At 47.6% G+C, this 57671-nt stretch carries 48 protein-coding genes (2 of these 48 running past the window's edge); 16 read left to right on the forward strand and 32 right to left on the reverse strand.

Annotation, left to right across the window (positions count from 1 at the left end; all coding sequences use genetic code 11):
* Positions 1-2724 carry the final stretch of an alpha-2-macroglobulin gene (locus tag EXU85_RS34935; protein ID WP_142776507.1) on the forward strand. It extends 3372 nt beyond the left edge of the window, so only the last 2724 of its 6096 coding nucleotides appear in the window; the start codon falls outside the window, past its left edge; it ends in the stop codon at positions 2722-2724.
* Between the two features lie 90 nt (positions 2725-2814).
* Here EXU85_RS34935 and EXU85_RS34940 read toward each other — a convergent pair whose 3' ends face one another.
* The 18 genes from EXU85_RS34940 to EXU85_RS35025 all read right to left on the reverse strand — a co-directional run bounded on the left by EXU85_RS34940 (position 2815) and on the right by EXU85_RS35025 (position 20646).
* Positions 2815-4068: an OmpA family protein gene (locus tag EXU85_RS34940; RefSeq protein WP_142776508.1), complete on the reverse strand. Its 1254-nt coding sequence runs from the start codon at positions 4066-4068 to the stop codon at positions 2815-2817.
* 119 nt (positions 4069-4187) lie between these two features.
* The gene (locus EXU85_RS34945; RefSeq protein WP_142776509.1) at positions 4188-6527 is read right to left on the reverse strand and encodes an ATP-binding protein; all 2340 of its coding nucleotides are present in this window, start codon (positions 6525-6527) and stop codon (positions 4188-4190) included.
* Positions 6528-6612: 85 nt separating this feature from the next.
* A complete protein-coding gene (locus EXU85_RS34950; RefSeq protein ID WP_142776510.1) occupies positions 6613-6987 on the reverse strand; it encodes a RidA family protein in 375 nt (124 codons plus the stop codon).
* A gap of 38 nt (positions 6988-7025) precedes the next feature.
* Positions 7026-8387 carry a flavin monoamine oxidase family protein gene (locus tag EXU85_RS34955; protein WP_142776511.1) on the reverse strand — a complete coding sequence of 454 codons (1362 nt, stop codon included), beginning with the start codon at positions 8385-8387 and terminating at the stop codon, positions 7026-7028.
* Positions 8388-8505: 118 nt separating this feature from the next.
* Positions 8506-8841: a phage holin family protein gene (locus tag EXU85_RS34960; protein WP_142776512.1), complete on the reverse strand. Its 336-nt coding sequence runs from the start codon at positions 8839-8841 to the stop codon at positions 8506-8508.
* A gap of 86 nt (positions 8842-8927) precedes the next feature.
* Positions 8928-9554: a bifunctional phosphoribosyl-AMP cyclohydrolase/phosphoribosyl-ATP diphosphatase HisIE gene (hisIE, locus tag EXU85_RS34965; RefSeq protein WP_142776513.1), complete on the reverse strand. Its 627-nt coding sequence runs from the start codon at positions 9552-9554 to the stop codon at positions 8928-8930.
* A 17-nt stretch (positions 9555-9571) separates the two neighbouring features.
* Positions 9572-10378, reverse strand: a complete 807-nt coding sequence (trpA, locus tag EXU85_RS34970; RefSeq protein ID WP_142776514.1) for a tryptophan synthase subunit alpha — start codon at positions 10376-10378, stop codon at positions 9572-9574.
* A 92-nt stretch (positions 10379-10470) separates the two neighbouring features.
* A complete protein-coding gene (gene trpB / locus EXU85_RS34975; RefSeq protein WP_142776515.1) occupies positions 10471-11670 on the reverse strand; it encodes a tryptophan synthase subunit beta in 1200 nt (399 codons plus the stop codon).
* A gap of 5 nt (positions 11671-11675) precedes the next feature.
* Positions 11676-12068: a PIN domain-containing protein gene (locus EXU85_RS34980; RefSeq protein WP_142776516.1), complete on the reverse strand. Its 393-nt coding sequence runs from the start codon at positions 12066-12068 to the stop codon at positions 11676-11678.
* Entirely contained in the window at positions 12065-12283 is a 219-nt protein-coding gene (locus tag EXU85_RS34985) for a hypothetical protein (protein WP_142776517.1), read from the reverse strand. The genes EXU85_RS34980 and EXU85_RS34985 overlap by 4 nt, the downstream gene beginning before the upstream one ends.
* 56 nt (positions 12284-12339) lie before the next feature.
* Positions 12340-12984: a phosphoribosylanthranilate isomerase gene (locus tag EXU85_RS34990; RefSeq protein ID WP_142776518.1), complete on the reverse strand. Its 645-nt coding sequence runs from the start codon at positions 12982-12984 to the stop codon at positions 12340-12342.
* On the reverse strand, positions 12981-13805 hold the full coding sequence (trpC, locus tag EXU85_RS34995) for an indole-3-glycerol phosphate synthase TrpC (protein ID WP_142776519.1): 825 nt from the start codon (positions 13803-13805) through the stop codon (positions 12981-12983). Before trpC ends, EXU85_RS34990 begins: the two co-directional genes overlap by 4 nt.
* A gap of 107 nt (positions 13806-13912) precedes the next feature.
* The gene (gene trpD / locus EXU85_RS35000) at positions 13913-14899 is read right to left on the reverse strand and encodes an anthranilate phosphoribosyltransferase (protein WP_142776520.1); all 987 of its coding nucleotides are present in this window, start codon (positions 14897-14899) and stop codon (positions 13913-13915) included.
* An 11-nt stretch (positions 14900-14910) separates the two neighbouring features.
* Complete coding sequence (locus EXU85_RS35005; RefSeq protein WP_142776521.1) at positions 14911-15642, reverse strand: SAM-dependent methyltransferase; 732 nt, start codon at positions 15640-15642, stop codon at positions 14911-14913.
* Positions 15639-16205 carry an aminodeoxychorismate/anthranilate synthase component II gene (locus EXU85_RS35010; RefSeq protein WP_142776522.1) on the reverse strand — a complete coding sequence of 189 codons (567 nt, stop codon included), beginning with the start codon at positions 16203-16205 and terminating at the stop codon, positions 15639-15641. Before EXU85_RS35010 ends, EXU85_RS35005 begins: the two co-directional genes overlap by 4 nt.
* Before the next feature lie 95 nt (positions 16206-16300).
* Positions 16301-17740, reverse strand: coding sequence for an anthranilate synthase component I family protein (locus EXU85_RS35015; protein ID WP_142776523.1), 1440 nt, complete (start codon positions 17738-17740; stop codon positions 16301-16303).
* 408 nt (positions 17741-18148) lie between these two features.
* The gene (locus tag EXU85_RS35020) at positions 18149-18631 is read right to left on the reverse strand and encodes a DUF2141 domain-containing protein (protein WP_142776524.1); all 483 of its coding nucleotides are present in this window, start codon (positions 18629-18631) and stop codon (positions 18149-18151) included.
* A gap of 155 nt (positions 18632-18786) precedes the next feature.
* Positions 18787-20646 carry an ATP-dependent DNA helicase RecQ gene (locus tag EXU85_RS35025; RefSeq protein ID WP_246859665.1) on the reverse strand — a complete coding sequence of 620 codons (1860 nt, stop codon included), beginning with the start codon at positions 20644-20646 and terminating at the stop codon, positions 18787-18789.
* A 257-nt stretch (positions 20647-20903) separates the two neighbouring features.
* Between EXU85_RS35025 and msrB the strand changes: the two genes are divergently transcribed.
* The 4 genes from msrB to EXU85_RS35045 all read left to right on the forward strand — a co-directional run bounded on the left by msrB (position 20904) and on the right by EXU85_RS35045 (position 26375).
* On the forward strand, positions 20904-21311 hold the full coding sequence (gene msrB / locus EXU85_RS35030; protein WP_142776526.1) for a peptide-methionine (R)-S-oxide reductase MsrB: 408 nt from the start codon (positions 20904-20906) through the stop codon (positions 21309-21311).
* Between the two features lie 166 nt (positions 21312-21477).
* The gene (locus tag EXU85_RS35035; RefSeq protein WP_142776527.1) at positions 21478-24123 is read left to right on the forward strand and encodes a T9SS type A sorting domain-containing protein; all 2646 of its coding nucleotides are present in this window, start codon (positions 21478-21480) and stop codon (positions 24121-24123) included.
* A gap of 17 nt (positions 24124-24140) precedes the next feature.
* Positions 24141-25421: a D-alanyl-D-alanine carboxypeptidase/D-alanyl-D-alanine-endopeptidase gene (locus EXU85_RS35040; RefSeq protein ID WP_142776528.1), complete on the forward strand. Its 1281-nt coding sequence runs from the start codon at positions 24141-24143 to the stop codon at positions 25419-25421.
* Between the two features lie 153 nt (positions 25422-25574).
* A complete protein-coding gene (locus EXU85_RS35045) occupies positions 25575-26375 on the forward strand; it encodes a hypothetical protein (RefSeq protein WP_142776529.1) in 801 nt (266 codons plus the stop codon).
* Positions 26376-26408: 33 nt separating this feature from the next.
* Here EXU85_RS35045 and EXU85_RS35050 read toward each other — a convergent pair whose 3' ends face one another.
* Both EXU85_RS35050 and EXU85_RS35055 read right to left on the reverse strand, forming a co-directional pair.
* Positions 26409-28286 (reverse strand): heparinase II/III family protein, encoded by a 1878-nt coding sequence (locus tag EXU85_RS35050; RefSeq protein ID WP_142776530.1) that lies wholly within the window; start codon positions 28284-28286, stop codon positions 26409-26411.
* Positions 28287-28365: 79 nt separating this feature from the next.
* Positions 28366-29670: an APC family permease gene (locus tag EXU85_RS35055; protein ID WP_142776944.1), complete on the reverse strand. Its 1305-nt coding sequence runs from the start codon at positions 29668-29670 to the stop codon at positions 28366-28368.
* Positions 29671-29858: 188 nt separating this feature from the next.
* Here EXU85_RS35055 and crcB point away from each other — a divergent pair, with 188 nt between their 5' ends.
* Both crcB and EXU85_RS35065 read left to right on the forward strand, forming a co-directional pair.
* Positions 29859-30248, forward strand: coding sequence for a fluoride efflux transporter CrcB (gene crcB / locus EXU85_RS35060; protein ID WP_142776531.1), 390 nt, complete (start codon positions 29859-29861; stop codon positions 30246-30248).
* Positions 30249-30264: 16 nt separating this feature from the next.
* Complete coding sequence (locus EXU85_RS35065; protein ID WP_246859373.1) at positions 30265-31710, forward strand: M14 family zinc carboxypeptidase; 1446 nt, start codon at positions 30265-30267, stop codon at positions 31708-31710.
* Positions 31711-32021: 311 nt separating this feature from the next.
* Here EXU85_RS35065 and EXU85_RS35070 read toward each other — a convergent pair whose 3' ends face one another.
* The gene (locus EXU85_RS35070; protein WP_142776532.1) at positions 32022-35288 is read right to left on the reverse strand and encodes a TonB-dependent receptor; all 3267 of its coding nucleotides are present in this window, start codon (positions 35286-35288) and stop codon (positions 32022-32024) included.
* 463 nt (positions 35289-35751) lie between these two features.
* On the opposite strand from EXU85_RS35070, the gene EXU85_RS35075 reads away from it, so the two are divergent.
* A complete protein-coding gene (locus EXU85_RS35075) occupies positions 35752-36246 on the forward strand; it encodes an Rrf2 family transcriptional regulator (protein WP_142776533.1) in 495 nt (164 codons plus the stop codon).
* Between the two features lie 109 nt (positions 36247-36355).
* Here the strand turns inward: EXU85_RS35075 and EXU85_RS35080 are convergent, their stop codons facing one another.
* Positions 36356-37867 carry a DUF4301 family protein gene (locus EXU85_RS35080; protein ID WP_142776534.1) on the reverse strand — a complete coding sequence of 504 codons (1512 nt, stop codon included), beginning with the start codon at positions 37865-37867 and terminating at the stop codon, positions 36356-36358.
* Positions 37868-38034: 167 nt separating this feature from the next.
* On the opposite strand from EXU85_RS35080, the gene EXU85_RS35085 reads away from it, so the two are divergent.
* Entirely contained in the window at positions 38035-38715 is a 681-nt protein-coding gene (locus EXU85_RS35085) for an HAD family hydrolase (protein ID WP_142776535.1), read from the forward strand.
* On the opposite strand, the gene EXU85_RS35090 is transcribed toward EXU85_RS35085, so the two are convergent.
* From EXU85_RS35090 to EXU85_RS35120, 7 genes are all read right to left on the reverse strand, one after another.
* Positions 38712-39494, reverse strand: a complete 783-nt coding sequence (locus EXU85_RS35090) for an amidohydrolase (RefSeq protein ID WP_142776536.1) — start codon at positions 39492-39494, stop codon at positions 38712-38714. The genes EXU85_RS35085 and EXU85_RS35090 overlap by 4 nt on opposite strands.
* A 93-nt stretch (positions 39495-39587) precedes the next feature.
* Positions 39588-40160 carry a peptide deformylase gene (gene def / locus EXU85_RS35095; protein WP_142776537.1) on the reverse strand — a complete coding sequence of 191 codons (573 nt, stop codon included), beginning with the start codon at positions 40158-40160 and terminating at the stop codon, positions 39588-39590.
* 78 nt (positions 40161-40238) lie between these two features.
* On the reverse strand, positions 40239-40652 hold the full coding sequence (gene ruvX / locus EXU85_RS35100; protein ID WP_142776538.1) for a Holliday junction resolvase RuvX: 414 nt from the start codon (positions 40650-40652) through the stop codon (positions 40239-40241).
* 88 nt (positions 40653-40740) lie between these two features.
* Positions 40741-41373, reverse strand: coding sequence for an NTP transferase domain-containing protein (locus tag EXU85_RS35105; RefSeq protein WP_142776539.1), 633 nt, complete (start codon positions 41371-41373; stop codon positions 40741-40743).
* 2 nt (positions 41374-41375) lie between these two features.
* The gene (locus tag EXU85_RS35110; protein ID WP_142776540.1) at positions 41376-42554 is read right to left on the reverse strand and encodes an XdhC family protein; all 1179 of its coding nucleotides are present in this window, start codon (positions 42552-42554) and stop codon (positions 41376-41378) included.
* Between the two features lie 91 nt (positions 42555-42645).
* On the reverse strand, positions 42646-44847 hold the full coding sequence (locus tag EXU85_RS35115) for a molybdopterin cofactor-binding domain-containing protein (RefSeq protein WP_142776541.1): 2202 nt from the start codon (positions 44845-44847) through the stop codon (positions 42646-42648).
* Entirely contained in the window at positions 44844-45350 is a 507-nt protein-coding gene (locus EXU85_RS35120) for a (2Fe-2S)-binding protein (RefSeq protein WP_142776542.1), read from the reverse strand. The genes EXU85_RS35115 and EXU85_RS35120 overlap by 4 nt, the downstream gene beginning before the upstream one ends.
* 180 nt (positions 45351-45530) lie before the next feature.
* On the opposite strand from EXU85_RS35120, the gene EXU85_RS35125 reads away from it, so the two are divergent.
* The 5 genes from EXU85_RS35125 to nagB all read left to right on the forward strand — a co-directional run bounded on the left by EXU85_RS35125 (position 45531) and on the right by nagB (position 50901).
* Positions 45531-46295 (forward strand): NUDIX domain-containing protein, encoded by a 765-nt coding sequence (locus tag EXU85_RS35125; protein ID WP_142776543.1) that lies wholly within the window; start codon positions 45531-45533, stop codon positions 46293-46295.
* Positions 46296-46407: 112 nt separating this feature from the next.
* Positions 46408-46809 (forward strand): nuclear transport factor 2 family protein, encoded by a 402-nt coding sequence (locus tag EXU85_RS35130; RefSeq protein WP_142776544.1) that lies wholly within the window; start codon positions 46408-46410, stop codon positions 46807-46809.
* Between the two features lie 115 nt (positions 46810-46924).
* Positions 46925-47569, forward strand: a complete 645-nt coding sequence (locus EXU85_RS35135) for a GNAT family N-acetyltransferase (RefSeq protein ID WP_142776545.1) — start codon at positions 46925-46927, stop codon at positions 47567-47569.
* An 87-nt stretch (positions 47570-47656) separates the two neighbouring features.
* Positions 47657-48799 (forward strand): Gfo/Idh/MocA family protein, encoded by a 1143-nt coding sequence (locus tag EXU85_RS35140; protein WP_142776546.1) that lies wholly within the window; start codon positions 47657-47659, stop codon positions 48797-48799.
* Positions 48800-48927: 128 nt separating this feature from the next.
* Positions 48928-50901: a glucosamine-6-phosphate deaminase gene (nagB, locus tag EXU85_RS35145; protein ID WP_142776547.1), complete on the forward strand. Its 1974-nt coding sequence runs from the start codon at positions 48928-48930 to the stop codon at positions 50899-50901.
* 77 nt (positions 50902-50978) lie between these two features.
* Here the strand turns inward: nagB and EXU85_RS35150 are convergent, their stop codons facing one another.
* The gene (locus EXU85_RS35150) at positions 50979-51566 is read right to left on the reverse strand and encodes a hypothetical protein (protein WP_142776548.1); all 588 of its coding nucleotides are present in this window, start codon (positions 51564-51566) and stop codon (positions 50979-50981) included.
* Between the two features lie 285 nt (positions 51567-51851).
* Between EXU85_RS35150 and EXU85_RS35155 the strand changes: the two genes are divergently transcribed.
* Both EXU85_RS35155 and EXU85_RS35160 read left to right on the forward strand, forming a co-directional pair.
* The gene (locus tag EXU85_RS35155; protein WP_142776549.1) at positions 51852-52625 is read left to right on the forward strand and encodes a hypothetical protein; all 774 of its coding nucleotides are present in this window, start codon (positions 51852-51854) and stop codon (positions 52623-52625) included.
* Positions 52626-52673: 48 nt separating this feature from the next.
* Positions 52674-53846, forward strand: a complete 1173-nt coding sequence (locus tag EXU85_RS35160) for an acyltransferase family protein (protein ID WP_142776550.1) — start codon at positions 52674-52676, stop codon at positions 53844-53846.
* Positions 53847-53857: 11 nt separating this feature from the next.
* Here EXU85_RS35160 and EXU85_RS35165 read toward each other — a convergent pair whose 3' ends face one another.
* Together EXU85_RS35165 and EXU85_RS35170 are read right to left on the reverse strand one after the other, a co-directional pair.
* Complete coding sequence (locus EXU85_RS35165; protein WP_142776551.1) at positions 53858-56971, reverse strand: fibronectin type III domain-containing protein; 3114 nt, start codon at positions 56969-56971, stop codon at positions 53858-53860.
* 395 nt (positions 56972-57366) lie between these two features.
* A protein-coding gene (locus EXU85_RS35170; RefSeq protein WP_142776552.1) for a response regulator transcription factor crosses the window boundary here: on the reverse strand, positions 57367-57671 show its final stretch. The gene runs 367 nt beyond the window's last position; 305 of the gene's 672 nt are visible here — the last part of the coding sequence; its start codon lies beyond the right edge, outside the window — the gene reads right to left on this strand; it ends in the stop codon at positions 57367-57369.

Here is a 57671-nt window from a genome sequence, read left to right on the forward strand (position 1 = left end):
GTTGCTACACTATACGATGCTTCCCTGGATGTGTTCGACCGGCTCGACTGGCCAACATCGTTTTACCAGGTTTATTCGCCTGGTTTTTATGACTGGCAGTCGGGCAGTTTTGGTATTCAGTCGGCCAATACACTTTTCTATCGCAATCGATCAGAATTGTCGGTACCCGACCTTAAATATGATCGATTAACAGGAGGCTTTCGGAGGCAAGATGGAACCTATAACTATTTAGGGCGAGCGTCTGCTCCCGGTGTTGCCATCAGGGGCGGAGCTATGGCTAAAATGAGCGCGGCCACAGCGGCTCCAATGCAGGATGCAGCGGCTAATTTAAGAGCTAAGTCAGAAGAAACGAGTGTTATGGAATCGGTCCCCAAACCAACTCAAGCCCCGATTATTAACCCACGTAAGAATTTCAACGAAACGGCCTTTTTCTTGCCCCAACTCAAAACCGATGAGCAGGGGAGGGTTGTCCTTAAATTCACGATGCCAGAAGCACTCACACGCTGGCGGTTGCTAGCCTTCGCGCATACGAAAGATTTAAAAACGGGTACGCTGGAGCGCGAAATTATTACGCAGAAAGAGGTAATGATTACGGCCAATGCCCCCCGATTCCTGCGCGAAGGGGATACGATTCGAATTTCGGCCCGTGTCAATAACCTAAGCGAAAAAGCGTTGCCCGTAACCGCAAGCCTTACACTGCTGGATGCACTCACGGGCGAACCTATCAACCAAAAACTCAAACTCACTAACCTTCAAACAACGGTTAACATAGCTGCCGGACAAGGACAGGCGGTAGGCTGGACGCTAATTGTTCCGGCGGGCCTCGATGCTGTAATCTGCCGATTAACAGCGCAATCTGGTACGTTCACCGATGGGGAGGAGTTTACCGTTCCTGTGCTACCCAATCGAATACTGGTGACTGATACGCAACCTTTTTGGGTGAACGGCCGGGAGACGAAAGAGTTTAAACTGAAGCCACTTACTAGTTTAAATCCAGAATTGCCTGTTCAACACGAGCGATTGGCGGTAGAAGTGACGAGTAATCCGAGTTGGTACGCGCTGCAATCACTGCCTTATCTGATGGAATACCGATACGAATGCGCCGAGCAGTTGTTCAGCCGGTTGTATGCTAATAGCCTGGGAACTCATATTGTGGGTAGCAAACCTGCATTTAAGCAAGTGATTGCCGAATGGCAGAAGTCGCCCCCCAAAAGCCCGCTTGAATCTAATCAGGAATTGAAAGCCGTGACCCTGGAAAATTCGCCCTGGTTAGCCGATGCCCGCTCTGAAACGGAACGTCAGGCAAAACTGGGTCAACTGCTGGATGCCAATCGAATGGAAAGTGAACAGGGGCAGGCGTTTGAGAAGTTGCAGCAATTACAGGCAGAGGGTGGGGGCTTCCGATGGTTTGGGGGTATGGAGCCCAATCTATCAATGACGCTGCACATTTTGAGTGGATTCGGACATCTGCAAAAACTGGGTGTTCGTTTCCCGGATGGTTTACAGGCGAAAGTGAGCGAAATGCAAACGAAAGCCATCCGATACGTCGATACCGAGATGAAGCGTTGGGTTGATGAACAGAAAAAGAATGATGCGGATCAAAAAAATAAGCGAGTGGCTCCGTGGTATTTCTCGGCTACACAGTATCTCTATACCCGTAGTTTTTATTTGGATCAGCCCGTTGATAAAGCCGTGCTGGCCTATCTGAAACAGCGTCTAGTGAATGAGTGGCAGAAACAAAGTTTGCAAGGGCAGGCTTTGTCGGCAATGGCGCTCAATCGCTTTGGCGATACGAAAACCGCAGACGGTATTTTAGCGTCGTTGCGAGAACGGACCCGGAAAAGCGAAGAATTAGGCATGTACTGGCCTGATAATGTAAGTGGCCTGTATTGGTATCAAACACCGATTGAAACGCAGGCCTATTTGATCGAAGCCTTTGGGGAAATTAAGCCAGTTCAGTCCGAAATTGATGACATGAAACGCTGGTTGCTTCGTCAGAAACAAACCCAGTCGTGGTCGTCGACTAAAGCAACTACAGAAGCTATTTATGCATTGTTGCTTCGGGGGAGCGACTGGCTCGGTACGGGTGTAACTACACAGGTTAGCTTGGGTGGCCAACCGATTGAAGGGCGTGTTACTAAAGCCGATGCCATTACGGGCTATGAGAAAGTAACGTATGCGGCTTCGGAAATTAAACCCGAAATGGGAACGATCCAGATCACGAAGAAAGGCGATGGGCCAGCCTGGGGCGCCCTTTACTGGCAGCATTTTGAGCCACTGGATAAAGTGATACCTGGCAGCGCAGGGTTATCCGTTCAGAAAACGCTTTATGTACAACACGATTCACCGGGTGGACCCACGATTTCGCCGATAACCGCTCAAACGAGCTTAAAACCTGGGGATCTGATCAAAGTTCGGCTGGTATTGAAAACGGATCGGGTAATGGAGTATGTCCACGTAAAAGACAGTCGGGCGTCGGGTTTTGAGCCAATAGCGGCTTTATCAGGCTATAAATACCAGAATGGACTGGGCTACTACGAATCGCCCCGTGACGCCAGTACCGATTTTTTTATGAGTTACCTGCCGGTTGGTACGCATGTATTTGAGTATGACCTGCGCGTTACCCAAACCGGCGATTTCTCGGCGGGCGTGGCTACGGTGCAGTGCTTTTATTCGCCTGAGTTTTCGGCCCACTCCGCTGGCGAGCGCGTGAAGGTGAAATAGTACGGTCGGTCTGGTGTAACGCGGGTGGAAACCCGCGATTGGTAGAAATTTATAGCTATCAATCGCGGGTTTTCTAATCCTTATTGCTACTTACAGTTTTACAAACTCAACCCGCCGATTTTGGGCTTTGCCTTCAAACGTAGTATTGTCGGCAATGGGTTTGGTTTCGCCATAGCCTTTTGCGGTCAGTCGGCCTGAATCAACACCCATACTGACAAGTTGAGCTTTGACCGCTCCGGCTCGTTTCTGGGAGAGAGTAACATTGCTGGCATCCGAGCCATCAGCATCAGTATAACCACCCACTTCGAACTTAGAGCTGCTGTTCTCGCTCAGAAACTTGTAGATGGCATTGATTTCGCCCATACTTTCAGGCTTGATACTGGCTTTGCCGTAATCGAAGTTGATGCCGTGTGAGATGTACTTCCCTTCCCCGAATTTTTGGCCAATCAGGTTCGCACCACCGCCTTCGGCAAGCCGGACGTTCTTGAAAATAAGTGGTTCTTCCTGCGTAGCAATACCACCAAACATGACTCGGGTAGGTACCGCTGTATTTTGTGGTACGGTTAATACCCGGAACTGGTCGATATAGAGTTTTATGCTACGGCCTTTCAGGATAAAAGCAACATGGTGCCAGCGGTTATTAAAGTTTTCGAACTTTAGCTCCTCGGGCATAGTACCAGCCAATGTTCTGGACTCGTCATTAACCATATACGTGGCCGATGCGCCATCGCGGTCAGCCTGGCACTTTATTACTTCACTGCCTTCTGCGTTTTCAAACCAAAAAAGTAAGCCGTAAGCGCCGGGTGTTTGATAATAGTCGTACTCCAGGGTGAATTCTTTGGGTAGGTAGTTTTTATCTTTCATCAAGGGCGCAACCTTGCCGTAGTTACCGTCGGTAATTTTCATCGCTAAACCATCGCCCAATTTATTAAGAACCGCCTGCCCGCCTAATAAATCCCAGTGTTCGGCAAACTCCCCATCCTGGTCGGTGTGAAAATCGTCTTCAAAAATGATTTTGTTACCGGGTACAAAGTCGTAGTTAGCGTACGACCGCATACTCGCAGGTTTGGCTGGGTCTGGAACACTGCCCTTCTGACTGCCAGAAGCATTAGTTGTCTGGTCGTCTGGATTGGTGGTTGGAGCCTGAGTGCTTCCGCTTGTTTTTTTACCTCCATTCTTTACGCCCTCTTCAACTTTGTCCAGACCTTTATTTATTCCCTGATCAATTTTTTGGTTAGCCCGATTGGTTGCGGCATTGGCGGCCCGGTCAATAATATTGCCAAATTGAGCGAAAGCCGGACTGATGGCTAAGGTGGCGATTAGTAGCGTTACTAACGTTTTCATTGCTGTTGAAAGGATAACTGAGTTGATAACCACAAACCTACTGGAAGAACCAGGGTGGCGCTAAACGCCCCTGTAACATTGTTTTGCTGGTATGTAACAGGGGCGAAAATCGCTTTATTTCAGGCGTTTGGTGTGTCTAATTGATCAACCGGTTTGTAATCACTGGGCAATACCCCAAATTGCTCTTTGAAGCTTTTTGAGAAATAAGACAAACTTTCGAAACCAACCCTAAAGGCTACTTCGGAAACCGTAGCTGAGCGGGATGCCAACAAATTAGCCGCTCGCTGCAAACGAACATGCCGGACAAACTCCGTTGCCGATTGATTAGTCAACGATTTCAGTTTCCGATGAAGCTGCATTCGGCTGAGGTTTAACTCATCGGCGAGTTGTTCCGTCGAAAACGAGCTTTCAGGTAAATGATTCTCAATAATTCGAATTGTATTTTGCAGAAAGACTTCCTCTGCCGATGAGACCTGAACATGAGTTGGCTTCAGGTATAATTCCCGGCTGAATCGTTCGCGAAGTTTTCTTCGTTGGGCCAGCAGGTTTTCAACACGAACAGACAGTTCGAGTGGGTTGAAAGGTTTAGCTACATACTCATCGGCCCCACCATTAAACCCTTCAATCCGGTTTTCAGTAGCTGCTTTAGCTGTGAGCATAATAACTGGAATATGATCGGTTGTTGATTGTGCTTTTAGAGTTTGGCAGAACACCATTCCATTCATTACGGGCATCATCCAGTCGCAGATGATAATGTCTGGAATAGCTTCGGTAGCCTTCGTTAAGCCATCCTGCCCCTCTCTCGCTTCGATTATCCGGTAGCTGGGAGCCATCAGTTGACGGATATAGTACCGTACATCGTCATTATCGTCGATAATCAATAGTAATGGTAATTCTGTCTGATTATCATTGGATGTTTCTGCTATGTCGTCTGGCAGTTGATCCGGCACTATTGATTCCGCATTTTTGTGATTGCTAGTGCCAGACGTTTCCTGAAAAACAGCTGTAGTGCTACTTATTGTATTGATTGAAGCCCCCCATGCTTCGGCACCAACGGGAAGGATAACGGTAAACGTAGTCCCCTGTCCCTCCTGGCTGTCAACCGAAACTGAACCGTTTAGTACACTTACCAGCTCACGTACCAACGCCAGTCCAATTCCAGTTCCTTCTGCATTGGTTGATGAACTACCCACCATCGCATCGGCGGACCGCTGATAAAACCGTTCAAAAATTCGGGCCTGCTGATCTGCCGGAATTCCTATTCCTGTGTCCTGAACCTGAATCATGGCTTGTTTATCGGCCGACCCAGTTAATCGAACAAGCACTATCCCACCATTGGGCGTAAATTTCAGGGCATTCGCTACCAGGTTCGTAACTATTTTCTCGACCTTGTCGCGATCGAAATAAGCATACGAGAATAGGTCAGTTTCGGGTAAAAAGGATAGTTGAATAGATCGGCTATCGGCCAGGGATGAAAAAGAGCCCGTTAGTAATCGAAGCCATTCGGTGAGGTTGCCGGGTTTTATATCGGGCTGGAGTTGCCCCGCATCTAACTTGCTCAGGTCAAGCAACTGATTAACTAACGATAATAATCGCGATGCATTCCGATGCATAAGCTGATAGGTTTGCTGGGCGGGATTTTTTTGTAATAAATCCGTTAAAGGTCCCAGAATCAGCGTGAGTGGTGTACGAAATTCATGCGAGATATTTGTGAAGAAATGGGTTTTTAGCTGGGCTAACTCACTCTGTTCGCGCTCGCGGATGACTTCCTGTTCAATGGTAATTTTTTGGATTTCTGTTTGCTTGTTCTTATAGCTAAGCCCCAGCGAAAAGCAGAATAATTCAAGTAGAATACCAACGTTAAGGAAGAATATTGGACTAACTAATCTATTGTTATCGGCAAGTGAGGTAAAGGAGAGTGCCATCGACACCAGCCCGAAAATGAGTAACAGAGCGGACCCCGTTACAAAGTAATAAACTAGCTGACTCCGCTGGCTCCAGGCGGTTACTATACCGTATACCGATACCACAGCCACGCCAAGCCGCATGATAGAATGTACCCACTCATGAGTTGATGAATTTGTCCAGCTAGTGAAAAACAGGCAGGTAATTAGCTCTACAAACACATAAGCAAGTAGAACATACTCCATCCAGCGAAATAGCCAGAAGATGCGAGGGAGTAATCGGCGCAGATCTAAAAAGGCATCGGCGAAACGGTAATAAAAGACGTAGGCCAGCATCGGGAAGCCAATCCTGCCGAAGGGATGGATAACGGATTCGATCCGAGCATCCGTAAACGTCCACAGTACCCAGATAAAAAAGTAACTGATCCAGCAGAAAGTATAGGCAGCATAATAACGATAAGCGCGATCGCCGGTCATAATGGCCTGCGCCCCGATGTATAGCGTCATCATGCCTACACCGCCCATAAAAAGTAATAGGAACTCCTCGTAAGTCATACCGATTGGTGTACCATTAAACCTACGAAGAATCAGCTAGTTGCGATTAGGTTAATGGAATTTTAATCTGTTAGACAACAAGGAGTTAGATCGTTGCTATTGCCTCTAATTCAATAGATAACCCATAGTGCAACGGCCCAACCGGTACTACAGAGCGGGCTGGACGGTGATCACCAAAAAATTGAGTATACAGTTGATTGACCGTTCCCCAGGCGCTAATGTCCGATACGTAAACCGTTACTTTCAGAACGTTTGTTCGTTGACTACCCGATGCTTTTAAAATGGCATCGAGATTGGCTAGTATTTGCTCGGTTTGCTCGGCCACACTGGCATCGGCTAGTTTCTGCCCAGATGCTGTAATAGGTAAAATACCTGATAGATAAACTAACCCATTATGGACTACAGCCTGTGAATAATGACCGCCCGGCGCAGGCGCATCTGGTGTTTGAATAAAGGTCATAGGTTGTATTGGTAGTTTCACGCGACGGATCGCCTATATTATGCATCATACATCATACATTCCTTCACCGCCCGCTCTCCTGAGCGCACAGCCCCATCAATATAGCCATTCCAAATGTCTGATGTCTCGGTTCCTGCCCAGTGAATCTGACCAACAGGTTGACGTAAGGTAGTACCAAGGGTTGTCCAAACGCCCGGTCCCATTAGCCCTGCATAACAGCCACGCGACCATTCCTCATCCATAAAACTGTGATCGAGGTAACGGACAGGTTTGAGTGCTTCCTGACCAAAGAATGTGGCGAAAGAGTGAAGTGCCGATAGTTTACGATCTTCATCAGAAAGTCCCGAAAACTCTTTTGCCTGATTGCCAAGCACAAACCCCATCATCACGCCCTGGCTACCATCTTTAGGGGAATTATCGAAGGTAACGGTAATGTGACCATCGGGCGTAGCGGCAAGACCGTTCAGACCCTGTTCGCGCCAGAATGGTTTTTCGTAAATGGCATAGCATTTCCAGACGGAACCCATCGGCATCCGCTGAATGAGTTGTGCTCGTTGGGTGGGGAGGAGTGGCTGAAAGTTGATTCGATTTTGAAGCGTGGGTGGAACGGTTACTATAACCCGTTTGGCCTGATAGGTTTTTGTTCCGGCTATGACAGTAACCAGCTCGCCTTCCTGTACAATGGCTTTTACTGGTGCGTTAAAAACAATTCGATCCCAAAACGTAGCCGCCATACGATCGGCAGTGGTTTGCGCACCACCAACGAAACGCTCTTCCTGCGCCCCATTTTTTATGTTCATCAGGGTATCTAAATCCCGGCCCGATTTTGTGTAGAACAAGGCATGCAACATCGAAATTTCAGCTGGATCAGCTGCCCAGATGGCTTCTGCTGCAATCTTGAAAAACTGGCGTGCTACATCGAACCGCATCTGCTGATTCATCCAGGTTGCCAGGGTCATTGAATCGAACAGGGCCGCATTGGGAGTTTTCCAGGGCTCGGCGAGGTTAACTGTTTTCGATAGCTTGTTCATTTTCTTGATGGCGGCATCAAGGCTTAGCAGCGCGCCGATAGGCAGGGGAGGGATCAAGCCTTTATAGCGCTTTACCTGTCCGCGAAAAAACTGCGTACTTTTCCCCTCATCAAAGGTCCTGAATGTCTCAACGCTAAATTCCCGAGCCAGTGCATACAGGCGATCCTGCGTTGGCCCGACCCAGGTACCACCCAGATCAACGTAAGAACCATCGTCAAACCGTTTCGTCCAGACGCGCCCACCCACACGCTCACGGGCTTCCAGAAGTAGGACATTCTTTTCAGCTTTCCGGAGTTCGTGGGTTGCTGTCAGGCCCGCATAGCCCGCACCAATAACAATGACATCGTAGGGGGGAGTCGCTTCGGACATACAAGTACAGGTCGAACGGTTTAGGCCGAAACCTACGGAAAAATGATGACCCTTAAAAATGCCAAATGCCGCAACTTCAGATTGCGGCATTTGGCATTTTTAAGAACAAAACTATTGGTTACACAATCGCGTCGATCAGCGCCGTCACTATGGAGACTAAGAAGCTGAATAGCAAAGCGGCAATGAAACCCGAAACGTGAAAGTGCGGTACTAAATAAGCCGTGAGATAAACCATCAGTACGTTTAGCACCAGCAGAAAAATGCCGAGCGTAAGTATCGTAATTGGAATGGTCAAAACCGTTAAAATTGGCTTAATAAAAGCGTTCAGGAAGCCTAGCACAATGGCAACCATCAGATAGGTACCGGCTCCACCCGATACAGAAATACCCGGAATAAACTGACTGGCAATGTAAACGGCTACTGCGCTGATAAGGATACGAATAATCAGTCCCATGGAAAAGTGAGTGTTTGGTGAAAAACTATGCATAGACACCATTGTGATGCCCACCCGCGTTGAACAGACAAACCGCAAAGCCGAATCTATTGTTTGACGTGGCGTGCCTGCAACACGGCCACAATATCGTTTAAATCAATGTTTTTCTGCTCCAGCAGCACCAGAAAATGGAATAGTAGGTCAGCTGCTTCCCCTTTAAACAGGTCGTCGTTGTCGTCTTTAGCCTCAATCACGAGTTCGACAGCTTCCTCGCCAACCTTTTGGGCAATTTTATTAACCCCCCGATTAAACAGGGTAGTTGTGTATGATTTTTCGGATGGATTAACTTTCCGATCGTGGATAATGCCTTGTAAGTAATTCAGGAACTGGCCCCCGGCTGGATTGCCCCCGGCTGGATGGTTTACTTCATCAAAACAGGTATCGGCGCCCGTGTGGCAGGTTGGCCCGGCAGGATTGGCTTTAATCAATAGCGTATCGCCATCACAGTCTACTAAAATCTCCTGAACGTGCAGGAAATTGTTCGACGTTTCTCCCTTGGTCCAGAGCCGCTGTTTGCTACGGCTAAAAAAGGTTACGACATTTTCGGCAACAGTTTTATCGTAAGCCTCACGATTCATATAGCCCAGCATCAGGACTTTACCTGTTTCGGCATCCTGAATCACCGCCGGAATAAGCCCATCGGGCGATTTATCAAAATTAATCTCAGAATTCATGACACAAAGGTAAGCCGTTACGCCCGAATCGTCTGCACAAACGCCCGGATGCTCTCGGCCGATGTTCCTTTTTCGGATAAATGGCGAATGAATGCACTGCCAACGATAGCACCATTGGCATGCAGGCTGGCTTTGTCGAAGGTATCATGGTTATTGATGCCAAAGCCAATCAGGCGGGGATTGCGGAGCTTCATGGCTTCGATCCGCTCAAAATAGGCTTGCATCGTGTCGCTAACGCCTTTCACCGAGCCTGTAATGCTTGATGACGAAACCATGTAAATAAATCCATTAGATTCTTCGTCGATAAGCCGAATACGCGCTTCCGACGTCTGGGGCGTGATAAGATTGACATTTAGAATGCCGTACTCCTTAAAGATTGGAGCGTATTCTTCCAGGAACAAATCAAGCGGTAAATCGGGTAGAATAACACCGTCGACACCCACTTCCTGGCACTTCTGGCAAAAATTCTCTATTCCAAATTGTAAGACTGGGTTGATGTAGCCCATCAGCAAAATCGGCACCGTAACCGGTTCGCCATCCGTTCCTTGTCGGCAATCAGCCAATTGAGTAAACAGCGTTTTCAGCGACATGCCGTTATCCAGGGCCTTGTCATTGCTCTGCTGAATGGTTTCACCATCGGCAACGGGGTCTGAGTAAGGCATCCCGATTTCAACGATATCTACACCGGCTGCTTGTAAGCCGCGTAGAATAGACACCGTGTCATCAAGATTGGGAAAACCTGCGGTAAAATATACATTCAGCAACCGTTCGCTTTTGCGGTCGAACAGGTTCGTGATGCGGTTTTGAGTTAGTTCCTGAGTCATTTGGTGGTCATCTAGTAGTCATTCGTGGTCATGAGTTGTCATTTATTGTTACACTGAATGACAACTCATGACCACGAATGACAATCTAATGGCTAAAGGTATTTGGAATACGTACTTAAATCTTTATCGCCACGGCCCGATAGGCACACCACGACGACATCACTTGGCTTAAGGTTCATTTTCTCCAGTGCTGCCAGGGCGTGGGCCGATTCCAGCGCTGGAATAATACCTTCGAGCTTACTCAATTGAAAACCTGCCTGAAGTGCTTCATCATCCGTAATGGCGTAGAAATCACCCCGGCCCGATTCGAACAAATGAGCGTGCAAAGGGCCAATGCCCGGATAATCCAGACCCGCCGAAATGGAATAGGGCTCAATAACCTGGCCATCTTCAGTTTGCATCAGAATGGTCCGGCTTCCGTGTAAAACTCCTGGTTTCCCAAGCGCAGTCGTAGCGGCCGAATGTCCCGAGGAAACGCCTTGCCCGGCGGCTTCCGCAGCTACTAAACGAACTGATGGTTCATTGAGGTAATGATAGAAAGCACCTGCGGCATTGCTACCACCACCAACGCAGGCTACAACATAGTCGGGGTTTGCATTACCGGTTTTCGCAAAAAGCTGCTTCTTAACTTCCTGCGAAATGACCGACTGAAACCGGGCTACCATATCCGGGTAGGGGTGCGGTCCAACCACCGAGCCAATAATGTAGTGCGTATCGACTGGGTTATTAATCCAGTGCCGCATAGCTTCATTGGTGGCATCTTTAAGCGTCTGGCTGCCCGACGTGGCCGGAACGACCGTTGCGCCAAGCATTCGCATCCGGTCTACGTTGGGCTTTTGGCGTTCCATATCAATGCTGCCCATGTACACAATACATTCCAGTCCCATGAGAGCACAGACCGTAGCGGTGGCCACGCCATGCTGCCCGGCGCCTGTTTCGGCCACAATCCGTTTTTTGCCAAGTCGCTGTGCGACTAAAATCTGGCCAATTGTATTATTTACTTTATGCGCTCCGGTATGGCAAAGGTCTTCCCGCTTGAGGTAAATTGTTCCACCAACTTTCTCCGACAGTCGTTTTGCTAGAAACAGAGGAGTAGGCCTGCCGACGTAGTCTTCGAGCAACTGCCAGAATTCAGCCTGAAACGCAGGATCGGCTATAATGTTGAGGTAGTTCTGTCGTAATTCTTCGACATTTGGGTAGAGCATTTCGGGAATGAACGCTCCACCGAAGTGGCCATAAAAGCCTTTATCTGATACCTCAAATGAGGTTTGGGGTTCTAGGGTTGTTTGCATGCTAATTAGTGCTTAACCAAGCGTAATCCTAAAGCTGGGAGATGATCGAAATCGTTGTCTGTAGTATGTAATTCCACATCTAAATACAGCGCTGTAGCCGCTATCCAGATGTCATTTTTGCCCATGTTGCGGGCTGAAGAGTTAAGAGGTGCCGTTTGGAGCTTTCCTTGACTGAAGGCATCAATTTGTGCATATACAGGAATAACATCAGATTCAATATCAGCAATGGGATATCTATCAATTAGATACCGCATAAAATCAATCTTCTGAGCACCCCAGTCTGCTTTTAAGGAAAATGCTTCTAATTCACCTACAACTACGATCGGGATAACCGTTTGAATAATTGGCAGACTACGTTTGCGAATATGACCAATTAGGAGATTCGTATCATAAATCATACGGCACCTCTATCTCCTTCTGTCAATAATTCGTCCATCCGCCGGTTTTCATCTTCTGTAAATTCAGGAAATTTCAGTAGGAAAGGTTCATGAACGGCCGTTTCTTCTAAGAAACGTTCAACGCCCCAACGCTTAATGTCACTTGGTTTATAGGTATTTAGTTGCCCCTTCTTCATTGGGGGAATCTCATCCTCAATATGCTTCGTCGTTTCCATTAGCGTTGTTGTTTAGGCGTTTAACAAGATTAGCGTTGGAAAAATTTACTCCAGCATTACACTGCCTCTTCCTCTTCAACTGGCCGCACGCGGTCGATCAACTCTTTCACTTTGGCCACATCTTTTACGCCCGGTGCTAGTTCGACCTGACTATTCACATCGACGCCGTAAAGTTTCATCCCTTTTAGGGTTGCCAACAGATCGAGGTTGTTCAGGCCGATGCCACCACTGATGAAAAACGGCTTTTCATTATCATATCGGCTCAGAATGCTCCAATCGAAGGTGTGTCCGTTGCCGCCGAACTGATCGCCTTTTGCATCGAATAAAAAGAAGTCGCACTGAGCTTTGTAATTGTTGAGCATCGAAAAATTGAACGACTCATCGACTCGAAAGGCTTTGATAATATTAATACCACGATTGCGCAGACTCCGGCAGTATTCGGGCGTTTCGTTACCGTGTAACTGGATATACTGAAAGTCGTATTTCTTTACCGACCGCAGAATATAATCCGGACTGGCGTTTACAAATACGCCTACTTTTCGTATTGACCGGGGTATGGCTTTTACAACTGCTTCGTCTAAGTCTTCACCCACAAAACGAGGGGATTGATCGTAGAAAATAAACCCAATAAAATCGGGATTCAAAGCAGCAATTTCCTTCAGGTTGTCGGCGTCGCGTAGACCGCACACTTTGATTTTCATGAGTTGTATGAGTTGATAAAGGTGGGCATGCGTGACGTAAAATCGGTGACTAGCGTTTGTAAGGCCGCGGCCGGATCGGCCGTTTTCATGAACGCTTCGCCAATCAGGAAGCCATCGAAACCCGCCCGGAACAGGGTCAGCATCGTTTCGGCATCGTGTAGGCCACTTTCGGTAATCTTGGCAAATGTATCCGGAATCCGTTCAACTAACCGAAGGGAGGTATCCACTGACGTTGTAAACGTTTTAAGATTCCGGTTGTTAACGCCCACCAAATCAATATCATGGTTCAGGCATCGATCCAACTCTTCCTCATCATGAACTTCTAGCAGCACCTGCATACTCAAATCGTGGGCCTGAAGGCTAAGCTCCGCGACTTCTTCAGCGGTTAAACAGGCGGCAATGAGCAGGACCAGATCAGCACCCCAGGCCTTGGCTTCGAGTAGTTGATAGCGGTCGATCACGAAGTCTTTACGCAAAATTGGGGTTCCGGGGTTAGCCAGCCGAGCGGCCATTAAATCGGCAGGGGTTCCGCCAAAGAAAGGCTCGTCGGTAAGTACCGAGAGAACGGCCGCTCCTGCCCGAACATAGCCCTGTGTGGTTTCGGTTACATCTGCTTTACCGTTGATGATACCTTTAGAGGGCGATTTACGTTTGAACTCAGCAATGATACCTGTGGAGCGTAAGTCCTGAATCGCGTCGCGCGCTGAGAGGCATTGACGTTTGAAGTCAGGTAGTTGTTCCAGATCGGAGATCGAAGTAGCTTCTTTTCGCTGGGCTACCTCAATTCGTTTTTGTGCAATTATTTCGTCTAGAATCGTCATTTTTTATACGTCATTTTTGTCATTTAGTGATCATTTATTGTCACCTATCGTCTCAGAACAATGGATGACCACTAAATGACAAGTAATGACTATGAATGACTCTCTCTCTAATTTATCAACTTCTTAAAACATACCAGTGCCCGCTTACTTTCCAAGGACTCTCGGGCCAAGGCTACAGCTTCTTCGCGGGTAGCCGCCTTATCGGCCGCCAGTAGCGCCATCGCTGAGTTGGCCAGAACGGCCTGCTTTTGGGCTGAGGTCGCTTCGTCGTTGAGTACGTTCATGAAAATCTGAGCTGATTCATCCAACGTTTGCCCCCCTGCCAGCGATTTAGCCGTTTGGATATCAAGGCCTAACTGCGCTGGCTCCAACACCTGTTCGGTCTGATTACTAATGACTTTGAATGGTCCCGTTAGTGAAATCTCATCATAGCCATCCAGCGCATGCAGAATCATAAACCGCTTGTCTGTTTGCTGATAAAGGTACGCATATAATCGCGCCAATTCAAGGTTAAAGACGCCAACAAGCTGTTTTCTCGGCTTGGCTGGATTAATCATCGGACCGAGTACATTAAAAAATGTCTTTACACCTAAATCCTTTCGGATTGGGGCTACATTCTTCATTGCCGGGTGAAACAGCGGGGCATGCAGGAAGCAAATCCCGGCTGTCTCCATCTTGCGCTGCAACTCGCCTACATCGTTGGTAAACTGATACCCTAGCCGTTCCATCACGGTTGATGACCCAACCAGCGACGAAACGCCGTGGTTACCATGCTTGGCTACACACTGTCCCGCCCCCGCAACGACGAATGATGATAACGTTGATATATTAAACGTGTCTTTGCCGTCACCTCCAGTACCACACAAATCCATAGGGTCATAAGCGGCAAGGTCGACGGGCAGGCAGAGTTCCAGCATGGCGTCGCGGAAACCTTCGAGTTCTTCCAGACGCAGACTGCGCATCATATAAACCGTTAGAAATGACGCAATCTGTGCCGGATTATATTCACCCCGCCCAATACCCAACAGAACTTCCCGTGCCTGGTCTTTGGTGAGGTGCTTGTATTCAAAAAGGTGGTTTAAAATAGCTTTCATTAGGGTTTATTTTATTGTAGAGACGCAATACCTTGCGTTTCCTTATCCGGATGGTTCTTTATCCGAATGGTTTTAGCTAGGCGTAGCATTTGATGCGCGCCTTTTTGAAAATGATAATCAATAGGAGCTACTTCTACCTGAATCCCTTTTTCTTGACAGGCTGCTAAAACCCTGTTTAGATAAGGTGATGGTTGGCCATTCAAAGCGATTATCGGGAAAATACGAACCTCGCTGGCTACACGGAGTAGCTCGTGTATCGACTCAAGATGAAACGCTGCCGACAGTTGTTCCGAATACAGAAATAGAAAATGCGAACACAGCGCCAAATCAAATGACTGATCTGGAAATGGCAATTTGGGTAATGCGGTGGCCTGATAGCGGCCCTGTTGTCGGCCAGCCTCGTAATCATCCAGAAATTGATTCATTGCCTTCATGCGTTCGTTGCCTACTTCATCGGGATCACGAAATGTTGTCCAGTTATACTGATCTGCGTTTTTGTGCAGTTGGCCGATGACAATGTCGTACGTCTCCCGAATACGTTCGGTTAATTCATGAGCCGAAAAAGTGTAAATCGGATCGATAGATACTACCGAATTGCCAACTGCTTTCATTTCGACGTTGAAACTGGCAGGGCCATCACCGACGCCCAATATTTGTTTGGTCAGGTCGTCATCTGTTAAGCGAAACATCTGTCGATACTCGGCCAACGTTCGACCCCAGGGAACAACTTTATTCAGTTTCATGCCTTCAACCAGTTCTCAATCATCTTGACACCGTTTTCTGTCAGGACCGATTCTGGGTGGAATTGCAGCCCTTTCACATCGAAGCGCGTATGCGACAGGCCCATGACGCGCCCCTGCTCATCGACGGCTGTAATCCGTAAATCAGCGGGCATCGAATCGGGCACGACTGTCCAGGAGTGATAGCGCCCAACTGTTAGCTCGTCGGGAATATCAGCGAATAGTCGTTCGGAGTGGTCTGTTACGGTGGCTTTATGGGCCACGCCATGCAGGACATCGCCAAGGTTTTCGAGCGTGGCACCGTATACTTCGCCAATGCCCTGATGGCCAAGGCAAATGCCCAGAATGCTTTTGGTTGGGCCATACTCTCGAACCAAATCCTGCATAATACCCGCTTCGGACGGAATGCCCGGGCCGGGTGAGAGCATAATTTTATCGTACTGCCCAACGGCTTCCAGAGCAATCTTGTTATTCCGGATCACATCGGGTTTCAGCCCTAACTCTCGTAGAATATAGACGAGATTGTAGGTGAATGAATCGTAGTTATCTAAGACTAAAAGTTTCATAAAAAAGGGAGGAGTGGGAGGAAGGAGGAAAGGGAGAAGGAATTAAAAGTATCTGTATGTAACAATCCTTCATCCCTCTCGTCCCGTTTCTCCTTTTAAATTGTTTTTGCTTGTTCTAGAGCTGTCCGTAAGGCGGCCAGTTTGTTGTGTACTTCCTGTAATTCGCTTTCAACGACCGACTTAGCCACAATGCCAGCTCCGGCCTGATAATAAAGCGTGTTGTCTTTACTCATGAAAGTGCGGATCATGATGGCGTGGTTGAACTCGCCATCGAAACCCATATAGCCAATGCTACCCGAGTAAAAACTACGGCTTAGGTTTTCGTAGCGATCAATCAACTGCATTGCATTGTGCTTGGGCGCGCCCGAGAGCGTGCCAGCGGGGAACGTTTCGGCTACGATTTGTAAAGGATCGGCATGTTCGGTTAAGTCACCTACCACTTTAGAAACAAGGTGAATCACGTGCGAATAGTACTGCACTTCTTTGAACGTCTCAACTTTTACCACATCGCAGTTGCGGCTTAGGTCGTTGCGGGCCAGATCGACCAGCATCACGTGTTCTGCCGATTCTTTGGGGTCGTCGTAAAGTTTTTGGGCGAGTTCGGCATCGTGTAGATCGTCGCCGGTGCGCCGGAAGGTTCCGGCAATCGGATAGATTGTGGCCTGACGGTTCTTGACGACAATCTGTGATTCGGGCGAAGAGCCGAAAATTTTGTAATTGCCGTAATCGAAGTAAAATAAATAAGGGGAGGGGTTCAGCGACCGTAACGCCCGGTATACATTGAATTCGTCGCCCGTGAAGGGTGTCGAAAACCGGCGGGATAATACAATCTGGAATACATCACCCCGCTGGCAGTGATCTTTCCCTTTTTGAATAACTGCTCGAAACTCATCGTCGGTGAAGTTCGACTGTTCGGGTCCGGCTGTGCTGAATGAGTAAGTAGGGTAATTGCGACTGGTAATCAGATCACTGATGTAGTCAAGTGTGCTTTCAGGCTCGGTGTCGCCGTCGCGGAGATAGTTGTGTTCAAACAAATACAGCTCATCTTTGAAATGGTTGATGGCGAGTACGTAGCGATATACCGTGAAGACCGCTGCCGGAATCTGATTTTCGGTTGGTACAGGCGCATGAAGGGTAATATCCTCGAAGCTCTGCACCGCCGGATAGCCAAAATAGCCAAACAAGCCGTTGGTAATGAAAGGAAACGGTGCCTTCTCGTGTTTGAAACTATCCTTGAATTCTTGCAGGGCAGCCCGCATTTTGTGGACAGGCAACGTTTGAGTTTGTTCGGTTTCGCCCGGTAACTGAACCGTAAGCTGATTCCCTTCGTACGAAAACCGTGAAACAGGATCGAAGGCGATGTACGAGAAACTATTATCGTTGCCGTGATAATCAGAGCTTTCGAGCAGAATACTGTTCAGAAAGCGATCGCGGATACGCAGGTAAATGCTTACGGGCGTGATAATATCGGCCAGCATTCGTTTGTGGCGGCTAACAACGCGGTAGAATGTGGTTGGCGAAAGGGTAGTAGTCATTTGATAGTCATTAAGTGGTCATTTATCGTCATTGGTTGTCATTGCGCTTGTAATTAGTGACCACGAATGATCAACTAATGACTAGAAATGACAAAAAATAAGGCTCACCGGGATGACGGTGAGCCTTAGGAAATTTGTTGAAAAACAACAATAGCGGCAACCTTCATCCCTGTTGAGAAGAATGCCACCACCAAATCATGTTGTTAATCGTATTATTCATGAGTGTTAAACTCGTTGTATCAGATTGAACGCTATTTCTGCGTCACACCCCGTATTAGGCCACAAATATAAAGCGTTTGTTTTTTACCAATCAAGGCTTTATCAATTTTTTTAACGCAAGGACGCAAAGAGTAGGTGCAACGAACGCCAAGGAATAGTATTCATTACCTCCCTGATGTGTGCATCAAATCACATCTCAATCACACGTACCCGAATGCTTTTATTTTCCGTCAGGTCAAAGGAAGACTGATCGAAATCGGGTGGGCCCATCATCATGGCAACATTCGAGAAGCCGAACGGCTCAGCGGGCATCTGCCCCGAAAAATCCATCTTCTGGTTCCCATTCAGGTCCTGAAAAAGCCGAACCGCATATTTGCCGGGCGTCAGGCCTTCAAAAACGGCCGTAATTTCGCCTGAAGCTGGCACATCAATTGTTTTCTGCTGGATAGATTGGCCCGTAAAACTTTCCTTACTATTGCCCAAGCCCACATACAGTTTACCGGATCGGGTATTCACATTGTGTATGACAACCGTAAGCGAATAGGTTGCCCCAACGGATGTTGCCCCAACGGACGTTGAGGTAGCAGTCGTTGACTGTTGGCCTAAACAAGGCTTGGCAAGGTTAACAATCAGTAAGGCAAAGATGATGACCGTGGTGATGATCGTTTTCATGAGTTGTGCTGGTTTATGTTCGTTTGGTTCGACAGTACAAACATAGAGACCATCAATCGACACCTCCAACTGAAAGGGATGAACAGCACGGTTATGGGACAAATTGCAATCCTGGAGGCTTTTCGTAAGGTTATAGGGACGTTTGGGATGCCTGATTAGCCCAAATTTAATGTCAGATTGCCGTTTTTGTTATACCGGATTTCTTCTTCGGCCAGCATCTGTTTTACAATTTGGGCAAGTGAATCAGCATCCGTTTGGGCGAAATGATGAGCTAGTTGTTTAGGCGATACGCCTGGCCCATTGGCGAGTGCGACATACTCCCGCACCTGATCCCGAACAACGGTTGTGACCGTTTCCGCCGATTTCTTCTTTTTGATACAGTTGTCGCAAATGCCACAGGCATCCCCCGGTTTTTCACCGAAATACGCTTGGAGTAGCCGGGTTCGGCACTGGGTGACATGTTCGGTATACAGGATAGCTGCCTGTACTTTTCGCATGGCCAACTCCTTTCTCCGGTTTAGCTCCTGCATGTTTACGGGCAGTGAGGGGGCGTCGAAGCGGGGAGTCAGAAACGTGAGTTGCGGCTTGTCTTTCTGCTTTTCGTAAATGACCACATTACGCTGATGCAACTGGGTTAATAGTTGCTCAATTTCGCTTTGGTTAATCAAAAAGGTTCGCGCCAGATTGGATTCGGAGATAGTGATAAAATCCGTAAACAACTCACCACCATATACCCGTAATAGTAATTTTAGAAACGAGTCGAAACGCGGGTTCAGTACCTGAAATTCATACAATTGCCTGTTATCCAGTGTAATAGTTAGCCGTGAGGGATGGAAATAGTTTTCGTTTAACTGGATAAATCCCTCTAGTTGAAGCTGTTTAAGCGCGTAATGAGTTTCCTGTGGAGGCAGGCTAAATGTAGCTGCAAACGCGCCTAGATCGAAGTCGTAACTGCTAAACTCACCCCCGCCAACGGGTACAGCCGTATAATTGGCCAGCGCCTGATACACCCGGCGTAGCATCTCAATGGGTTGATAAAGCTGCTCGGTTCGGAAACGCAGACTTTCCAGATCGCCGGGTGTGTAAAGCATCACCGCATAGGCCTTCAAACCATCGCGGCCTGCCCTGCCCGCTTCCTGATAATACGCTTCGAGTGAATCGGGAACGTCTAGATGGACCACTACACGTACATCGGGTTTGTCGATGCCCATACCAAATGCATTGGTGGATACCATGACGCGGGTCTGATCCTGAATCCAGGCATCCTGTTTTTCGGACCGTTGCTGAGTGGTTAATCCGGCGTGGTAAAAATCTGCCGAAATTCCCTGCTTTAGGAGCCACTGCGCCACTTTTTGCGTTTGCCTACGGCTACGAACATAAACAACGGCGCAACCCGGTACATTCTGCAAAATCTTTAAGAGTCGTGCTTCTTTGTTTTCTTCCAGCACAGCAGAATACGACAGGTTGGGGCGGGCAAAGGTTTGCCGGAAAACGGCAGGCTCTTTTAGCTTTAATTTGTCCAGAATATCGGCCTGAACATCGGGTGTTGCCGAAGCCGTAAGCGCAATAATCGGTGTATCGGGAATGAGCTCCCTGAATTCAGCAATTTGCAGATAAGGCGGTCGGAAATCGTATCCCCAGGACGAAATGCAGTGGGCTTCATCAATCGCCAGCAGGCAAACCGTCATCTGTTTGACACGCTCAATAACGATTTCAGTCCGTAGTCGCTCCGGTGAAACGTACAGGAATTTGGTGTTGCCGTAAATACAGTTATCGAGCGTGGTATCAATCTCACGGGAGTTCATTCCCGAATAAATGGCCGCTGCTGGAATACCTCGTTTACGAAGTTGCTCGACCTGGTCTTTCATCAGCGCAATGAGGGGCGTTACCACAATGCACACTCCTTTCATGGCCAGGGTGGGGACCTGAAAGCAAACGGACTTGCCTCCGCCCGTAGGCATCAGTACGAGGGTATCCTGCCGCGCTAGTACCGCATTGACAACATCTTCCTGCATAGGCCGGAAGTTGGTGTATCCCCAAAACTGCTGTAATAGTTGCCGGACGGTCAATGTAATTATGGTTTACGATTTACGGTATTCGGTTTAGGGTTTTTCGAGAGTTCACGCGTTCGTGCATGCGTCAGCCCCCCGAATACCGTGAACCGAATACGGTAAACCACTTACTTTGGGCGAATTTACGGTTTGAAAACACAAATCGGTGAGATGGAGTTTTACGTTTATTGGTAAATACACAATCAGCAGCCAGAACGACTATGATTCAGAAAGTTATTAAATCCGACGAAGAGTGGCAGAAAATCCTGACGCCGGAACAATATCGGGTAGCTCGGGGGAAAGGTACCGAACGGGCTTTTTCTGGCGAGTATTGCGAGGCTCATGATCCTGGAATCTATGCCTGTGTCTGTTGCGGTACGGAGTTATTCGAGTCGACAACTAAGTTTGAGTCGGGTACCGGCTGGCCGAGTTTTACAGAACCCATTGAGGAAGAGCGGATTCGACGGGGAAAAGATTTTAGTTACGGAATGTTTCGGGTTGAAGTGTTGTGCAATGTGTGCGATGCACACCTCGGCCATGTATTCAACGATGGCCCTCCGCCTACTGGGATGCGGTATTGCCTGAACTCTGTATCGCTCGTGCTGAAACGAACAGCAGATGCTGAATAGGGGTAATTAGGTATATTTTGATTCTATGGATTCTTTTAAATTCTGCTGACTGTCAGTGCGTTAGGGTTGACAGGATTCGTGGAATCAAAATTTCCTGACCGTGTGTAGCTTATTAATGCTCGTTTTGACCTGAAATTTGTATCAGATGAATCCTTATTAGTTTTATATGAATCGTGGGAAGTGGCTGGTGTTGCTGTTTGCAGTTGGGTTGCTGGCAAATCCGGCGCTTGCTCAGAAAACAGATTTACCTACGTCGAATATACAGAGGAGCTATCCACTCAGCCTGTCCGTGACGGGCTCTAAAATCAAGTACTATAAAGACGATCGGGATGCATTTTCAAAGGTGCCTCCTCCGGCCGTTTTTCTGAATAAGAAAAGCCCTTCGGGGCGTCTGGCGGCTCCAACGGCTCAGTTTATCGTTACCTATTCGAACTTTACCCCTCAGGCACAGAAGGCTTTTCAATATGCTGTAGACATTTGGTCTACGTTGATTGTGTCCTCAGTGCCCATCCGAATTCAAGCCAATTGGGTTTCAGATGTGCCGAATTTGTTGGGGTCGGCCGGCCCCACTTCCTATCGCTATAACTTTGATGGTGCACAAAAAGCAACCGCTTTTTATCCAATTGCGCTGGCCGAAAAAATTGCCCGACGAGAATTGAACAGTCCTGCCGAAGCCGATATTGTAGCCGATTTCAACCGAAATAATGAATGGTACTTTGGAACGGATGGCCTAACGCCAACAGGGCAAACCGATATGGTTACGGCAGTATTACATGAGTTGGCGCATGGGTTGGGTTTTATTGGCTTTTTTAATACTAAAGGGGAAGAAGGTAGTCCGAAGTTTGGCGAATATCTGGCTGATCTGCCTTCGATCTACGATTGCTTTATTGAAACAGGGGGAGGTGGTGGCCCCAAAAGACGCCTGGTCACCTCGCAAGACGATTTTCCAAATAACTCGCTGGCATTAAACCAGCAACTAACAGGAAATGACCTGTTTCTGAATGGAAAGGTTTTACAGCAAACGACAGGAGTAAAACTTAGGCTTCATGCTAAAGCTCTGTTTTCTCGTGCCTCCAGTATTTATCACTTAGATGAAGATACCTATCCGCCGGGCAATATTAACTCGTTAATGACGCCAAAGCTGGGATTGGCCGAGTCGATTCATTCGCCGGGGGAGCCTATTATGCGGTTTTTCTCCGATCTGGAATGGAAAACAACATCCGTTCTGCATGATCCGATCCAGAATACAGAAGATACCAGAGATCTGCTGCTTAGCACCCGCATCATAAGCGATACTACCTTGATTGCAGGTTCAATGCGCCTGGTGTATCGAAAAACGATGCCAACTACAAAAGATACAGTCGGTACAACGGTAAATCTAAGCCGGGTTGGTACTACGGATGTGTATCAGTATACCTTGCCTGCTGCCCAGGCGCAGGGCGATGTCTGGTATTATTTTCAGGCACAGGATGCATCAGGGCGAACATTTACAAATCCGGGTAAGCAACTGGGAGGAGCACAGGTTTGGAATCATGTTCAGATGGGTCCAGATAATGTTCCGCCAACCATTCGATATGCGCCTGCTAAAATAAGTATTTTCTCCACGGCTCTTGCCGACAGTTTACCAATCTACGCCCGCATTTCCGACGACCGCGCTGGTATTTCCAGTGCCTATGTCGAGTATCAGATTAATGGCGTAGCTCAACCAACACGCCCACTAAGCTATAATCGACTAACTGTTGGCAATTATACGTACGACAGTATTTACGTTAACCAGCTTAATTTTCCCGCTAATTCGCTCAAAACGGGAGACAAGATCACGTACCGTATTGTTGCCCAGGATGGGTCCCGCGCAAAAAATCAGGCTGTTAATCCATCATCTGGTTTCTATCAACTTACAGTTGTGGCTACACAAACTGTGCGTGACCAGTACGTCAATCTATTTAATGATGTTACAACGGCACGTGATTTTGCCGGGAATGGATTTAGTATCACAACTCCGTCTAGTTTCGGTGATGGCGCTATCCATTCGGAACACCCGTATCGGAATGGGAGTGATTTCCAATCACAGAGCAGTAACGAGTATGTATTGTTGGCACCGATTCGAATAAAAGCGAACCCGGATAGTGCGTTTATTCGGTTCGATGAAATCGTGCTGGTTGAGCCGGGTACGGTGGGGAGCCATCCGGGCGATGCTAATTTTTACGATTACGTAGTGGTTGAAGGTTCCAGCAACAATGGCCAAAGCTGGAAACCATTACTAGATGCCTATAGCGCAAATACGCGCCCCGAGTGGTTAACAGCGTATACTAGTGATTTGGTAACCGGAATATACGGCGAGCGAAACTCAAAAGCTAGCGGTTTTCCGAGCATGTACCGACGACGTGAAATACCGCTTCTCGGCCAGGGAAGTGCCTTCCGGGCGGGGGATCAGATTCTGATCCGCTTTCGCCTGGTGGCTGATCAATTCTCGTACGGATGGGGTTGGGCTATTGATAACCTACTCGTACAGGCACCGCCCCCAGTCTTAGCCGAAGAGCCTATTCGTGAAGGCTCATTTAAACTTTACCCCAACCCCATTAGCAATGGTGTTGTGCGGGTAGAAGCGGAATTTATAAAGCCGATTACTGAAGTAGGTGTGACGGTTAGGAGCTTGACTGGGCAAGCGTTGCGAAACGTAACGCTGAAAGCAGTAGGTGGGAAGTTGCTGAGCCAGGAATTCGATTTAAGTGAGTTGCCAACGGGTTTGTATCTGATGCAGGTAAAAGCAGGGGAATCAATACTGACGAAGAAGGTTATTATTGCGAAGTAATTCACATAAGCTTGTGTATGAAAGCATTGTTTCCGCTTGTCTTCGTCTGTTTTGTTCTTGGTTGCTCCCCTGCCCGACGCATCACCCGAGATCTGCATACGAATCCAATCTATACCGACCACTTTACGGGTGTCGCACTTTATGATCCTGCGCGGCAAAAGTCTCTGATTCAGTACAATGCGGATAAGCCTTTTACACCCGCATCGAATACCAAATTGTTTAGTTTCTATACGGGACTGCTGTCATTGCATGACTCACTCCCCGTATTGCGCTATGTTACGAATGGCGATTCACTGATTTTCTGGGGAACCGGAAATCCATTATTGCTTCACCCTGATCTGCCGGATACAACCGCGCTATCTTTTCTGCGAAAACGCCCGGAACGACTGTTTTTTTCACCAGTTAATTATACCGGTCCCCGCTTCGGGCCGGGTTGGGCCTGGGATGATTACAACGATGATTATTCTCCAGAGTTAGCACCATTTCCCCTATATGGTAACGTGGTTCGATTTCAAAATGGGCTGCAGTCCATCGTTACGGCGAGTCCCCACCGATTTGTGGATAGCATTCATGTTTCTGCCGATGGCAAGGCAATTAACGGTGTTAAACGGTCTGAGTTTAGTAATCAATTTACGTATTCAGCCAGTAGCAAATCAGCACGACAAGATGTGCCATTTCGATGGTCGGCAGAGTTGGCAGCCCAGTTACTAGCCGACACGTTGCACCGAACTATTGGTATTGTAAACCATCCCCTAACACCGAATGCCCGATTGATACGGGGCTCATCGACAGACTCACTTTACAAACGAATGCTATATGTAAGTGATAATCAATTTGCCGAACAGGTGTTGTTTATGGCTTCGGCAGAGCGAGGAGGTTCAACCCTCATACCAACTACAGAGATACGCCGAATGGTGGATAGTGTATTGCACCTACCCGTGGGGGCAGCCCGGTGGGTAGATGGTTCCGGACTATCGCGTTACAATGTGTTTACGCCGAACGTGCTAATTGATTTACTCCGCCTGATTTATGCTAAAGTCCCTCAGCAACGCCTGTTTGCGTTGTTGCCCGCAGCCGGACAATCGGGAACATTACGGAGCCTGGCTATGGATGGGAAACCCTACATTTTTGCTAAATCAGGCTCTATGACCGGGGTATATAACTTAAGTGGCTATGTATTAACCAAATCTGGGAAGGTGCTATATTTCAGTATTATGCATAATAATTTCACACAGACTGTCAGTGAAATGCGTCGACGAACGGGCGAGTTGTTGAAGGAGATCCATGAACGATTTTAAGTGTAATAACTTACTAAACTCAATACCTTACTCCGCTCATTAAAAATGAACTGTACCGATAGATAAATTTAAACAAAAACATGTTGATGGCTTGATAGGTGTTTAAGTAATGAATGCTTTTTTTGAGAAAAAATCATTTCACTCAACACATTTATGCGTACCTCTATCACACCTTTTGTAGTTGCATTAGGCTTTTTGGTGAGCTTGTTCGCCTGTTCCGACCACCGTTTGGGTGGATCTTTATCTCCTGTTCGTCTTCGCCTGAAAACCGTTGCAGGCACTGGCCTTAATACGACCTACACCTACGATAGCCAGAATCGACTATCGACTATCTCTAAAGCCGATGGTAGCTTGGGCGTTTTCTCCTATGGTGATCTCCTGGAAAAATATTCATACACTTTTCCCGGAGGACAGCATACCTATTTTAGTGAGTTTCCTAATGGTGCTGACCGAAGTACTGGATTGATTACTCCATACCCTAATGTCTTTGACGGTACTAGTTTTGCGGTACAACGATTTTTTATCTTTAGATCAGACGTTGGTCCTCCTGTGGCTGATGCTACATTTAGTTATGGATTTGATGCCAGTAAACACCTGACCGGCTATTATAAATCAGATGCCCAGGATAATGCAACCAATCGAAACGGGATAAATACTAGCTATACGGGAGAAAACATTACGACCGCAAATTCTGTCTCTGGACGTACTGTTTTATTATTCGGTAAATTAGAATATGATGATAAACTAAATCCCTTCTTTGGATTGATGGACCCTAACATTGACCCTGTCCAGCAATTCAGCCGAAATAATAGAGTAAAATTCACCGATAATCTAACCAATACAGTAACCACTTACGTTTATGAGTACAACCAGCAGGGTTTACCAATCAAGCGTACGGCAACAAGAAATGGGAATACTCTGGAAGTTCTTACTTATACCTACGAATCATATTAGGTAGATAATCTGTCAGCTTTCTGGAAATGAATTTTAGTGCGGCCATTGTGATAATGGCCGCACGTTTTGTTGGGATTTATTCACTGATCTTTCGGGCGTTAAACGAACGGTAAATGCCGATTTGGTATTGGCGGGGAGTGTTACCTCAAACCCAACCAGCAATGTGCCCGGATTGGGGGCGTCGTAGTCGTGGGGTGGATTGGTTGGCCAGGTTTTTAGTTCTATACGGGCGGGTTCGTCAACTTGTAGTATGAGCTTTTTGCCGTCTTTCGTCAATTCGGCTTTGTTTCCAGTTAGGATAACTGTTGCGGGGGTCAGCATCGTCCAGCGTATCGTTGTTTCTGTCGCTGTCGTTTCGATCTCATCCCGTACCACAACCTGCTCTTTGTTCAGAATGGCTACGCCCCGGTTAATTTTTTTCACTGATTCCTGATAGACATCCGTTAAGTCCGTTGTGGCATTCATGAACAGGGGTGTGTTCGAGTAACTCGTAATGGCGGCTTTCCCAATAACTCGTTGCAAGCTATTGTTCACCGTGAGGGTGTTATGGACAAAATTATTGTATCGGAAAATCTGCCAGCGTTGCGAGTCCTGCTTGCTGTTCCATAAATCTACCCCTTTTGATTCCAGCGATTCGTACTCCTGCATCCCAAAATCCATCGCCCAACGAACGCCATCGGCTTCCATCACAAAAGAGCCAATATCCATGTGTGCGTGATTGACTGACGGACTTCCGGCTTTCAATCCCACAAAAATTGCTGCCGGATTGGACCAGGAGGTACGCATGAGCGCCACCGGATTGCGCCCTTCACCAACCCAGATGGTGCTTTTGGGTTCACCAATAGCATTCATACCCACGCCATTACTCCAGAGCATAATGGCCGGAAGCAGCCGATTTCGAATATGCTTCTTCGGGTCATCAGCCTGTAAGCGACTACGTTCTATCCATAATAACGATGGGTCTTTTGATTTTTGAGAAAACCAGAACATGGCTGGCTGTAACTCGCCACTTAATCCCGAATCAGAATAGTTAAACGCGTTGCCTGATGGACCAGTCATGTTTTCCAGGTAACCGGCTGTTTTTAAAAAGCCGGGGCGGTCCGTCAGCCCGAAATCCGTGCCGAACGCTTTGTCAATGGCACTGATGAGCATCACGTTAAAACTGGTACCATAGCCCCAGTAACTATATCCCTCCGGATAAGCTCCGTTAGGGCTATAATCGCCCATTGGTAATACCACCGACTCAATGGCTCGGTTAATAGTGCTTTTGGCCAATGTTGGTTGGTCTTCATAAATAGCCAATGCCCCATAGACCATACCCGCGTTGCAAACTTGGTTCCAATTGTGCGTTGCTTTAAGCCAACTGTTGTATTTAGTATCTAGTGAGGGCTCAATTCCCTTTTTTAAAATGGCTTCCTTTATAATGGCCCGCGACTGCTCTGATAAATCAGTATACAGCCAGTCGTAGCCAATCGACACAGCCATCGTCATTTCGGCTACGTCCAGAAAATGGGTGGGGTTCCAGTCCTCAAACGCTGCTAAGGCTAACAGCTCTTTTTCGGCCCGTTTCAGGTATTTGTCCTGGTGAGTGAGTCGCCAGGCGTAGGATAAATAAAACACCCGGCGTAGGCCTTCCCGTGATTTATCAAGCAGACGTCGCCCGATTTTAATACGTTCCAGGGGAGCCGCATCAATCAGCGCATCGCACGCTGTCAGAATAGCCTGATGCAGGTTTCCCCAGGTTTTATCGGCACCAATGGTACGTTTGATGGCTTCTTCTTCTCCTTTCAGCAACAACAACCGGGGATGATCAGGCAGCTTAGTAAATGTGGCCAACTGATCCACTTGCGCGATAGCAAGAGAATGGACCAGAAAAAAGAGACCTGTAAATCGAAGGAGTAAGGAATTCATAACAACCTATGCGTTTGAGTAAGGAACGAACCTAAACGCATAAGCCAAAGAAATGGCCACTTTACCCACTGACGAATGCTTATCGCTTGATTAACAAATACACGGGATAGCTCACCGCTATGAATCCAACCGCATATAAGCTACTCGAAAAATCGCCGATAATAACTCCTAGTAGAAAAGCGAGCGAGGCAATGAGCAGGACCCATGTAGTAAAAGGGTACCCCCACGCCCGCACAGGCCGGGGGAGTTCGGGTTCTGTTTGACGGAGCCGAAGTAGTGCAGCAAAAGCTGATGCGTAACAGAGTACGAAAAAGAACGTAGCAATGTCGGAGAGTTTACTGTATGTATTGGTCAGGATCATTAAGGTGGAAGCTCCTGCCGTGAGGATGGTCGCGTACGTGGGTGTACCTCCTGAGTTCACATGCGTAACGAACCGAAAAAATAACCCATCACGACCCATGGCGAATATGGTTCTCGGGTTAAACATGATCTGTGCGTTGATAATGCCCATGATCGAGATCATCAGCATGAACGTGACGACCTGGGCACTGCCTGGACCAAAGAGTACCTGGACTGCATCGGCAGCAGGTAGTTTCGAACCCGCCAGCGTCTCCACAGGAAGAACATAGAGCAGGGCGAGGTTGACCAGGATATAAATACCAATGATCAATAAAACCCCGCTAATCATTGAGCGGGGTAGGTTTCTGCTCGGGTCTACGTCCTCCTCAGTGAAATAAGCCGCGGTGTGCCAGCCATCGTACGTATAAAAAACGGATTGGAGAGCAGCCAGAATTCCTAACCAGACGCCCCCTTCGGCCAGCGGCCTTATGTTGCTGGTCGAAACAGCTACAGGTTGATCGGGTGTTATAATAAAGCAAACAAGCACAAACACCAGCAAACCAACGCCTTTCAGTACGCTCATTACCTCCTGTGCCCGGCTGGCAAACTGCACCCCAATGGAGTGAAAAGCCACAAAAATTACTAAAATTCCTATAGCTATGGTTTTTTGATACGCAACGAGCGATGGGGAAAGCAAACCCATATATTCGCTCATGACCGCTGCTCCGAACGCCATAGCCGATACACTGCCAAGCCAACTGCTAATGCCAATGATAAAACCGGCATAATTGCCAAACGCCCTGCGTGCATATACGTACCAGCCTCCTGCTTTGGGTAGCATGGTGCCCAGTTCCATTACCGATAATGAACCGGCTAAGGCATACACACCAACAATCAGCCAAACGGCTATAATAAGGGTTGGATTTCCAATGTCCTGGGCAATAGGGCCAGGCTTCCGAAGGATACCCGTACCAATAGTGCCACCAATAGTAACGGCCACGCCAAAACCGACGCCTAACAATTTTTTGAGTTGATTCTGGGCCATAGTCCGGCAGGTAGGAGGGAGCTGGTATTGTACAATAATAGCGAAAAAGTCGCTTGCTAGCAGGATTGGCTTGCAGATGCCGCCGATACAATGGATTTGCGCGAATAAAAGCCGGTGAAAATCCGATGTATCCATGTCGTCTGCATGCCAACTCTGTCGAATTAGCGTTTTTTCGTAAGTTTGCCCATATGAGAATCCTGCTGATGCATCCCTATGTGCTAGTCTTCGTAGGTGGAGGAGTTGGTAGTTTGGCGCGTTACGTTGCTGGGCGTTTGATTCCAGCCACGCTCACCGGGTCGCTCTTTCCCAATGCTATTCTGTTTGTCAATGTATTGGCCAGCTTTATATTGGGAGCGGTGGTAGGGTGGGTACTTAATCGGTCGGCGGGAGAGGAAGCTCGTTTATTGATTGGCGTAGGATTCTGTGGCGGACTTAGTACCTTTTCAAGTTTCAGCTATGATACGGTTGTACTCTTACAAAATGGTCGTATTGGCGCGGCCTTATTGAATATCGGCTTAAACGTGCTACTCTGTTTATTGGCTTCGACGGGTGGACTTTGGCTTGGACGAGGTTTATAAGTTTGTTCAATAAACTATGAAATACATACATGTAGTTTTACTGCTTACACTAGTAATGAGTTTACCCCTTCAAGCCCAGGATTTATCACGTCAGTTGCATGACGCACACGAGACGTTTAAAGAGAAAAGCTTTACACACCGTCGATTCAAGCATAAAGATATTCTATCGTTGCTAAATGCGCTGGGTGGCCCGCTCGCCGTCAGTCAGGTGGGAGAGTCATTGGAGAAACGGTCGATTCACCAGGTAAAAGCTGGAACAGGTCAAACCAAGGTGTTGCTCTGGAGCCAGATGCATGGTGATGAAGCCACGGCGACGATGGCGATGTTCGATATCTTTAACTTTCTTCAGGCAAAAAACGATGGTTTCGATGAGCTAAGGCAGACAATATTAGCTAACACAAGCCTGTATTTCGTCCCGATGCTCAATCCTGATGGAGCTGAGCGCTTTCAGAGAAGAACGGCTACGGATATCGACATGAACCGGGATGCCCTGCGTCTGCAAACCCCCGAAGGAGCGCTCCTGAAAAATCTACAACAAACCCTTAAACCGCTGGTGGGCTTTAATCTGCACGACCAAAATCCTCGCTACGGTGTAGGTAAAACCGGGAAACAGGCGGTGGTGTCGTTTCTGGCAACCGCCTACGATGAAGAGCGAAACATTAACGACGTTCGGCAGCGTTCCATGCAGCTCATTGTAGGCATGAATCGGGCGTTACAACAGTTTGTGCCGGGGCAAGTTGCCCGCTATGACGATGAGTTTGAGCCACGCGCTTTCGGCGACAATATTCAGAAATGGGGTACTACGCTGATCCTGATTGAGTCGGGTGGCTTTAAAGGCGATCCAGAAAAGATGACCATTCGAAAACTAAATTTTGTTGCCATTCTGACCGCTCTGAAAGCCATCGCCGATGGATCGTACAAGCAGGAAAATAGTACAGATTACCAGGCTATTCCCGAAAATGGCCGTGCGCTGTTCGACGTACTTATTCGTAATGCAACCGTCATCCGGGAAGGCCGACCTGTTATTGTGGATATTGGGATCAATCATAATGAAGTCAATAGTAAATCCGCAAGCGCATTTTACTACAAGAGCAGTGTTGACGATATTGGCGATCTGTCAACGTTTTACGGGCTGGAAGAAATCGACGCCACCGGTTTAACCCTGGTTCCGGCTTATATGTACCCAGATACACTCGATTCGGCAGCTGACCTCGCTAAGCTCGATTTGCCAGCCCTCCGACGCGATGGTATTGTGGTGTTTAACGTTCGAAAGGCACAGAAAAAAAATCTCCCGACTCAGGCTGTTCATCTACTGAGTGAAGGCGTAGTGCCCGCCCAACCGCTTGAGTTAGAACAAATTCCAACATTCTTATTGAAAAAAGGCAATAAAATTCAGTACCAATTTGTCAATGGTTTTTGGAAAGAGAACCAAAGCACTCCGCAAAACGGGGTGATTGACTAGGTATAACGCAAGCGTAATAATGGCGTAACATTCATATAATACCAGGCGATTACCTTTGTTAGAAATAGTCTTGCACAAACAGGCAAACTGTCTCTAATTCTTCATATTGGTGTCGCACGAAAGACCAGAGCCTTGTTCTGGTTTTTTCTTTTGTGGAGAATCCCAATAGCTCAAGGTAAATCTCTAGTTTACTCATAACGTTCACACTCGGCGAAGCCAAGCGTGAACAGTAACAACAGAAAATAGTCATATCACAAATCGCCCGACTATTCAGCCGGGCGATTTGTGATAACAAGAAAGTGAAACTAGGTTTAGAACGTATACCGCGCGCCAATCTGCATCTGCCAGCGTGAACCAAGCGGATCAATTGAATAGGGAGCCGCCGGAGCTGACCAGGTAAAGGTTGGGTCGCCGGTTGTCGGGTTGTTTGTCCGAGAGAGACCAATCGATGCCGTCGAGTTGAATGTGTTGGGAGAGAAATAAGAATAGCCCAGTTTTTTGTCCAGCAGATTCAGGAAATTAATAATGTCGTAGCTGATCTGAATCGACTGACGGCCTTTCAATTTGAACTCATGCAGAAACCGCAGATCCATCGTATTGTTCCAGGGTGTACGTCCACCGTTACGCTCGGTAAAGGTTCCTTTACGTGTTTTTAGATACGAATCTGACTCCACAAAGGCCATAAAGTCAGTTGCTTGTGTTCCTGTTGGTAAAAGCTTCTGCGCTTCGGCCAGATCTTTAGGAATATAGGCTAAGCTATTGGCCTGTCCTGTTCCATCAACAGTTGAGTTGACATAGCCCCACGAAAATGGTGTGCCCGATTGTAAGGCGTAGAACAACGTAACGGTAGTCGCATTACGTGGATTCCATAGCTTACGGTAGTTGATCGTACCCACAATGCGGTTCCGAATATCGAAGTTTGAGTAAGCCAGCTGGGGGTTGTTTGGGCTCAATGACTGGTTCAACTGCCAGTTCGATTCCATTGAATTTCGGATACCGTTTGTCAGGTCATACGATTTTCCGTAGGTATAAGCTGTTGAAAACCCGAAGCCAGCAGCGTAGTTCTTTTGGATCTGAGCCGTAATACTGTACCGATACCCTTTATTGGTGTTCGATAACAGGTAAGCGTTCGCAAAATTATTATCGATCCGCTGAGCACCCGCCGATCCGTTTGCGGCTACATAAATTGGCTGCTGTTGTTGTGTATCATAGCTGTAATACCGGACTACATCTTTGGTATTTACCTGCTGAAACTTCAGGTCCTGAATCACTTTCGTGTACAAACCTTCAACGGTAAGCTTATAGCCATTTACTGTATAATCGACGGCGATGTTGTTGCGGAACATCTGAGGCATTTTGAAATTATTGTCAATCAGGTCGACCTGAGTCCGGGTTACACCGCCGTTGGCTGGGTTATTATTGATCAGTAATCCGCCGTTCGGAACAAGTGGGTCGCCTACCAGTTTGGTGGTTGCCGTGGCGTTGTTATTAAAGTCATACGCACCGTAACCTACGCCATTGTTGTAGAACGCATAGCCTAACCAGGCAAATGGAATCCGACCGGTAAACAAGCCCGTTCCACCCCGAATAACTACGCTTTTGTCGCCCTTTACATCGAAGTTAAAGCCTAAGCGAGGGGAGATCTGAACATTATTCAAAAAGCTATTGGTAATTTGGTTTAGGGGTGTGAAGCTATAGGTAGTACCCATATTCGTTGGATCACCAGCCGACCCCGTTACCTGTGAGCTAAGCGTTGGCTTGTTTGGCAGGCCTGAGTAATCGAAACGAACACCAGGAGAAAGCTTCAGACGGTCGCTAAGCTGAATATCATCCTGAACGTAGAAACTCATCAGGTTGACATTGAAGTGTGCATATGGATTGTTGAATTGAGTATCCAGGTTGTTCGTGGCATCACCAAAGGGGTAGGAGCCTCGAACCCGGTTCGGTAATTTGAGGAAGAAATTATCCAAACCACTTCGGGCAGGCGTATTCGAAGCGGCAATAGCTCCTGTACCTGCGTAAGAAATCCGTCCGTTAGGCGAATTGACAAACCCGTAGTCGATCGTGTAAAATTCGTTGTGCGTACCAACCGTAAAGGTATTTTTTCCCAGATAGAAGGTAAAGTTATCGGTTACCTCAAAGGTTTTCTGACGCAGGTTGAATACCGATGCTTCCCGGTCATTTCCTAAAAATATCGTACCGCCATTATAGGCAATCTCAACTTGTGGAAAGGTCCTGACATTGGATAAGGTGTTTCGGAAATCATGAACGTTTGAATAACCAAGGATCAAACTGTTTGACGCCCGACCACCAAACTGACTTTTTAACTCAGCAACTGTGCTACTTTGATTGTTGGTCTGTTTAAAGTCGATACTACCAAACCGGAAATTTTGTGCATCCCGTTCCAGGTTCGTTGCTTCTGAAAACACCGTATTGTTACGGATACTCAACTGGTTTTTGTCATTGATATTCCAGTCAATACGGTTGAATAACTTCGTGCTTTTAGCATAAATCGAGTAGTCGCCATAGGAACCAGCATCAAGGCCATAGTTTGTTTTGACAAAATCGCTGATTTGCTGGGCAACGGCAACGTCTTTAATCAAGGAGCTGGGTGAACCAGCCTGAAACTGGACGGGGTCCTGCCTACGGGTAATTTCTTCGTTGGTGAAGAAAAAGAGTTTATTTTTGATAAGCGGAAGCCCTACCCGGACGCCTGTTTGATACTCGTAAAATGTACTGGGCAGCTTTTCTTTGGCATCCGATGCACCATTCCATGAGCCGGTTAAGCTGGCATTTCGGGTAAATCCATAAACGGAACCTGTTACTTCATTGGTGCCACTGCGTGTTACTGCATTGACCGATCCACCCAAAAAGTTACCCAGGCGTACATCAAACGGTGCCACGGCAACCTGAATGTCCTGAATGGCATCGAGGCTAATTGGATTTGTACGTGTACTCGAACCCGGTTGGCCTGATGTGCCGGTTGATCCGCCTAGCGAGGGACTAAAACCAATGGCGTCGTTATTGATCGCGCCATCTACGGTTACGTTATTATACCGGAAGTTCGTACCCGCAAATGAGTTGTTATTATTGACCTGTGGCGATAAACGCGTCATATCGGTCAGGCTCCGCGAAATAGTGGGTAACCGGCGGATGGTTTCTCCACTCACGCTGAGACCTGCTCCCTGCCGTTCTGCTTCCCGATTGGCTTTCACGACAACTTCGCTTAGTTGTGTGCTGGCATCCTGAAGGGTAAAGTTAAGATTAGTTGTTTCGCCCAGTTGAAGTACAACATCATTACGACTGGCGGTTTGATAACTTACATAGGTGACAACGACTTCGTAAGGACCACCTGCATTCATATTATTAATACGGTATCGCCCGTCAATATCTGTAACAGCGGCATATTTGGTGCCGGTTGGCGTGTAAACTGCTTGTACCGTTGCTCCAACCAGGGCTTCTTTCTTGGCATCGGTAATATGTCCACTAAGCCCGCTGGTTGTTACTTGTGCCCAGGTGGCCAATGGGGCTATAAAAAGGATAAGTGCAACTAGTACAGAAGGAACAAGTAATTTCATTTCAAACTATATTGGTGATTTCCAGTGCAAAATTCATGGAAAACCACACTGGGCCTGTTAGCTGTATGTTATGAAAGAGGTATGTATAATTAAGAAATTGTTAAGGACGGGTATTTGTGTATAATCTATTGGTAATAGAGGCCGTTTGGTAAATGAGTTGCGGTTTTTTAATGGTTGATCTTACCTTGTTCGCTTGCAGATGCGTTACGTCAAAATCACCTTTTCGCTCAGTACCCAAGTAAGTCGATGAACTTTTAGGATATTTGTGAATGTTCGGCATTAAACTTGTAGAAGTGGAGATATAAGTCAAGAAAATGTTCCTTTATTTGAAACATTTTCCACGGAAGCCTAATAAGTTTTGGCTGAATGTGAAGTACTTACTAATTTGCCCACATGCATTCAAGTAGTACCTGCCAAACTACAGGCATTACCATTTACTATAACACCCTTAGTCACCGTAACAATGATCTCTAAGAAAGCGAAGTATGCCATTAAGGCGCTTAAGGTTTTGACTGAAGAGTACGGGAAAGGTCCCGTCCTGATTTCGTACATTTCAGCGAAAGAAAATATCCCCAAAAAATTCTTAGAGGCTATCCTCCTGGAACTTCGTAACCACGGTATTCTGCAGAGTCAGAAGGGGAAAGGCGGTGGTTATCTGTTACGTGTTGATCCGGGTCGGGTAAATCTGGCGCAGGTACTTCGCGTAATTGATGGGCCCATTGCACCAACTCCCTGCGTATCGTTTAACTTCTATGTGAAGTGTGATGACTGCAACGATGAAGTCACTTGCGCACTACGACCTATTATGGAGCGGGTGCGGGATGCGAACCTCGGGGTATATGAAAATACAACCTTGCTAACGTTCCAGAATCCGGCTTCACTCGAAACGAAAGAAATTCCCATAGGCGCCAATACCACCGAATTGGTTGAATCGTCAGCGAATCGAATGACTGCCTAAGGTAAGTTATTAGTTAAAAGTGAAGTAGGTGTAGTAAGTGGCTGACGCGAAAAGCAATACAATCGCATCAGCCACTTACTACACCTACTTCACTTTTAACTAATCGACTTTACGCTGGTTGGTGTTCTTTCCGTAGCAGATCATTAACCGTTTTTACCGGATTGAACGTAATAAGGGGTACTTCTACGAAAATCGTATTCCAGTCGGCCATAGCGCCGTTCCAGAGGCCAGGCAACTCCTGCGCCTTGAGATCTTTTCCATCTTTCGATTTAGCTGTAATGAAGCCCGTTAGTGGATCACGGTAGGCAGGAAGATCATATTTGCGTCCGTTATGGTCTTTCAGTCCACAAACTAAATCAACTGGATTGAAGTGGGTAGCCTCATCAAAAATGGCTTTTTGGGCTGGGTTTGCTAAGTCAATTTGAGCTGACTCAACCACCTGTAACGAAACGGAACCATCCTGATTTCTGGCCCAGAATGGCCCACCACCTGGTTCGCCAACGTTTTTTACCATCCCGCAGGCACGTACAGGCCGATCCAGTTTCCGACGGAAGTAACCTACCTTCTCCTCTTTCGACAAGTCCTCGAAGCCTTCGGGAGGTAGCGTAAATAGGGTACGGCGGAAAAGCTCGTCGGCTTCGGCCAGGTAACCATCACTCACCTCTTCGCTGTCCAGCAAACCCTGTATCCGGGCAATCTGTTGCTGAGCATCGAGCAATACGGCTGCCAGCACTTTCTTGTAGGTTACAGTTGGCTCTTTAATCTCATCAGGAACAACATTGTCAATGTTTTTAATAAAAACGATGTCAGCCTGAATATCATTAAGATTCTCGATCAGTGCACCATGACCCGCCGGACGGAATAATAGTGATCCATCAGCGTTACGGAAAGGCGAATTGTCCAGGTTTACCGAAATGGTATCCGTCGATTTTTTCTGTTCAGAGAACGTAATATCGAAGGTAACACCCAGCCAGGCTTCGTAATCGGCTTTCTGTTCGTCAATTAGTGTCTCAAACCGGTCGCGGTGTTCGGGCGAGACGGTGAAATGGATTTTAACCAATCCATCCGAATTGGCGTAGGCGGCTCCTTCTACCAAATGCTCTTCTACCGGTGTACGAGGACCGTCAATGTATTGGTGGAATTTAAGTAAGCCTTTGGGCAAACTGCCGTACTCCAGACCTTCGTCAGTCAGTAAAAACTGTAAAACGGTTTTCCGCTCATTTTCGGCAACGGCTTTGTCCAAATCTTGGCCCTTGGCTGCCATTGCGGCTTTCAAGTCTTCATAAAAAGCAAAGTCGGTCAGTCGGGTAAACACTTCATCGACCGATTTGTCTGATTTGCCATCCATGGCGGCAAAAAGCGATTTAAACATTCGGGTCGCGGCTCCCGAAGCCGGCACGAATTTGACCAGATCACGCTCATGAGCAGCCGCATCGAAGCGGTGAATGTAGGCCGGTATCTGGTCTTCCTCAATTCGAACGATACCATCGCCAATAGTAGCGGCTTTGATGACGTTTAGGAATGGGAAGCCGTGAACGAAATAGTTTATCTGTTGGTCAATCTGGTCGAGCGATACGCCCTGTACCAGAATCTGGTCCTGATCCTGCTCAGTAAATGCCATATTGATAATAAAGGTAAAATAGCGTTAGGAACGGGTGGCAAATTGGGTATTTCAGCAATATGACGCAAATCAAATTAAGGTAAAATCAGTAGGAAAGGTTAATACCAATTACCTGATTCTGGATTCTGCCCTTACTTTTGCCTAGTTCCAAATGCCAACACTTTGTTATGAAACTAATTGCGTTTGATGCCGACGACACGCTATGGGTTAACGAACCAAATTACGTAGATGTTAAAGAGAAATTATGTGAACTGCTGTCGCACCACATCGATCAGGAGACACTTGCCCTGCGATTTTATGATGCGCAGATCAGGAACCTGAACATATTTGGATATGGGGCAAAGAGTTTCATTCTCTCAATGATTGAAACGGCAATAGAGTTAACAAACGGAGCCATCACAGGTACTGAGATTCAGCAAATTATCGACATTGGGCGACGGTTAATCGACTTCCCGATTGAGGTGTTCGATGGTGTGCCCGAGGTATTGGAAATGCTATCCAAACGATTTGACCTAATGGTGCTGACCAAAGGTGATCTCTTCGATCAGGAAAGCAAGATAGCCCGCTCAGGCTTAGGCCATTATTTTAAGCATGTTGAAATCGTCAGTGAAAAAAACGAACAGGCTTATCTGCGAATATTACAACGATATGCTATTCAACCGGCTGATTTTCTGATGATTGGCAACTCACTTAAGTCGGATATACTGCCCGTGGTTCACATTGGTGGACGAGCGATCCATATACCCTACTCGATCACCTGGGCGCATGAGCAGGTTGCCGATGATCAGTTAACCGGTAAATCGTTTATAACGCTGGAGCATATGCGCGAGTTACTGGACCTGCTCTAGTCTATTGTAAAGCTATCAGCATCCAGATTTGCCGGAAACTTCGTCCGAAACGCCCGCAGCTCATCCAGCGAGAGTGTTTGCTGATGGACCATTTCTGTGTCAGAGTGTCGAAAAAGCACATCTCCTTTAAAGTCGATTACGGCTGAGTCCCCTGAATAGAGATGTCCCGTATGGTCTGTACCTACCCGGTTGACCCCCGCCACATAGCTTAAATTCTCAATAGCGCGAGCTTGCAGAAGTATATTCCATGGATTACGTCGGACGGATGGCCAGTTCGCCACGTAAAGCAGTAAATCGTACTCGAAATCGGTAGAATCGGCCTGGCGGTTACGACTCCAGACCGGGAAGCGCAGATCGTAACAAACGAGTGGGCAAATACGCCAGCCTTTCCATTCTTTTATAATTCGGCGAGTTCCAGCCGTATAGACCTTGTCTTCGCCAGCCATCCGAAACAGATGACGTTTGTCGTACGTATCGAACTGACCATCAGGCTGCATCCAGATCAGTCGATTGAAATAACCCCTTTTTTCCTGTATTACATAGCTACCCGTTACTACCGCGCCCGTTTGTGCAGCCATTTGCTTCATCCAACGGAATGTTGTCAGATTCATAGGCTCAGCTACGGCCTGTGCCTCCATGGTAAAACCCGTTGTAAACATCTCGGGCAAAACAATCAGATCCGTTGGCTCGGCTAAATTAAAAATACGCTCCTCCAGCATAGCCCGATTTGCTACGGGGTCGTGCCAGTAAAGTTCAGTTTGGAGGAGGGTAATGTTCATGAGAAGGAGGAGTAAGGGGAGGAGCGGGAGGAAGGAGGAAAGGGAATAGCTACAAATCCCTCCTCCTTCCTCCCGCTCCTCCCCTTACTCCTTTTATTTTGGGAACTTCATTTTATACTCGGCGTCCGTTTTGCCTTTCGAGATGTCGGCCAGTTTTTTCTTGATAAGTGTCCGGCGGAGGGTAGGCAGGTAATCGGTGAAGAGTTTACCATCGAGGTGGTCGTATTCATGCTGAATGATACGGGCAGCCATGCCTTCATATTCTTCTTCATGCTCCTTCCAGTCGATATCGAAGTAGCGAATTACGATAATCTCGGGTCGGAACACTTCGCCCCGAATGCCCGGAATACTCAGGCAACCTTCTTCAAATCCCCAATCGTCGCCCGCTTCTTCAATGATTTCGGGGTTGATAAATACTTTTTTGAAACCGATCAGCGTAGAATCAATATCTTCTTCGGGCTCATCTTCATTGAGTGGTTCACCATCCACCACAAACATCCGAATGCTCTGCCCGATTTGCGGAGCTGCCAGTCCAACACCCGATGCGGCATACATCGTCTCAAACATATTCTCACTCAGCGTTTTCACATCGAGGCTACCGGGTTCAATATCTTTGGCGCGCTTCCGTAAGACCGGATCGCCGTAGGCAATAATTGGGAGAATCATAATTTTAATGAATAATGGATAATGTAAGATGGATAATGACATAGCGAACATTGTGCATTATCCATCTTACATTATTCATTATCGTTTACTTTCCATGTACGACTGAAGAATAATGGCTGCGCTTACTTTATCAATATTTCCTTTCACACGTCGGTCTTTTTTCGTGCTTCCGCCTGCAATCATAGCCTGTAGAGCCATTACAGACGTAAACCGTTCATCATGCCAATAAACCGGGATATCGGGCAAAGCGTTCTGTAAATGCGTTACAAACTTCCTGACACGGGGGGTGTTATCCGTATCCAGGCCATCCAAGCCCTTAGGTAATCCAACAATAAAGGCCTCGACGGGCTCCCGCAAGACGTAGGCTTTCAGAAACTTTAAGACTTCATGCGAGGGGACTGTCTCCAGCGCCGACGCGATGAGTTGCAAAGGGTCCGTTACGGCGATGCCCGTACGTTTCATGCCGTAGTCGATTGCTAAGAGTCGTGCCATTTTAGTGGCAAAGGTACGAAGGGTGGGGGAAGGGGCAAAGAGCAGGGTGCGTAGAGCACGGAGCTGGATGGAAAAAATGCCTGATGCCCTAGCTTTTAGGCTGAGTTCCCTGATCCTCGAACCCTGCTCCTTGCCTTTTACTCCAGGCTTCCACATCCTGCCAGGTATCCAGATCAATGGCGGCTAACGGGAATGGAATCTCAGCACAGTCGCCAGCGTATTGCTTGATGAGTTTGCGAGCACCTATATCGCCCGACAGTTGCATAAATTCGGAACCGTAGCGAATATCGAATAAAGCAGGAACACCCAGATGACCAGCTTCTCCGTAACGGCAGGCAACAATACCCCGACCTGTCTGTTGCTGAGTTGTGATTAACTCTTGTAGAAGATCGGTGGTAACATAAGGCTGGTCGGTCAGAACAACCAAAAAAGCATCGACAGGTTCATCGATCAGTGCCTTTAAGCCAAATTTGAGAGATGATGCCATCCCTTCAGGCCAGTTGGGGTTTAGTACAACCTGGAGGGGTAGATCAGCAAGTTCGGGTTGGATTTGTTCATAGTTCGAGCCCAGAATGGCAATCACTGGACCTGATTGTAGCGATAAAGCAGCATCGGCAATCTGCCGAATGAGTGTTTTTCCGTTATGAGTGAGCAACTGCTTAGGTTGACCGCCCAGTCGGGTTGAAGCACCCGCGGCTAAAATGATCGTGGCAATAGGCATGCTTAGATCGTATCTACACCGATGCTGTCAGAATCAATAGGATCTGCCTGCCGGCCATGATTTGCCGAGTTGCCAGAAAGTCGCTCGTGAATGGGACCGGATTTGTCTTTGAGAAAACCACCAGCACCTTTCGTAAAAAAGGCTTTGATCTCGGCCATAATCGATAAGGCAATTTCATCCGGCGTTTCGGCTCCGAGGTCAAGCCCAATAGGGGCGTGAACGCGATTGAGGGAGGCATTACTAAACTGTAGCCCATCTTTTTTAAATTCCTCCTGCATCTTATCGAACCGTTTGCGTGGTCCCAGCATACCAATATAGGGCACATCGGTAGTCAGCAGCTTTTCCAGTACAGCCTTATCGTAATTGAAATTGTGCGACATCAGCACGGCGGCTGTTCGGTTCGTAATCGTCAACTGATCAATAACCACTTCCCGACCCGCATACAGCACACAGGTAGCGACCGGAAACCGTTTGGGGGACAGGTGCGCAATGCAATCATCGGTAACGGTCACCTGCCAGCCGAGTTCGCGGGCAAGTTTGGCTACAGGAATGACATCGTAACCTGCTCCAAAAATGACCAGTTCAATACCTGGATCGATGCGCTCGATAAATATCTCCGCACTTCCCGACAATACAGAATAGGAACGAGTCAACGGCTTGCCTGTATTGAATACGCCCTGCATATCGTCGTATAGCCAGGCGGGTATCGATTCGGTTGTTTGCTCTGTGAGCATAAACCGATTACCCGGAGCCAGCCCTGTAAATTCATCGCTTTTCAAGACTGTGGCCAGAGACCGAACGTCGCGTTTCTGCGTGAACTCTTTGAGTAAGGCAATTGGATTTTGTGAGCTAATGGGGTCAATTGGCTCAATCAACACATCGATAATGCCATTACACCCCAGCCCAACGCCAAAGCTGTTGGCGCCATCGTCCATCGTATCGTAGGTAACAACAATCGGTTCTCCATCGAGCATTACCTGCCGCGCTTTGCGTAATGCATCGCCTTCCAGACAGCCGCCACTAATGGCTCCTTCCCAACGACCGTCGTCGGTAATAAGCATACGAGCACCCGGCCGACGGTACGACGAACCTTCGACCCACACAACCGTGGCCAGAGCGGCTTTCCGTTGCGAAAAGTCAATCTGTTCAAAAACGTCAACGATACGGGTTATTTCTTTCATGACTATTGGGTTTGAAATTTGAGGTTCGTAGTTTGAAGTTCTATGTGCGTCAGCAACTTCAAACTACGAACCTCAAACTTCAAACTAAAAATTACACCTTTTCTAAATCAAACGGCAACCGACGAACACGCTTACCGGTTGCTGCAAAAACGGCGTTTGCTAAAGCGGGTGCTAAGGGTGGCAAACCCGGTTCGCCAACTCCTTTAATGGTTGGACCGCCTTCGGCCAAAATATGTACCTCAACATCCGGCATTTCGTTAATGCGCACCATCCGGTTGGCATCAAAATTCTTCTGAACAGCCTGACCATTCTCAAACGTGATGCCGTCTTTCGTTGCGGCTGTTAAGGCCATGGCAATGGCACCTTCAACCTGCGCCTTAACTGTATCGGGGTTAACGACGGTGCCGAGGTCAATTACGCAATAAACCTTATCAACTGTAACACCGCCAGTCTTGTTTTTCGATACTTCGACAACCTGACCTGCCAGACCCGCGAAAAATTCCCACTGGGCAACGCCCCGCCCTTTTCCAGCCGGAAGCGGTTTATCCCAACCCGATACTTCTTTCAGTTTCGTGAGTACCCGTTTCGCATCCGTATCTTTCGTTAACATCGCCATCCGAAACGCCAATGGGTCCTGGCCCGCTTTATGCGCCATTTCGTCCAGAAAACATTCATGCGCGAACGCCAGGGTCGAGCTGGTTACAGATCGCCAGTAGGTTAGTGGTACGTGGGTTTCGGCGTGAACATATCGGGTGTTCAGGTTTGGGATCTCGTATTTCTGCTCGTTGGTTCCTTCAAGCATAGTCCCGTCGGGCTTGGTTTTATCGTACTTCTCGTTCATTGTCGCGTCGATAGACGGCGAAATGACCTTGTGCTGAAAGGCTATGGCTTTTCCATCGGCAGATAAGGCCCCCCGCATGGCGGAGAACGTCATGGGCCGGAATGGCCCCAATTGGGTATCGTCTTCGCGGGACCAGACAACTTTAACCGGTTTGCCAATGGTTTTCGACAAAAGTGCGGCTTCAGTCGCGAAGTCCTGCGTAAGCCGCCGACCAAACCCTCCGCCATTGAACAGAACGTGTACGGTTACATTATCGGCCGGAACCTTGAGCACCTTGGAAACCTCATCCCGAACTAGATCACCCCCCTGCGACGATACCCATAGCTCAATTTTATCGCCAGGCTTATAGTGCGCCAGTGCGTTCATCGGCTCCATGGTTGAATGGCTTACGATGGGGGTTTCGTAGAACGCGTCGAGTTTGGTTGGGGCATCGGCAAATGACTTGTCGAAATCGCCCGAGTTGTGACCAACTACACCATCTGTTTTGGCCAGCTCATGGAGGTTTTTCTCAAAAGCAACCGAATTGAACGTGTCGTGGCCCTGATGATCCCAGTTCACCTTCAGCGCTTTACGACCTTGTAAGGCAGCCCAGTAAGTATCGGCGATGATAGCAACACCTTCGTATCGGTTTTTACCGACTACGCGTTCCACCTTCACCACCTGCCGAACGCCTTTGACTTTCAGCGACTGAGCCGCATCGAAACTTACCAGCTTACTGCCAAACACGGGGCAGCGTTCAATCGACGCATAAACCATGCCCGGCACTTTGGCATCCATGCCAAATGTTGCCTGACCTGCCACTTTCAAGGGTACGTCGGGGCGTTGCATCGACTTGCCCAGCATGGTAAACTGCTTCGGGTCTTTCAGTTTGGGCTCTTTCGGAACCGGTAATTTTGCTGCTGGTTCGGCTAGTTGGCCGTAGGTTAATGTTTTACCCGTTGGTTTATGAATAACGGTGGCGTTGGCGGCAAAACACTCGTCGATGGGTACGCTCCATTGATCGCTGGCGGCTTTAACGAGCATTTCGCGGGCGGAGGCCCCTACTTTGCGCATCTGCGTATAGCCACCCCGAATGGAGCCGCTACCACCTACTGCTTGCGACCACATCCCTCCGTATTTGCTCTCACCCCCAGTTTGCCGAATAACGACTTTGTCTAACGATACTTCGAGTTCTTCCGCAATTAGGGCTGGAACCGACTGATACGTACCCTGACCAATTTCGGGCCGGGGATTCATAAGAATAATTCGCCCCGATTTTTCGATAATAATGTAGGGCGTAAGTTCAACGGACTCAGGCAAAGCCAATCCAGGCCAGGCACTCAAGTTCAATACAGGGCTGGTGGCTAAGCTTTCGGCTGCGGGTAAACCAAGCGCAAAAGCGGCTCCACTTAAGCCAGCCGCTTTTAGGAAGTTCCGGCGTGAAGTACCGATCTGATTAGGTTTCTGGCTCATCGCTTACCGATTTTAGGGGTGGATTTCGGTGATTTAGGGGGAGCGGCCATCTCGGCTGATGCCGTGTGAATGGCTTGCCGAATGCGGCCATACGTACCACAACGGCAAATATTCCCTTGCATAGCCATATCAATATCGGCGTCAGTCGGCTTGGGTGTTTGCTTCAATAGCGCCACCGCCGACATAATTTGTCCGGACTGACAGTAACCGCACTGGGGCACCTGATGCTCAATCCAGGCTTTCTGAACCGGGTGATCGGCGTTTTTAGAAAGTCCTTCTATGGTGGTTATTTTCTGGCCAACCACCGCCGAAACAGGAACACTGCATGAACGGGTAGGATTGCCATCTAAGTGCACCGTGCAGGCTCCGCATTGGGCAATACCACAACCAAATTTGGTGCCTGTGAGGCCCACTACATCGCGGATTGCCCATAGCAGTGGCATGTCGGGGTCCACGTCGACGATATGCGCCTGATTGTTAATTGTTAATTTTAGGGATGCCATGTCCAATTACGGATAAAAATCAGCGGTCTATTATACTGGGAAAGATACGGTTTTTACAGTATTTATCCGCGGGTTACTGTTTACTAGAGCATGTAGTTGTTTGTAAACCGTAAATTATACATACTGACGGTATGGTATAATCAGCCATAAAATGACGTATAGAAAATTTTATATTTCCGCATGACTTACACCGACCAATTACGGACGTACTATGAACGAGTAACCGAGGAGTGCGTATCTGGCCTATCGCTCGATTGCGTTATTTTCGGCTTCCATGATACAAGGCTGAAGGTATTGCTATTACAATGGAAAGACACCAATGAGTGGAGCCTGCCAGGTGGGTTTATCTATAAGGCCGAATCGGTAGACACGGCGGCCGGGCGTGTACTTCGTGAACGAACGGGCCTGGATCAACTATTTTTGCAACAGTTTCACTTGTTCGGCGATGCCGTTCGATATGATACCGACGATACGTGGCAACGGTTAAAAATGCCCATGAAGTTTGGGGTGAATTGGCCCACCCGGACAATCTCCATGGGTTATTACGCTTTAGTCGACTATACCAAAGTAACGCCCACCGTTGATTTTATGTCGGACGAATGCCGCTGGTGGGATGTTGGCGATTTGCCCTCACTGCTCTATGACCATCGACACATCATTGATGTGGCCCTGAAAACACTTCGGCTCCAGTTGAACTGGCAACCGATTGGGCTGAATCTGATGCCCGAAAAATTCACGATACCCGAATTACAACGACTTTACGAAGCGGTTCTGGATCGACCATTGGACGCCCGCAACTTTCATAAAAAAATAACAGGATTGAACATCCTGACTCGCCTAGACGAACGCCGGACGGGCGGGGCGCATAAATCGCCCTATCTCTATCAGTTCGATGAGGTGAACTATCAGAAAGCCTTGATTAACGGTAACCTGAATTTTGTTTGAGCTCGTCTCGTGAAGGCAGATGCTCAAATCTGAACCCACAAAACCTCTCTGTGATCTCTGTGCCTCTGTGGTTAATAATTTTGACGGCTTATCTTTGCCGAAAACGCTTTTTATGACTGCTCTCGATACTGTTTCAACCTATTACGACGCCTTTAATCGCAAAGACTGGGAAGGTATGCTCAACCTGCTCCACCCAAATGTTCAACATGACAGTAATCAAGGAGCTACCCGTTTCGGTAAAGAGATATTTAGCCAGTTTCTCCAGCATATGGACGATTGCTACGATGAAACCCTAACGGATATTGTCATTATGACGGAACCAACGGGGACTCGCGCGGCCTGCGAATTCGTGGTGAATGGTGTGTACAAAAAAACGGATGGCGATTTGCCAGCCGCAATGGGCCAAACCTATGTAATGCCCGCCGGTTCGTTCCTGGAGGTTGCCGATGGACTCATTACCCGCGTTACAACTTATTATAATTTGCCCCTATGGGAGTCGTTGGTTTTGGGGTAGTTGGGTGGACTCTGGCGCGGGTATTTACCCGTGTCTTTTAATGAAGTCAGCATTTGCTGATGCATGAATAGCCAGTGGGCCAGCGAATGCTGGCTATAGTAAAAAGCACGGGTAAATGCCCGCGCCAGACACACTAATCACATCTCCATTGCCGAGTATCTCCCCCTCTTCACTCACCTTTCTTAAGCTAACAGGATTAGCTATTCAAACGGTTTTCGATGAGTTAGCGGCCTTACGGATCGCGGTCTTTTACGACTTCCCGTATTTGTACGAAGGCTCGGTTGAGTACGAGAAAACTTATCTGGAAACCTATGCCCGCGCTGAGCGGTCGTTTCTATTTGCTGTTTACGATGGTGATCGGATGGTAGGTGCTACAACCGCTTTGCCGCTGCGCGATGAAACTGCTGAGGTTCAGGCTCCCTTCCTGAAGGCGGGCTATGATCTGGACACGATTTTCTACTTCGGCGAAAGTATTCTGCTTCCCGCTTATCGGGGGCTTGGTCTCGGACATCAATTTTTTTCTGAGCGAGAAGCTCATGCTCAACAATTTGGTCACTATAAAATGACTTGCTTTTGCGCTGTAAAACGCCCCGCTGATCATCCACTTCGCCCCGCTGATTATCAACCCCTCGATAACTTCTGGACAAAACGAGGCTATCAACGTGATGAAAGTCTGCAAAGCGAATTCGTCTGGCCCGACCGAAACGAGACTCTCGATACCGCTAAACCAATGATTTATTGGACACGATTACTCCCCTAATCTGCCTACTGAACTCGTTCGCCAGTCTCTTTTTCCTAACATAAACCCTTTCCGGCAGTTGTTTTTGTGAATACAACACCTAATACTATGAAAACAACCTCATCGGAAGATCGCACAATTGGGCTGGGAGTTATTGGTATGGGGGGCTTCGGGCTGTTCGCTGTTCAGCAGTTTTTGCAAACGCCTAACACAAAATTAGTCGCCATTGCCGGGTCGAAACGGGAGGAGTCTATTGTGGCTGCCAAACGATTTGGTGCCGAGACCCTAGGAAGTATTGATGAATTGGTCAATCACCCAGATGTTGACTTGATCTACATTGCAACTCCTCCTTTCATGCACTACGAGCAAGCTATGCTGGCTCTAAACGCAGGCAAACACGTCATCTGCGAAAAACCGCTGGCCATGAATCCTGAACAGGGTCGCGAAATGATCGAAACAGCGCGCGAAAAAGGGTTACTGATGGTTACGAACCTGATGCAGCGCTATAACCCTATGTTTGCCCGTGTCAAGCACCTGATTGATAAGAATTTACTAGGCGATTTTTTGCACGGGTATTTCGAAAATTACGCAGGTGATGAAGGTCTTTCGCCCGAACACTGGTTCTGGGATCGGACTAAATCGGGCGGCATATTTATTGAACACGGTGTTCACTTCTTCGACATGTTTACGGGCTGGTTTGGTGATGGAACGCTAAAAGCATCACAGGTTGTAAAACGCCCGAACAGTAATGATATTGAGGATCAGGTTCAGGCCACGGTTGAATATGGCGACGATACAACGGGCAAGAAACTGGTTAATTTCTACCACGGTTTTACGCAAACGGGCCGGATGGACCGTCAGGAAATGCGCTTGTTATTTGAGCGGGGCGACATTACCTTATTTGAGTGGGTACCCACCCGAATGATTATGCGCTGCGTTGTTGATGAAGAAACGACCCGTGCGCTGATGGAGCTGTTTCCGGGGGCTCAACTGAATGTAACAGCCAACATCGGCGGTAAAGACCGAACCTTAGGCGGACGCCACAAAAAGTTCGACGCTTATCAGCAAATTGAGCTTCGATTTGGCTTTGGTGATGAGAAACAGCACATCTACAGCGAATTACTCCGACTTATGTTCCGGGACCAGGTTAGAGCGATCCATTACCCCGAATCGCATCGAATAATTACGGAACAGAATGGACTCAATTCATTGCTACTGGCAACAGAAGCAGATCAATTAGCGCGTAGCTAGGGGAGTAGATAGAGGAGACGAGTTAATAAAAAAATTTAAAATAGTAGGTCGGGTCATTAAAATACCTGAAAACTAGCCGATTTTTTTCGACCTTTGTGGCTTCTCATCTTATCTCCGCATAGCGCATCATGATTACGGAGTCTACTCTACTCGACAACCCAGACGGACAATTGTCAGCAGCATTACCCACTGGTGGCCCTATTCAATCGGCCATCACCTACGAAAAAATTCCGACCCACATTTACGCCGACGCCAAAGATGCATCGCGGGCTGTGGCCCAGGAACTAGCCGATCTGATCCGTCAGAAACAAAGTGAAGGAAAGCCCTGCGTTCTCGGGCTAGCAACCGGCTCATCGCCTAAAACGGTGTATGCTGAACTGATTCGGATGCACCGCGAAGAAGGATTAAGCTTCCACAACGTTGTTTCGTTCAATCTGGACGAATATTACCCAATGGAACCCGACTCGCTGCAAAGCTACTGGCGGTTCATGCGGGAGCAGTTGTTCGATCATGTTGATATTCCAGAAGGTAATTACCATGTTCCCGATGGTACCGTTCGTACGGATAAGGTCGCTGAATTCTCCAAGAAATACGAGGCTGAAATTGAAGCCGCTGGTGGACTGGATTTTCAATTGCTGGGTATTGGTGGAAATGGCCACATCGGGTTCAACGAACCAGGCTCGCTGATCAACTCACATACGCGTTTGATGATGCTCGATAACTCGACGCGGGCTGCTGCCTCCGTTGATTTTGGGGGCTTACCCAAAACACCACGCAAAGCCATTACGATGGGAGTTTCGAGTATTCTAAGCGCCCGACGCGTGGTTCTGTTGGCCTGGGGTGAGCGGAAAGCGCCTGTTATTCGTGGAGCGGTAGAAGGACTGGTTACAGAATTAAATCCGGCTTCCTACCTGCAAACGCACCCAAACGCGTTGTTCGTAATTGACGAAGCGGCTGCCTCTGAGTTGACCCGTATGAAAACACCCTGGCTGGTGGATTCTGTGGTTTGGGACAACAAAATGAAGAAAAAGGCCGTCACGCATTTGTCACGGACACTTGGTAAGCCCGTTTTAAAACTAACCGACCGGGATTATAACGACAATGGTATGAGCGATTTGCTTGCTCAATACGGTCAGGCGTACGATATTAACATTGACGTTTTCAATCAACTTCAGCATACCATTACCGGCTGGCCGGGCGGCAAGCCAAACGCCGATGATACCAATCGGCCTGAGCGGGCATTGCCTGTTCAGAAACGCTGCCTGATTTTCAGCCCGCACCCCGACGATGACATCATCTCGATGGGGGGCACATTCCAGCGTTTGCGTGATCAGGGCCACGAAGTGCACGTCGGTTATCAAACGTCGGGTAACATTGCCGTTGCCGACGATGAAGCCTTGCGTTTTGCTGACTACGTAGTCGACTTCAATACGAAGTTTGGGATCAAAAGTCCCGAAGCAACCCGGATTTTCCAGGATGCAGCCGCTTCATTACGGGAGAAAAAAGACTCCGAAATGGACACCATGGAAGTGCGTTACGTGAAAGGACTGATTCGGATGGGGGAAGCCAAATCGACCTGCCGGTTTGTTGGAATTCCTGTTGAGAATGCTCACTTCATGAACATGCCGTTCTACGAAACAGGTACCGTGGACAAGAAGCCGCTCAGCGAAGAAGATATTAAGATTACCATGGCGTTGATTGAAGAGATAAAGCCTCATCAGATATACGCTGCCGGTGATCTTGCCGATCCGCACGGTACGCACAAAGTCTGTTTAGATGCTATTTTTGAGGCTGTTCGTCGGTTGAAACATAAGAACTTCATGAAAGACTGCTGGGTTTGGCTCTATCGTGGAGCCTGGGCTGAGTGGGACATTCATGAAATTGAAATGGCCGTACCCATGTCGCCGGATCAGGTAATGAAGAAGCGACTTGGTATTTTCAAACACCAATCGCAGAAAGACGGTGTTGTGTATCAGGGAACCGACTCCCGGGAATTCTGGCAACGGGCTGAAGAGCGTAATGGCGCTACGGCAGGCCTCTACAACCGGCTCGGTCTGGCCGAATACGAAGCTATGGAAGCGTTTGTGCGCTGGCGGTTTTAAGTAAGTTTCTCAAAAATAAAAAGCCTCCTGCCTGCTGTTAAAAGCAATAGGCAGGAGGCTTTTTATTTACCCACGCTTTAGGCCGAGCCCAGAGTTATTGCGGGTTGATTATCAGTCTGTTTACGCACTTTCGTTACTTCCCATGTCAAACCGAGAACAGTGAGCACATAAATAGCTGAAACAAGCAACGGTAAGATGGTAAAACGGTCGTCAGGAAAAAGATACCAGCAAGTAACTACTCCCAATGCTCTTATCAGTGCATGCAACTGGCATATAGTGCTGTTATATAGCCAGCCAATAATAGGCCAGTGAAGGCTCATGCCAATGGCCAGGCAAAGTGGCACCAGCGATTTATTGACACCACTCGCGGGAATTGTGATACCCCAACTGAGCATCATAGCGAATAGAGCAAAAGGAATCAGGCTTGCCAGGGGTGTTTTAACTATCAAATTAGATTTAAACGGTTTTTGTAAAACCAATCCTAACGGAAATAATAAACCACTTGTAAAAAAGGCTGTCAGTACCCACTGAGCCGGTTTTAAACAAAAGCCAGCAATGCCAAGGGTAAACCAGTAAATAGCACCTGCCACGGGCAGCGAAAGACCTGCGTTGGCAACCAGGAAAAATTGTTGTTTATGGTCTATAAGTTCTTTGTGAAAGTTCATTGGTAAAGTGAGAGTAAATGCGTGAGGAGTTATGGACTAAGTTAAAATTAGTAGGTCAAACCAGTGAACCCGTTATTAAAGCCGATAAACTGGATTAATTGTCGGATCAACAGCACTTTAAGTAGGTTGAAATTGCCTGATCCACCCATAAACTCTGTTAAAAAAAGTAGAGCTTACTCCTAAAAATTAACCGAACTAATCATTGTGATACAAAAATTGAATATACTTGCATTTATATATTGTAGTTATATTATATAATTCTACAGCACCCTCCCTTTCAGTCCTATGACCAGACAGAACAAACAGAGAACATTTCGACTTTTTGCTTTACACGAATTTATTCAAGACCACTTTAGTAAGTCTGACTGGATCAAGGTTGGTTATCTAACAGATAGCCTTGAGTTGATTGAAGACCATCCGCGGTTACTTCGTAGTCTGGATTTTAAAGATGATGATTATGAGGGAAACAGCTTGCAGGTTTTATCGAAACTGATTAGCGAAAGCACCAGTAACCTCTATGAAATCGAACGGTTTGTTGAAGCAAAAAAAGCAACGTTGATTCGGCCTGTCCGGGAAATGCCGGAATTTGTTTCAACGGTTCAGTCCGTTACGCCCGATCGGGTAATTACGTTTGCCCCGGATGTATTTCGAATTCCGGCTAAAACCGTTGAGTCAAACGTCCTATCGGTAATGATGCCTTTCGAGAGTAAGTTTTCGGGTACCTATACCGCCATTCGGAACGTGTGTGCCCGACTTGGAATCGACTGCAAACGGGCTGATGATATTTGGGATAATAGTATTCTGATTCAGGATATTTTCGATCTGATCTTTACCTCAAAAGCTGTCATCACCGATTTTACCGATCGTAACCCGAATGTGTTTTACGAAACTGGCGTTGCACATACACTCGGTAAACTGGTCATTCCTATCACACAATCCACTAGCGATATTCCATTTGACCTTCGGCATCACCGCGCCTTGACCTATCTCCCCAATACCGAAGGCTTATTGAAGCTGGAGAAAGATTTAGAGAAGAAGCTGATGAAGGTGTTCAGTTGATTCGTTAGACTTACTTGTTGTACCTTCGGGGAAACCTTTCTGGCTTTTATGCAATCCTCCATTTCGACACGTTCCGCCAGCACTCAACGTTCCGAAGTTAGTTCCGGCCGCCTGCTTTCGCTTGATTTTTTTCGCGGTCTCACTGTCGCAGCGATGGTTACGGTCAATAACCCTGGCGATTGGGGCTACATTTATGCACCCCTCGAACATGCGCCCTGGAACGGATGGACACCTACCGATCTCATTTTTCCGTTCTTTCTGTTCATTGTCGGTGTGTCGATTACGTTTGCTTTGTCGGGAGGAAAGGAAAGGGATGGACAAATGGGGGAGCAGCGAGTTGTTGGAAAGATTGTGAAACGGAGTATTACCCTGTTTTTGTTGGGTTTATTTCTGAATTTCTTCCCAAAATTCGACATCTCAATTGTTCGGATTCCGGGTGTATTACAGCGTATTGCACTGGTTTACCTGGCCTGTTCGCTCATTTTTTTGAAAACGACCCCACGCCAGCAAGTGTATATTCTCTGCGGCTTGCTGGTAGGCTACTGGTTATCAATGACGGTCATTCCAGTGCCGGGTGTAGGTTATGCTAATCTTGAGCCGGAAACCAACCTCGCTGCCTGGTTTGACCGGACAATTCTAATGCCCGCGCACGTGTACAAACCGGCAAAAGTCTGGGATCCCGAAGGGCTGTTTAGTACGCTTCCGGCTATCGGTACAGGCTTACTGGGTATACTAACTGGAACTTGGTTGCGAAGTGATCGGTCGGCCGCCGAGAAAGTAGCGTGGTTATTCGCTGTGGGCTGTCTGTTAACCTTAGGCGGGCTAATCTGGGATAGCTTCTTTCCCATCAATAAAGCCCTCTGGACGAGTTCGTATGTGCTCCTGGCGGGTGGCCTGGCTATGCTTGGTCTGGCACTGTGCTATTGGCTGATTGATGTGCAACACTACAAACGGGGCGTATTGCCATTTGTAGCCTTTGGCGTTAATGCCATCACGGTGTTCTTTCTGTCGGGGTTGATTCCGCGTATTATGACCCTGATTCACGTTACCCAACCCGATGGTACTGAAATTGGCTCAAAAGAATATCTCTATCGAAACTTTATTGCTCCGTTCTTCGCCGATCCCAAAAATGCATCGCTGGCGGGTGCGCTGACATTTGTCTTGATTTGGTTTGGTATACTGTGGTGGATGTACCGGAAGAACGTGATTATTAAAGTGTGACCTACTCACGATTAGAATCCTACTTTCAACTGCGCACTCGTTCCATAGGTGATTGCCTTTCCTGTATCAAATCCCACGCGTTGCAACATTGCTACATAACTAGCCGGAATGATTAACTGATGCTTAATCTGTACAACATCGCCATTCGTTGGTAGGCGATTGCAGGACCAAACGCTCGGATCATTCCATAGCCCATCTTTGACCGTATACATGTTCAGGCAGGGCGTCAGGGTCTGGAAAGTAGCTGAGCCGCTAAAGCCTGAATTTTCCGTAGCGGAACATTGAATATTTAATTGCCATTCGTAAGAGGTTGAACTGCTAAGCCCCGTTAGAATAACAGAGCCAGCTCCATTTGTACTCGGTAGGTTATTACGTGTTATCCAGTCGGTAGCACCCACCACCCGGTAACGAATGTCGGCGGCATAATAGGCATACCAATTTAACTGGGCTGAACTAGTTGTGATCGGGCTTGCAGATAAACTAAACAGAGAAGGTTGGCTGCACGGAGAAGTGGTAAAGGAATTAAGCGATGAAAAATCAGTTGTGATGCCGTCAGCACAGTGCGCCTGCACCTGATATTCATAGCTGGTGCTACTCGTTAAGCCTGTGAGCGTAAGCGAAGCGCTGGTTATACTACTCAGTGTTGTCCAGTTGGCTGTTCCAACTACCCGGTAATGAATATCGTATGTTACATCCGTTCCCGTTTGTTCCCAGGTTAAGGTGGCAGAGGAAATCTGTGGATTGGCAAATAGAAAGCTGGGGGTCTTACACTGGGTAGTAAAGTTAGGGCCAGCAACAAAGTCAGAAAGATTGGCGGGCGAACAGGCCGCTCTGATCTGCCATTCATACGTGGTGTTGTTCGTTAGTCCTGTCAGATTATAGGTAGTATTGGTTGTAGTACTTACCATAACCCAGTTGGCAGCCCCTATAGGTCGATAGCGAATCTCATAGGGCGTATCAGGGTCGTTGTTAATATACCAAACTAACTGCACACTGGTAGAGGTCTTCAGCGATGTACTCAAACTAGACCCATTCGCTGCATTGCAGGTAGTGGTGAACTGCTTTGTTATGGAGTAGTCAGAAAGGGAACTGGCCGAACAAGCTGTTCTTACCTGCCATTCATATTGAGTATTAGGGGTTAACCCAGTGACTGAATAGCTACTGCTGGTGCCCGTTCCCGGAATAGTATTGACGTTGCTCCATACGGTAGTTCCTACAGGGCGGTAGTGTAGTTGATAAGTTGTTCCTGCATCCGGGGCACTGCTCACTGTCCAGCCTAGGATAGCCCGTGTAGCTGTAGGTGAATTGGAGAGCCCCGTTGGCGTTCGACAGAGAGTTGTGAAGTTTGCTAAAGGCGTGTAGGCCGAACTCTCGGTAGCTGAACAAACATTCTTTACTTGCCATTCGTACGTAGTACTATTGGCCAGCCCCGCCTGTGTATAGGCTGTATTAAATACGACACTACTGACACTGCTAACGGTTGTCCAGGCAGGTGATCCCACAGGTCGATAGCGAATTTCTGCCGTTCTGCCGGATTCTTCGAATGGAGTGTACCAGGAGAATTGAACGGATGCACCACCTATATTACTTGTGCCGTAGGCTAATGGGGTCTGGCAGGAAAGCGTTGTAAAGGACTGCACATTGGTAAAATCGGAGGTGGAGGAGCCTGAGCAAACGCCCTGTACCTGCCATTCGTAGGCTGTATTGGCTGTAAGGCCTGTTAGAGAATAGGTGGTTGAGAATTGCCCATTGGGTATATTGTCAATTGTTGTCCAGGCAGGGTTTCCTGCGTTTCGCCAGCGAAGCGTATTTGTTTGGCCGGCATTGCCAGTCCAGTTGAGGGATGCCGAAATCCGGACCGGACTGCTGTTTGGATAGAGTGGAGTTGGGCAGGTAGAGAAGGCTATAATTGGACTTAGGCTACCCGTTGTGGTATTAGAAGGGCGAATACGATAGTAGAAATGGTTACTCAAGGTAATTGGGCTATCGGTAAAGCTGGTCACATCAGGAGCAACGCCACCAATTTGAACGAAACCGTCAGTAGGGGATGTAGATCGCTCAATGAAATAACCCATTTCGTTATCCGCATTATCCTGCCATGTGAGCACAATCGTAGTTCCGTTTAAGCGACTGGTCAGATTACTGGGGGGTATTACATTTGTAGGGGGGGCATCAAGGGTGTATGCTGTATGCGTCTGACGAAGCGCTAATCCGGCCAGTATCTGGTTAATTTGGCCCGGTGTAAATTCATGCGTGCAACTGGGCCAGTACGACATTAAATTGGATATCGACGGGCTGTATAGTTCTCCGTTGGAATCACGGGCTGTGCTATTGGGATCATATTGGTAGCAATTGTTTATGAGGATTGTTTGAGCTCCGGGTAGGCCATACGGATCGGCTGGTGTATCGCAGATAAAGTCTCCATTGGTTTCGCAGTTCGCCCCTGGTCCGCGCGTAACTAATTCGTCGGTAGTCGAATTTCCATTGCCGAAACCATATGTATGGAAAAGCCCAAAATTGTGCCCTAATTCATGTGGGAGTACAAACTCGCCCCAATTAAAATATTGACCGTTGCTTCCGTACGTTCGGATAACTGAACGAGTCGATTCTACATAATTTGCCGGGAAAGATGCATAGCTTCTGTCTTCGTGGTTTGGTGCAAACACGTTGATGTAATATTGGTTCATCGCGTTGTAGGCGTCGTGGCCTGAGGGTACATTGTTAAACCCTTCATACGTCACGTCATCGTCTATATAATCAGGAACGGTACCGGCAAAGTAAAACTGAATGCCAATACCATTAAGCAGATAGTAACTATTGGTGGTAGCCATTGCCTCATTCAGTTTGGCCAAAGGATAACCTTCAGTACCATTGCTCCGACGAATGATATGGGGTCGAATTGGTACATAATTTATACTGGTAACTGCTTTCCGAGCACCCATTTTACGCTTGAACGCCAACATCGCCTGTTGCTGAAGGGCCTTGGCCTGGGTTAGAGTAAGGTCTAGTGTACCACAGCTTGCTGAGCCAGACGGCGGGGTTGTTTGAGCTAGTGTTGGACTAGTCAAACTGAGCCAGAGCATCAGCCCAATTGCGAACAGGAGGGGTAAGGATACATACTTCATATTGTACGGTCAAGGAAGGCAGTGATTGGTTTTTGAGAGCAGTGAACGGAATGCAAACGTTTTGGCAAGTGATCTACTAAATGCAGTAAATCCGTACAAACAGGCGAATGGCAGAGTTAATGGAGCCTCGTTGTTCCCGAAAATGCAGCTTACCAACGGTCTCATTTGCAACATAAAAACTAGAGCATAGCAAGTTAGATACAATTAAAAATAGGAAGCGAGTGGGTATACTTCCAAAAGGCTAAATTGTCCCCAATTGGAAAGAAATTGTCCCCAACTTGAAAGTGTATTAGGTTCTGATAAGCGATCTTATATCGGCTAGGCTATCGCTAAAAAACAGCAACGCTCCCGCTAGTTCTAGCGGGAGCGTTGCTGTTTTAGCCGAATCAATAGATCTATCGGTTTTTCTCTTCCAGAGCAACCCGAATTAAATCAACGGTATTTTTTACTCCAGCTTTACGGATAATACTTGCTCGCTGATTCGCAACGGTGTTCGGGCTTATACCAAAGCGGTTCGCAATTTCGGGGCTGCTCATGCCCTCAATGAGACAGGTTAGAATCTGGGCTTCGCGCGAGGTAATTTTGTTCCAGATGGATGTTCGTTTGGGCTCGGCCGCTCTCGCTTCTTTTCGTTGGGTATTGTTGGGCAGCACTAAATGCTGGATAATTACCGATGAGGCATTCGGTGGATAGTACAAAT

It is taken from the genome of Spirosoma sp. KCTC 42546 (genome assembly GCF_006965485.1).
Lineage (GTDB): Bacteria > Bacteroidota > Bacteroidia > Cytophagales > Spirosomataceae > Spirosoma.

What these genes read in the sequence shown, in the direction of transcription:
- EXU85_RS34940 (WP_142776508.1), bottom strand. Translation starts at nt 4,068, where the DNA reads ATGAAAACGTTAGTAACGCTACTAATCGCCACCTTAGCCATCAGTCCG.
- EXU85_RS34945 (WP_142776509.1), bottom strand. Translation starts at nt 6,527, where the DNA reads ATGACTTACGAGGAGTTCCTATTACTTTTTATGGGCGGTGTAGGCATG.
- EXU85_RS34950 (WP_142776510.1), bottom strand. Translation starts at nt 6,987, where the DNA reads ATGACCTTTATTCAAACACCAGATGCGCCTGCGCCGGGCGGTCATTAT.
- EXU85_RS34955 (WP_142776511.1), bottom strand. Translation starts at nt 8,387, where the DNA reads ATGTCCGAAGCGACTCCCCCCTACGATGTCATTGTTATTGGTGCGGGC.
- EXU85_RS34960 (WP_142776512.1), bottom strand. Translation starts at nt 8,841, where the DNA reads ATGGGACTGATTATTCGTATCCTTATCAGCGCAGTAGCCGTTTACATT.
- hisIE (WP_142776513.1), bottom strand. Translation starts at nt 9,554, where the DNA reads ATGAATTCTGAGATTAATTTTGATAAATCGCCCGATGGGCTTATTCCG.
- trpA (WP_142776514.1), bottom strand. Translation starts at nt 10,378, where the DNA reads ATGACTCAGGAACTAACTCAAAACCGCATCACGAACCTGTTCGACCGC.
- trpB (WP_142776515.1), bottom strand. Translation starts at nt 11,670, where the DNA reads ATGCAAACAACCCTAGAACCCCAAACCTCATTTGAGGTATCAGATAAA.
- EXU85_RS34980 (WP_142776516.1), bottom strand. Translation starts at nt 12,068, where the DNA reads ATGATTTATGATACGAATCTCCTAATTGGTCATATTCGCAAACGTAGT.
- EXU85_RS34985 (WP_142776517.1), bottom strand. Translation starts at nt 12,283, where the DNA reads ATGGAAACGACGAAGCATATTGAGGATGAGATTCCCCCAATGAAGAAG.
- EXU85_RS34990 (WP_142776518.1), bottom strand. Translation starts at nt 12,984, where the DNA reads ATGAAAATCAAAGTGTGCGGTCTACGCGACGCCGACAACCTGAAGGAA.
- trpC (WP_142776519.1), bottom strand. Translation starts at nt 13,805, where the DNA reads ATGACGATTCTAGACGAAATAATTGCACAAAAACGAATTGAGGTAGCC.
- trpD (WP_142776520.1), bottom strand. Translation starts at nt 14,899, where the DNA reads ATGAAAGCTATTTTAAACCACCTTTTTGAATACAAGCACCTCACCAAA.
- EXU85_RS35005 (WP_142776521.1), bottom strand. Translation starts at nt 15,642, where the DNA reads ATGAAACTGAATAAAGTTGTTCCCTGGGGTCGAACGTTGGCCGAGTAT.
- EXU85_RS35010 (WP_142776522.1), bottom strand. Translation starts at nt 16,205, where the DNA reads ATGAAACTTTTAGTCTTAGATAACTACGATTCATTCACCTACAATCTC.
- EXU85_RS35015 (WP_142776523.1), bottom strand. Translation starts at nt 17,740, where the DNA reads ATGACTACTACCCTTTCGCCAACCACATTCTACCGCGTTGTTAGCCGC.
- EXU85_RS35020 (WP_142776524.1), bottom strand. Translation starts at nt 18,631, where the DNA reads ATGAAAACGATCATCACCACGGTCATCATCTTTGCCTTACTGATTGTT.
- EXU85_RS35025 (WP_246859665.1), bottom strand. Translation starts at nt 20,646, where the DNA reads ATGCAGGAAGATGTTGTCAATGCGGTACTAGCGCGGCAGGATACCCTC.
- msrB (WP_142776526.1), top strand. Translation starts at nt 20,904, where the DNA reads ATGATTCAGAAAGTTATTAAATCCGACGAAGAGTGGCAGAAAATCCTG.
- EXU85_RS35035 (WP_142776527.1), top strand. Translation starts at nt 21,478, where the DNA reads ATGAATCGTGGGAAGTGGCTGGTGTTGCTGTTTGCAGTTGGGTTGCTG.
- EXU85_RS35040 (WP_142776528.1), top strand. Translation starts at nt 24,141, where the DNA reads ATGAAAGCATTGTTTCCGCTTGTCTTCGTCTGTTTTGTTCTTGGTTGC.
- EXU85_RS35045 (WP_142776529.1), top strand. Translation starts at nt 25,575, where the DNA reads ATGCGTACCTCTATCACACCTTTTGTAGTTGCATTAGGCTTTTTGGTG.
- EXU85_RS35050 (WP_142776530.1), bottom strand. Translation starts at nt 28,286, where the DNA reads ATGAATTCCTTACTCCTTCGATTTACAGGTCTCTTTTTTCTGGTCCAT.
- EXU85_RS35055 (WP_142776944.1), bottom strand. Translation starts at nt 29,670, where the DNA reads ATGGCCCAGAATCAACTCAAAAAATTGTTAGGCGTCGGTTTTGGCGTG.
- crcB (WP_142776531.1), top strand. Translation starts at nt 29,859, where the DNA reads ATGAGAATCCTGCTGATGCATCCCTATGTGCTAGTCTTCGTAGGTGGA.
- EXU85_RS35065 (WP_246859373.1), top strand. Translation starts at nt 30,265, where the DNA reads ATGAAATACATACATGTAGTTTTACTGCTTACACTAGTAATGAGTTTA.
- EXU85_RS35070 (WP_142776532.1), bottom strand. Translation starts at nt 35,288, where the DNA reads ATGAAATTACTTGTTCCTTCTGTACTAGTTGCACTTATCCTTTTTATA.
- EXU85_RS35075 (WP_142776533.1), top strand. Translation starts at nt 35,752, where the DNA reads ATGATCTCTAAGAAAGCGAAGTATGCCATTAAGGCGCTTAAGGTTTTG.
- EXU85_RS35080 (WP_142776534.1), bottom strand. Translation starts at nt 37,867, where the DNA reads ATGGCATTTACTGAGCAGGATCAGGACCAGATTCTGGTACAGGGCGTA.
- EXU85_RS35085 (WP_142776535.1), top strand. Translation starts at nt 38,035, where the DNA reads ATGAAACTAATTGCGTTTGATGCCGACGACACGCTATGGGTTAACGAA.
- EXU85_RS35090 (WP_142776536.1), bottom strand. Translation starts at nt 39,494, where the DNA reads ATGAACATTACCCTCCTCCAAACTGAACTTTACTGGCACGACCCCGTA.
- def (WP_142776537.1), bottom strand. Translation starts at nt 40,160, where the DNA reads ATGATTCTCCCAATTATTGCCTACGGCGATCCGGTCTTACGGAAGCGC.
- ruvX (WP_142776538.1), bottom strand. Translation starts at nt 40,652, where the DNA reads ATGGCACGACTCTTAGCAATCGACTACGGCATGAAACGTACGGGCATC.
- EXU85_RS35105 (WP_142776539.1), bottom strand. Translation starts at nt 41,373, where the DNA reads ATGCCTATTGCCACGATCATTTTAGCCGCGGGTGCTTCAACCCGACTG.
- EXU85_RS35110 (WP_142776540.1), bottom strand. Translation starts at nt 42,554, where the DNA reads ATGAAAGAAATAACCCGTATCGTTGACGTTTTTGAACAGATTGACTTT.
- EXU85_RS35115 (WP_142776541.1), bottom strand. Translation starts at nt 44,847, where the DNA reads ATGAGCCAGAAACCTAATCAGATCGGTACTTCACGCCGGAACTTCCTA.
- EXU85_RS35120 (WP_142776542.1), bottom strand. Translation starts at nt 45,350, where the DNA reads ATGGCATCCCTAAAATTAACAATTAACAATCAGGCGCATATCGTCGAC.
- EXU85_RS35125 (WP_142776543.1), top strand. Translation starts at nt 45,531, where the DNA reads ATGACTTACACCGACCAATTACGGACGTACTATGAACGAGTAACCGAG.
- EXU85_RS35130 (WP_142776544.1), top strand. Translation starts at nt 46,408, where the DNA reads ATGACTGCTCTCGATACTGTTTCAACCTATTACGACGCCTTTAATCGC.
- EXU85_RS35135 (WP_142776545.1), top strand. Translation starts at nt 46,925, where the DNA reads ATGCCCGCGCCAGACACACTAATCACATCTCCATTGCCGAGTATCTCC.
- EXU85_RS35140 (WP_142776546.1), top strand. Translation starts at nt 47,657, where the DNA reads ATGAAAACAACCTCATCGGAAGATCGCACAATTGGGCTGGGAGTTATT.
- nagB (WP_142776547.1), top strand. Translation starts at nt 48,928, where the DNA reads ATGATTACGGAGTCTACTCTACTCGACAACCCAGACGGACAATTGTCA.
- EXU85_RS35150 (WP_142776548.1), bottom strand. Translation starts at nt 51,566, where the DNA reads ATGAACTTTCACAAAGAACTTATAGACCATAAACAACAATTTTTCCTG.
- EXU85_RS35155 (WP_142776549.1), top strand. Translation starts at nt 51,852, where the DNA reads ATGACCAGACAGAACAAACAGAGAACATTTCGACTTTTTGCTTTACAC.
- EXU85_RS35160 (WP_142776550.1), top strand. Translation starts at nt 52,674, where the DNA reads ATGCAATCCTCCATTTCGACACGTTCCGCCAGCACTCAACGTTCCGAA.
- EXU85_RS35165 (WP_142776551.1), bottom strand. Translation starts at nt 56,971, where the DNA reads ATGAAGTATGTATCCTTACCCCTCCTGTTCGCAATTGGGCTGATGCTC.